This is a genomic window from Arthrobacter sp. 05N428_2, assembly GCF_056397065.1.
In genome coordinates this window covers 1-57,671 of record NZ_JBFTMR010000015.1, presented here as the reverse complement: position 1 = coordinate 57,671, position 57,671 = coordinate 1, and the positions used below count along the sequence as shown (strand labels likewise).

The following is a 57,671-nucleotide window of genomic DNA, read 5'->3' as shown; positions in this document are numbered from 1 at the left end:
CCGTCGAGGCACCCCGTACCGGGCGAAAGCGACACTGGCCGGCTACTACCCGGCGGCGGTGCAGCTGAGGTACTGCACGGAGGAGGCGCTCGCCAAATTCGCTGCGGCCGGAATCGTGCCGAGTTTCGACCACGACCTCTGGCCGCTGCTGCACCGGGACGCTGTGTGGGCCTACTACTCCACCCTGGCGCGCTCGCGGCCGGACGCGGTCGGCGCCGACCCGGCCGGCTTCCTCGACGCCCTGGCGGAAGCGCTGCGGCCGCATGCCCACTCCACGGTGAAGTGGGAAGATGCTGCACGGGCGGTGATCGACGCGTCGGTCCGCCCGGGCCATCGGTTGGACCTGCTGGGCCTCGCAGCGCCGCTGGCCGGCCGCAGCTTCGCCGCCCGAGCAGAGCTGGACGCCGCCGTCGTCGAGTATCTGCTGGATGACGCGCGGCGCTCGGCCCTCGGCGAGGAGGACCCGGTGAAAATGGCGATCGGCGCGCTGCACCACGGCCGGGCGGTGCTCAAGACGGCGGTGGCGGACGGCGGCATCACCGATGAATCCTGGGTCGCGGGACTCCGGGGCTGGTTCGAATCGTTCGTGGAAGGGCTCGCGAGCGGGCCGCCGGCGCTCCGGGCCGAGCAGCTTGCGGCGCTGGCCCGGGCCGGGGTGGTCAGCTTCGTGGGCCCCGACCCCAAGTTCGGCGTCGACCGGAAGGCCAAGGTATTCACGGCCGCCTCGCCGTGGGTTCCCGGCCGGGACGGAGCCGACCGGGTCGAGGCGACCGTGCTGATCGAGGCGCTGGCACCGGCCAACCGGGTGGCCATCAATGCGTCCCCGTTGCTGGAACAGCTGCTGGCGGACGGCCTGGTGCGCCCTCGGCTCATGATGAGCGCGGAAGGCACGCCGGTGCAGAGCTCCGGCCTGGACGTTGTGCCGCACCCCTACCGGCCGGTGGGCGCGAACGGGGCGGTCACAGAGGGCGTCTACGTGCTGGGCCTGCAGCTCTCCGCCGCGCAATGGGGCACCGCGATCGCGGCCGAGGCCCGGCCGCAGCAGGGGCCGGTCTACCGCAGCGGCCAGCGCACCCTGCGCGACGCCGACGAGATCGCCAGGGCCATCCTCGGCCGGTAGGCGCCAGACCGGCAGCGACGGGCCCGCGAATAGCCTCGCGAACAACGAGCATGCCCTTCCTTGGCCGTCAACAAAAGTGAGCACGTCCTCCTGGGCTTGCAACCAAAAATGAGCATGCCCTCCGTCCGGGCCGGGCGGTGGACTTATGGGCTATGTGTCCATCGCTGCTGCCCAGGGGAGAGCATGCCCGTTGTCCTGGCCGCTAACGAAAAATGAGCATGTTCCTTCCGCGGGCGGGGGAGTGGACACTTGTAGGAAATGTCCATCACTGCGGCTCGGGGCTGGGCATGCCCTCTCTTGGCTGCCAACAAAAGTGCGCCCGTCCTTCCTCGGCCGCAGACAAAGGATGGGCATGCCCTCTCTTGGCTCCGGACAAGAGGTGCGTCCGTCCTTTCTCGGCCACCAAAAAGTGAGCATGTCCTCCCTTGGCCACCAACCAAAAATGAGCATGCCCTCCGTCCGGGCCGGGCGGTGGACATATGGCTCATATGTCCACCGCTGCGGCCCGGGGGAGGGCATGCTCACTGGGTCAGGGCTGGAAGCCTAGCCCTTCAGGCAGTGGCGGTACGCGGCCATCTGGGTGCCGTAGTTGGCCTGGCCCACCAGGTCGGCGGGCCGGTTCGGCTTGACCGGCGCGGTGCACTTCGGCGGGACGGGGACGCTGGCTGCGACCTTGACCTCCGACTTGACCACGGTGCCGGATTCGACGGCGGTGAGCACCAGGGTGCCCGTGCCGGCTGCGGCGCCGGCGGGCACCTTCAGGCTCACTGAGGCCGCACCGGCTGCCACCGGAACGGTACCAAGTGCGGTGACCGTGCCCTTGGCGTCGATGAACTCGGCGCGCAGCGAGGCATTGGCCGGGCTGCCCAGCGAGGTGAGATCCAGCTTGGAAACCGCCAGGATGATGGCGTCTCCACTCTTGACCTCGGCCGCGGTGGTGTTGGCCACGGCCACCGAGCGGCGGCCGAAGTCCGGCGAAACGGGGTTGTGCATCTGCAGGTACTTGATCCACGCGTCACGGTCCACCAGCCCGGAATCCTTGGTTCCCGTGCCGGAGGTGAAGATCCGAAAGTTGTCGCCGCCCGTGGCCAGGAAGCTGAACGTGCCGATCCGGTAGGACTTCGCCGGGTCGATCAGCGCACCGTTGACCCGGATCGCGGTGATCCGGTCACCCGCGGGGCGGGCAGCGTCGTAGGTGTAGTTGACGTTCTTGGACAGGCCCAGCTGCTGGTAGGCGCGGCTGGGGACCGTGCCGTCCGGGTTGGTCTGCCACTGTTGTTCCAGCAACGTCTTGAACTGTGCGCCCGTGAGCGAAGTGGTCCACAGGTTGTTCACGAACGGCAGGACCGCGTTGGCCTCGGCGTAGGTGATCGTGCCGTCCGGGGCGTAGTACAGCTCGTTCCGGAGGCCGCCCGGGTTGACGACGCCGATCTCGGCGCCGCCGAGCTCGGGTGCCTTGAGTGAGTCCACGAGCGAGTCGGCCACGAGGTTGCCCAGCGTGGATTCGTTCGCACGGTCGTCACGCGCGGCGGGGGAGCCGCCGAACGCCGTCGTGATATCCGCGGTGACTTTGCCGACCGGCTGGTTGCCGACCACGGCCGCCTCGGCGGTGGCCTTGTCCACGATGGCCTGGACTGCGGCGACCCGCGGGAACGCGGCGATGAGGCCGGCCGCCGGGTCCGTGGTCCGCTTGACGTTGGCCGCCTTGTAGCCGGTGACGGACATGGTCTTGGTATCGATCGTCAACTGGATCTGGCCGATGAACTCGCCGTAGTTGCCGGTCTGCACGATCGGACGGGTCTTGCCCGTCGGCTGGCCGGCAGAATCCAGCACCGGCGCGTCCCAGGCGTACTGCTTGTGGGTGTGGCCGTTGAAGATGGCGGCCACATCCGGGGTGACTTCGTTGACCATCTTGGCGAAGGGGCCGCCGGCAGCGACTTCCTGCGCCAGGGTGGCGCCTTCGGGGGCGCCTGAGCCGGCGCCGTCGTGGTTCTCCACGATGATCACGTCGGCGAGCTTGTCTGCCTTGATCTTCGCGGCGACGCGGTTGATGGCGTCGACGGGATCGCCGAATTCGAGGTCGGCGATGCCGGCCGGGGTGACCAGCGACGGAACTTCCTGGGTCACGGTCCCAATTACCGCGACCTTGATCCCGTTCATGTCCAGCACGGTGTATTCCGGCAGGACCGCCGCGGTGGTGCCCTTCTTGTAGACGTTGGCGCCCAGGTACGGGAACTTCGCGTTGCTGCCGCCGGCGATGACCCGGTCGCGCAGGTCGGCCCAGCCGCCGTCGAACTCGTGGTTGCCCACCGCAGACGTGCGCAGTTCGAGGGTGTTCAGCACGTCGATGGTCGGCTGGTCCTTGGCCACGGCCGAGGCGAACAGCGAGGCGCCGATGTTGTCTCCGGCGGACAGGAACGCGGTGGCGCCGGGGGCCGCGGCCGCCCGGAGTTTCTCGATGGTTCCCGCGAACTGCACAGTGTTCGAGTCGATGCGGCCGTGGAAGTCGTTGATGCCCAGGAAGTTCAGGTCAACGCTGGCCGGCGTGGTGGGAAGGTTCAGGCCCACGACCACCGGGTCGTGGTCACTGGCGCGGAACTGGTTCGGCGCGTAGTAGTCGGTGACGTTGTTGTTGAAGCGGCTGTACTCCAGCGCCACTGACTCCACCGAGTTGATGTTCCAGATGTCCGCGCCGGTGACGACGGCGTTGGCCGACGGCGAGGCGAGGATGTGGTCCAGCGAGCCGACCAGGCCGCCGAAGAGGTAGGAGTGCTTGGCGCTGCCGTCGGCGTTCTTAGCCTTTTCCTCCTGGTTGACGTACCCGGCCGCGGTGAGGACGTTGATCGGGTCCTCCTTGGCGTAGGAGTTGAAGTCGCCGATCAGGAAGACCTTGTCGGTGCCCTTGGACTTCTGCAGTTCGTCGGAGAAGGCCAGCAGGGACTTGGCCTGGGCGGTGCGGGCGAGGTTCGAGGCGCCCTGGCCCTTGTCCGTGTCGTCCGGCGTCGCGGCCGAGCCCTTGGACTTGAAGTGGTTGGCGATGGCGATGAACTTCTTGTCATCCGCGGCGCCGACGGGCTTGAAGACCTGGGCCATCGGCTTGCGGGCGCTGGCGAAGGCCGTTGTGTCGTTGTGGATGATGGACTCGCCCACCGGCTCGGCCGTGGCCTTCTTGAAGATGAACGCGGTGCGGATCATGTCCTCATCGCCAAGAGGGGGAGCGTTCGCGGGTGTGCGGACGTAGTCCCAGATGCCGGGCGTCGCGATGTTCAGGGAGTCAACCAGCTTGGAAAGGGCGTCGTCACGGTTCTTGCCGAACTGGGCCGAGTTCTCGACCTCCATCAGGGAGACGACGTCGGCGCCGGACTTGGAGATCGCGGCGACGATCTTGTCCTGCTGGCGCTTGAAGTTCTCGGCGTTGGCGGCGCCGCGGACGTTGCAGCCGCCGCTGACAGTGATCGGGTTGCCCGCACGGTCGTTGTAGAACTTGCAGCCGGCGATCGTGTCACCGGTGGTCGGGAAGTAGTTCAGCACGTTGAACGAGGCGATCCTGAGGTTGCCGCCCACAGCAGTGGGGGTCTCCGTGCGGGTCGCGCCGAAGCCGGCCGGCTGGACCGCGTCGGCGTTGGCGGCGGTCAGCTGGGTCAGCGGCTGGAACTTCCAGGAGTTGTTCGCGTAGCTGAGCACCACGTTGGTCTTAAACGTGACCGGCGAGCCCACCCGGACCGGGTCCTGGATGGTCAGGTACGGCAGGGTCTGCGCCTTGGTGCCGGCGTCCTTGAGGAAGTTGGTGCTGGCACCGTCGTCGAGCTTGATGCCGCGCGCGGCGTTCGCGTCGACGGTGGCGTTGTACTCCGTGGAGCCGTAGGCGCCGACAGCGGTGGGCTGTTCGAGCGGGGTGGTGCCGCCGGCCAGGCCGATCTCGCCGTACTGGTTAAGCGAGTAGTTGTCCGCAACCGTGACCGGGCCCTGCGGCGTCAGCAGCATGCCCTCGAGGGATTCGCGGAAGGCCTCGTCGGCCGGGAGGGCGAAGCCGGTGGCTTTGACCTCCGGGGCGGCCTCGGTCAGTTTGGTGACTCCGGCGGCGCCGGCGACGTTGAGCTGGGTCATGCCGTAGTACTCGGCAACGTCGCCCGTGACCTCGAGGTAGTCACCGATCTGCACCGAGCCGACGGCGGAGCGCGCGTAGACGAAGATGGCGTCCGATGCCGTGTGGTTGGCCGGCGTCAGGTCGCCGCCGGTTCCGGGGGTCTGAACGTAGAAACCGTCGAAACCGCCGGTCGGGAAGGTCGCGGTGACCTTGCCCCGGGTGGTGACAGCGGAGCCGGTGAGCGGGCTGGCAGCGCCGGTGCCCTGGATCTCGGCGATGGTCTTCAGCACCGGCGGCGTGCCCGTCCCCGGATCAACCGGGCCGGGATCGACGACGGCGTTGGCGGCCTTGGGCGTGATGGCGGGGTTGAGGGTGAAGTCGACGGCGTTGTTGTTGCTGTCCGCGCCCGCGTTGCGGTTCAGGCTCTTGACGTCGGTGTTGCCCGACGGTGCGGCGGCGGCCTGTGTCTCGAAGGTGTTGGAGCTGCCGTAGCCGAGCAGATCGGCGACGTTGGCGGGCTCGATGACCGAGCCGGAGGCCAGCGCGTTCAGGGTCGTGGACTGCTTGGCCAGGACGATCGTGCCGGCCGAACCGGACGGGTTGAATCCGGTGGCGATGGCATCGGCTGCGGGCAGATCCAGCCCGACGGCACCGTTACTGCCGCCCTGGAGCAGGTAGTAGCCCTTGGCCGCGATGGTGCCGGAGAGAGCCGCGGTGCTGTTCGGTGTGCCGGTGCTCGTGCCGGCGCGGTACTGGAGGGACCAGCCATTCAGGGAGACCGGGGCGTCCGAAGCGTTGAACAACTCAACGAACTTGTTCTTGTAGGCCGCTCCGGCGCTGCCGCCGCTGAGGTAGACCTCGTTGATAGTGACCGGCGAAGTTCCGGCTGCTGCCGGTGAGACTTCCAGTGCGACGGCGGGCAATGCCGTCAGCGGGGCTGCGATGAGCCCCGCGGACAGTGCTGTGCCCAGCACTGTTTTCCAATATGTGATTTTCATCCGCTCTAACTCTCATTGGGGTGCCCGGGTAAGGGCTGGGTGCGATGTGATGTCCGGGGCGTGGCCCGGGGCCGGGTCTGCTCTTGGTCAAGCAGAGCCCGGCTCAGCAAAACAGGGGTGAATGAACACAAAGTGAATTGCCTGCGCATTCGGCGACGCGGCCCCCAGCGGAACGCATCGCAGCCGGCGTGGAACCCCAACAGGGCGGCCCCGGCGACGGTGTCGGTCGTGCATTCTTGCCACCCGGTCATTTCCCTTGACACGGGCAGTCAAAAGAATACCGGCCACAATCCGCTTGAAAAGCGGGGGCCGGTATTCTTTATCGCAGTTTTTTCAAAGGTTTTATATAGAGCCCAGTCTTAGGGGGCCGCGGTGGCGGAACCCCCCTGTGCCGTCTCGGCGACGATCTTGAATATGGCACCGGTGGGGTCGGTCAGGGTGGCGAGCCGTCCGAACGGGGTGTCCTCGGGCGCGTGGATGACAGCCGCGCCAAGCTCCACCGCACGGGCCGCAGTGGCGTCGGCGTCCTGGACAGCGAAGTAGACCTGCCAGTTGGCGGGCACGTCGGCGGGCAGGTAGCCGGAGGCGTCCATGATCCCGGCCTTTGCCGCGTCGCCGGCACCCAGGGTGGTGTACCGGAACTCCGGGGTGTCGCTCATGACGTCGGTGTCCCAGCCGAAAACTTCCTGATAAAACTTCACGGCCGCGGGATAATCCTTGGCGTGGAGTTCGTGCCAGGCCGGTGCGCCGGGTTCGGCCACGAGCTGGAAGCCCTTCATTTCGTGCGGCTCCCAGACGCCGATCGAGGCGCCGGTGGCATCGGCAAACATCGCCATTTTGCCCTGCTCGGGCACGTCCATGGGTTCCATGTAGACCTGCCCGCCGTGCGATTTCACGGCTTCCGCGGTCGCGGCGGCGTCGTCGGCGCGCAGGTAGGTGCTCCACATGTCCGGGAACCCGGCCTGCTCTGCCATCTTCTGCATCATCCCGGCGACGGACTTCCCGTCTTTGGAGGCGGTGATGTAGCCGCCGTACTTCTCCTCGTCGCCGGTCTCAAAGGTCCAGCCGAAGAGTTCGCCGTAGAACGACTTTGCCTGTTCCGTGTCCGAGGTCATGAGGTCGATCCAGCAGGGTGCGCCGGGGGTGATGTCAGGGGTAGGCATGGTGTCTCCTGTTCTTCGCGGCTCCGGCTTGCATCCTCGGTGGCCGCCGCTTTCTGATGGATGGGTCAGACAAAAGAGACACTATGCCGGGGCCCCGACGGTTTCAATGGACCGCTAGAAAACCGGATGGGCCGCGGCCGGAAGGAGCCCGCGTCACACGGCCTGGTTGAAACGGACCATGTTGCCGGACGGGTCACGGAAGGCGCAGTCCCGCGGTCCCCACGGCTGCACGATGGGTTCCTGGAGGACCTCCGCACCGGCGGCACGGACGGTCTCGAACGTGGCATCGAGATCGTCAGTGCGGAAAACGATGATGGGCAGGACGCCCTTGGCGAGCAACTGCTGGAGCGCGTCGCCGTCGTCCTGGGAACGGCCCGCGTGCGGGGGCGAAAGCACGATCTCGAGGTCGGGCTGGGCCGCGCTGCCGAGGGTGACCCAGCGGTGGCCGTCCGAGCCGACGTCGTTCCGGACCTCCAGGCCGAGCACGTCGCGGTAGAACGCGAGCGACTCGTCGAGATCGTTGACGGTGATTTGTGCGTACTGAAGTGAAATGTTCATGACTCAAACGCTACGGGGCAAGGAGCGGGGACGCTTCTTCGATCCTGCTCGGTTTCCGCGGCGGCCGGGTGTGCTGCCGGGCCACGCAGGACGGCATCGCCTTCACCGCTTGGTGTCCACGGTCCCGGTAGGCGCTGGGCGGCATGCCGACGATTTCGGTGAAGCGGGAACTGAACGAGCCCAGCGACGTGCAGCCGACCTCCATGCAGGCATCGGTCACGCTGGCTCCGGCCCGCAGCAGGGCCATGGCACGTTCGATCCGCCGCGTCATGAGGTAGTTGTACGGCGTTTCGCCGTAGGCGGCCTTGAACTGGCGCGAGAAGTGCGCCGGGGACATGAGCGCGCCGGCGGCCATCGTGGGCACATCCAACGGCCGGGCGTAATCGCGGTCGATCAGGTCCCGCGCGCGGCGCAGCTGGACGAGATTGGCCAGTTCCTGCGGTGTCATGCCGAAATTCTAGCGCCGATCCGGGAACAGTGGCCGGTCCGTCCGGCTGCGGGTTCGCCCAGGCCGATCGGGTTACCCCGCGGCCCGCACCATACGTATTTCGGGCAGTTCATGCCAGTCCGCCGGAAGCAGGGCGCGCCTCCCGTCGGCATGAAAACCGTGCTTCTCGTAAAAGGCCCGAGCCCGCGGATTGTCCGCAAGGACCCAGAGGTAGGCGGCCGAGTCTGCCAGGGCGGCGGTCAGCAGGGCGGCGCCGAGCCCGGTCCCGTAGCTGCGGGACAGGGTGTAGATGGCATAAAGCTCCAATTCCTGAGGCCGGTCCTCGTCCCGGCCCGCTCCCGCGTCGGCGAAACCGACGATTTCGTGGTTTTCGTCCAGGGCGATAATTCGAGGCTCGGTGCTCTCCAGATACGGTCGGCGCTTTTCCACGCGTTCCGGGATGCTGGCCCGGCGGCTTTCAAAGAAGTCCGGGGGCAGGAGATGCCCGTAGCATTCCTCATGGGCCTGGGTGTGCATGCGGACCACGGCGTCAGCATCCTCCGCGGTGGCCTGGCGGATCCGGTACTCCATAGCGCCAGCCTAGTGCGGAGGCGGGGCCATCGAAGGGAACGAGTGAGGCCGGCCAAACCAATCTTTCGATCGTCTCGGCCGGCCTCGAAGCCGCAGATAGGCGGCGCACCCGCGGAAGGTAAGAGATTCGAACTCTTGGTACGGGGTTACCGCACACTGGTTTTCAAGACCAGCTCCATCGGCCGCTCGGACAACCTTCCCTAACGAGTAGTGTTTCATAGCCGGTCATCTGCCACAAAAAGCGGCGGCGCTCGCAGACGACGACGGCTCGGCCACCTACTCTGGAAAAGGGCGCCGCGGCACCGCGTGCCGCCGGCGCCCCGCCAGCACCGCACCAGTAAGGAATTGGGAGTTCTCCATGAAGGCTGTCTACATCTCAGAGCCCGGCGGGCCGGAGGTCCTGGAGCTCCGGGAGGTCCCGCCGCCCGTTCCTGGCCCGGGCGAGGTGCTGATCGACGTGGTAGCTGCCGGTCTCAACCGTGCGGACGTCCAGCAACGCCGCGGGTTCTACCCGCCGCCCCCCGGCGCCTCCGAAATCCCCGGCCTTGAAGTGTCGGGCAGGATCGCGGGCTTCGGTCCCGGCGTCACGAAGCCCTTCTCCGTTGGGGACAAGGTCGTGGCGCTGCTCGCCGGCGGCGGCTACGCCGGGCAGGTGGCGGTTCCGGCCGGGCAGGTCCTGCGGATACCCGACGGCGTGGACCTGGTCACCGCCGCATCGCTGCCCGAAGTTTCGGCCACCGTGTACTCCAACCTGGTGATGACGGCGCAGCTGCAGGCCGGGGAGACGGTCCTCATTCACGGAGCCACCGGCGGCATCGGAACCATGGCCATCCAGTTGGCAAAGGCGCTCGGCGCGCGCGTGGCCACCACCGCTGGCACCGCGGAGAAGGTCGGCACCGCGACAGGGTTCCTCGGTGCGGACATCGCCATCAACTACGCGGAAGAGGACTTTCCGGAGAGCCTTCGCGCCCAAAACGGCGGCAAGGGCGCGGACGTGATCCTCGACGTCGTCGGAGCCAAGTATCTCGGGCAGAACGTGGATGCGCTGGCCGACTACGGCCGGCTCGTCGTGATCGGTCTGCAGGGCGGCACCAAAGCGGAACTGGACCTTGGCATGCTGCTGCGCAAGCGCGCGGCGATCATCGCCACCTCGCTGCGTCCCCGCCCGGTGGAGGAGAAAGCCGTCATCATGACCGCCGTCCGCGACGCCGTCTGGCCGCTGGTGGCCGACGGCAGGATCCGTCCGCTCGTGGCCAAGACGTTCCCGCTGGATCAGGTCCAGGCCGCGCACCGCTACTTCGACTCGGGCGAGCACGTGGGCAAGGTCCTGCTCGTCATCTAAGTGCGCGTCACCGCCGGATGTGACACACTGCATACGTTGATCGGCATATTTGTAGCGCCGAAGCAGTACAAACAACGATATTGTGATTCCATACGCGGTATACACGCGTCTTGGGGCGCGTGTATGCCGTCGTGCTGCTACCCTCGGGAGCACCATGTCTATCCGCCACAGCCTTCTCGCGCTGCTGCAGGACCGCCCCCGCTACGGCTACCAACTCCGGACCGAATTCCAGAACCGCACCGGATCTTCCTGGCCCCTCAACATCGGGCAGGTGTACACCACCCTCGACCGCCTCGAACGCGACGGCCTGGTGCAAAAAGACGGGGCCGACGGCGAGGGCCACATCATCTACCGCATCACCCCCGCCGGACTGGACCAGGTCCGGGACTGGTTTCAGGCTCCCGTGGGCCGCGCCAATCCGCCGCGCAACGAGCTCGCCATCAAGCTCGCTCTCGCGCTCACCCTGCCCGCCGTCGACGTCGGCGGCCTCATCCAGGCGCAGCGCGCCGTTTCCATCCGGGCGCTACAGGAATACACCAAGTCCCGGCGCGACGCCGCCGCGAACCCGCGCCCGGCCGACTTGGCCAAGCTCCTGGTGCTGGACTCGCTGATCTTCCAGACCGAGGCTGAGGTCCGCTGGCTGGACCTTTGCGAGGCTCGGCTGATGCAGCTGGCCGGCCCGGCCTAACCCCGGCATCGTTAACAAGTCCACCGCGCACCGCGCCCCGCTGCGCCCGGCGGTCCACTCCGTGCCACTCACCGCGCCCACCATGCCGCTCGTCGCGCCGTCGCGGAACGGTGCTGCCGGGCCGCGCCCGGCCCGCTGCCCCCGTTGATAGGGTGCCATGGGACAGATCTGACTGCTGTTCTGTCAGATGGGGTTTTTCAAGGAGGAAACATGGGCACGACGCCAGCTAGCGGGACCATAACCGCGCAACCCGACGACGGTATAACGCCGGTTCCGGGGCTCCCGGCCACGGCCGTCGACGCGGCCGTCACCGAAGCCGAAGACCGCAAATGGACGCCCGCGAAAATCGCGCTCTGGGCGGCCATCGCACTGCTGGGCGGCGTCGCGTGGTTCATGCTCGCCATCGTGCGCGGAGAGACGGTGAACGCCATCTGGTTCGTGTTCGCCTCGGTCTGCACCTACCTGATCGGCTACCGGTTCTACTCCAAGGTGATCGAACGGTACATCGCCAAGCCGAACGACCGCCGCGCCACCCCGGCCGAATACAAAGCCGACGGCAAAGACTACGTCCGGACTGACCGCAACGTGCTGTTCGGCCACCACTTTGCCGCCATCGCCGGTGCCGGACCGCTGGTGGGCCCTGTCATCGCGGCCCAGATGGGCTACCTGCCCGGCACCATCTGGATCATCATCGGCGTCGTCCTTGCCGGCGCCGTGCAGGACTACCTGGTCCTCTTCTTCTCCATGCGCCGCGGCGGCCGGTCGCTGGGCCAGATGGCCCGCGAGGAACTCGGCGTGATCGGCGGCACGGCAGCGCTCATCGCCACCCTCCTGATCATGGTGATCATCGTCGCCATCCTGGCCCTCGTCGTCGTCAACGCGCTCGGCGACAGCCCTTGGGGCGTCTTCTCCGTCGGCATGACCATCCCGATCGCCCTGTTCATGGGCGTCTACCTGCGCTACCTCCGCCCGGGCAAGGTCATGGAAGTCTCCATCATCGGCTTTGTGCTGCTGCTGGCCGCCATCATCGGCGGCGGCGCCGTCGCCGGCACCGAATGGGGCGCCGCGGTCTTCCACCTGGACAAGGTCACCATCGCCTGGGGCCTCATCGTCTACGGCTTCGTCGCCGCGATCCTGCCGGTGTGGCTGCTGCTGGCACCGCGCGACTACCTCTCCACCTTCATGAAGATCGGCGTGATCGTGATGCTGGCCCTGGCCATCATCGTGGTCCGCCCCGAAATCACCGTCCCGGCGTTCAGCGAGTTCGCCTCCCGCGACGACGGCCCGGTCTTCTCCGGCGCCGTGTTCCCCTTCCTGTTCGTGACCATCGCCTGCGGTGCCCTCTCCGGCTTCCACGCCCTGATCTCCTCCGGTACGACGCCGAAACTCATCGAGAAGGAACGCCAGGCCCGCTTCATTGGCTACGGCGGGATGCTGATGGAGTCATTTGTGGCCATCATGGCGCTGGTTGCGGCGATCTCCATTGACCGCGGCATCTACTTCGCGATGAACGCCCCGGTTGCCTTGACCGGCGGCACCGTGGAAACGGCAGCGCAGTGGGTCAACAGCCTGGGCCTCTCGGGCGTGAACATCAGTCCGGATCTCCTCGCCCAGACCGCCAAGGACGTCGGCGAGCCCAGCATCGTCTCCCGCTCCGGCGGTGCGCCCACCCTGGCCGTTGGCCTGGCGCACATCATGCAGCAGTTCATCGGCGGCACCGCGATGATGGGGTTCTGGTACCACTTCGCCATCATGTTCGAGGCACTGTTCATCCTGACCGCGGTCGACGCCGGCACCCGCGTCGCGCGCTTCATGCTGCAGGACTCGATCGGCAACTTCGTCCCGAAGTTCAAGAACCATTCGTGGCGGACGGGAGCCTGGCTCGCCACCGCCGTCATGGTTGCGGCGTGGGGCGCCGTGCTGCTGATGGGCGTCACCGACCCGCTGGGCGGCATCAACACGCTGTTCCCGCTGTTCGGCATCGCCAACCAGCTGCTGGCAGCGATTGCCCTGTCGGTGGTCCTCGCCATCGTCGCCAAGCGCGGCAGCTTCAAGTACCTCTGGATCGTGGCGCTGCCGCTGGCCTTCGCAGCCGTCGTCACCATCACGGCGAGCTTCCACAAGATCTTCTCGCCGGTCCCCGCCGTCGGGTACTTCGCCAACAACGCCGCATTTGCCAAGGCGCTGGCGAACGGCAAGACCTCCTTCGGGACGGCCAAGACGCAGGCCGCGATGGAGGCCGTGGTCCGCAACACGATGATCCAGGGCTGGCTCTCGGTCATTTTCGTGGTGCTGAGCATCATCGTCATCATCACGGCGCTGATCGCCACCGCGAAGGCGTTCCGCAACGCCTCTGYCGGCGTCGTCAACGTGGAATTTGAGGATCCTGCGCAGCCGTCCCGTATTTTCGCACCGGCCGGGCTCATTCCCACCGCGGCGGAACGAGAGCTGGAAGCGGAATGGAAGAAGCTGCCCGCGGACCAGCAGCTCGAACACTCCGCCGGGCACTGAGGGCTGCTGCCATGAAAGCGCTCGTAGCGGGATTCCGGGGATTTGCTGCGTACTTCGGCGGCGTCCTCGGAGCCGATGCCTACAAGAAGTACCTGGAGCATCATCACGCCTCAGGCCATGACGGGCTGCCGATGTCCGAGCGGGCCTTCTGGCGGGACCACTCGGACCGCCAGGATAACAACCCGCAAAGCCGCTGCTGCTAAGCCGCGGTACCGGGGCGGGGCGCTGCCGGGAACACCAGTTCCCGGCGGCGCCCCGCTGCGTTTGCGCCGCGGAACCACAATGTACCGCGCCCAGGGGATGGCTGGCGTCGACGCCGGGACCCGTCTGCAAACCAAATCCCGCGCCCCGGATTGCGGCCGTACCGGACAGTTCGCGGCGGTGCACAGCGGCGTCATGCAGACCCGCCCTCCGCGCCCGCGCGTGAGAGTATGAAGCCATGAGCGATCCGATCGATACTCAGTCCGGCGACGGCACACCGATGGAGGACACTCCGATGGACGGCGCACCGTTCGATCCCGTCTTTACGGCAGCCACGCCGCCCGGCGCGCCCGCAAACGGCGCAGCGGCCGGCCGGCTAAGCCCGCCCTCGTCCGATTCCCACGATTCGGCCCCGCGCAGCCGGGCAAGCCACCTCCAGGACCTGGTCGATCAGCCAGCCAAGGTCATGCGGATCGGTACCATGCTGAAGCAGTTGCTGGATGAGGTGAAGTCCGCTCCGCTGGACGACGCGGCCCGTGCGAGGCTGGCCGAAATCCACGAACGCTCGATCAAGGAACTCGAAGACGGGCTGGCGCCCGAACTGGTCCAGGAACTCGAGCGCATCCATCTGCCGTTCCCGGAAGACGGCACGCCCTCGGACGCCGAGTTGCGGATCGCGCAGGCCCAGCTGGTCGGGTGGCTGGAAGGGCTGTTCCACGGCATCCAGGCCGCCATCGCGGCCCAGCACGCCGCCCGCGAGCACGCCGCCGCGCAGCTGCAGCTCCGCCAGTTGCCGCCCGGCACCATGATTGCGCCCGGCGTCATCATCGGCGAAAACGGTGAGCCCCAGCGCGCAGCCGAACCGCAGGCCGGCGCGGATCCCTCGCAGCCCGCCAAACCCGCCGATCCGGACCACGGTCCCGGCCAGTACCTCTAGGACACCGGTTGGGATTTTTCAGCGCCGCGCGGCAGGGACGCAAGGACGACGTCGAACTCGGCAAGGGCCTCTGGCGGCGCGCCCATGACCGTTTCGTCCGGGGCCTGGACCGTTACCACCAGGTGCTCGAAGGTGTGGAGGACGAGGCGTTGTACGCCGAACTGGTGGAAATCGCCAACGAGCTGGCGGTCCTCGCCGGCCGGGTCCGGCAAATTTGCATCGAAGCGCAGCGCCGCTCACCCAGCGACGGTCTGGACATCCCCGGCGCCCTCGCCGGAGTGCACCGTTCACTCTCGACGGCGGGCAACTCGCTGGCCATGACCGCGGAAGCGGCGGCGATGCTGCGCCTCGCCGTCGGGCCGGTGCCGGTGGGCGCGGCGTCGGTGCGGCGCCGCGCGGAGTCCGTCATGGAACACATTGACGACGCCGAACGGCGGCTTGCGGAGACGGCCGAACGGGACTGACGCCCGAATATTCCGGGTTAAGCGCCTAGCTTAGTGGCGCCAAACCACTAGCCTGGCGGGCGGTCGGTTGGCAGGATAAACGGATGACTTCTTCCCCTGAACTGAAATTCAATGACGGCAACACCATCCCGCAGCTCGGCTACGGCGTATGGCAGGTGGCGGACGACGTCGCCGAGAAGGTGGTCGGCCAGGCTTTCGAGGCCGGTTACCGGCACATCGACACTGCGCGGATCTACGGAAACGAAGCAGGCGTGGGCCGCGCGATCGAGGCCTCCGGCCTCAAGCCTGAAGAACTCTTCATCACCACCAAGCTGTGGAACGCCGACCAGGGCTACGAGTCCACGCTCAAAGCTTTCGAGGAATCCATGGAGCGGCTGGGCCTCGAGACCCTGGACCTCTACCTGATCCATTGGATGCAGCCGAAGCAGGACAAGTACGTGGACACCTGGAAGGCGCTGATCGAACTCCAGAAGCAGGGCCGGGTGAAGACGATCGGCGTCTCCAACTTCACCAAGGAGGGCTTGCAGCGCCTGATCGACGAGACCGGCGTCGTGCCGGCCATCCATCAGATCGAGCTGCACCCGTTCTTCGGCCAGGCGGAGCTGCGCGAATTCAACGCCTCCAAGGGCATTCTCACCGAAGCCTGGTCGCCGCTGGGCCAGGGCGGCGAGCTGCTGGACAGCCCGGTCATCGCCCAGATCGCCGCCAAGCACGGTGCAACGCCGGCGCAGGTGGTCATCGCCTGGCACCTCGCGATCGGCAATGTGGTAATTCCCAAGTCGGTCACCGAGTCCCGGATCCGCGAGAACTACGCGGCTCTGGACGTTACCCTCGACGAGACTGACGTGCAGGCCATCAACGGCCTGGACCGCAGCGCCGAGGGTGCCGGGCGCATCGGCGCGGACCCGGCGGTGTCCGACTTCGCCTGAGCCGTCCTGTGATGGGGCCTCCACCGTTGGGTGGGGGCCCTTTCGCGTGGCGGCTAGGCCGCTGCCCGGTTCTGGCGGGGCCGCACTGCATCGATCATGGCCCAGCCGTGTTCGTCCCTGACCTGGCGGCTGGCGAAGCGTTCGGCCTCCGTGGAGTCGTCGAACCCCTCCGTGCGGACCCGGCCGCACTCGGTGTCCAGATAGGTGACTTCCCAGTGCTGGCCTGCTGATTGCTGACGTGCTGACTGCTTTTCCATGGCTTAAGTCTGCAACCGGCCTCTGACACTAAGCGGTCAGCGGTCCGGCGTGTTGCCAAGACGCAGTACCCGTTCGCGGGCGAGGTCTTCCCGGCGGCGGTCCTTGTCCGCGGCCCGGGCGGCCTGCTGCGCGGCGGCGGAGGCGAGGTCGAGGCGCTGGCGGGCCTGCCGCAGCCCGGCCTCGGCACGCGCCAGCTCTTCCCTGAGCCGGCCCTCTTCCTCGGCCAGCGCGGCAGCGTGATCCGCCGCTTCGCTCCGCTCGCCGGCTGCGCGCTCTGCCTCCGCTGCGCTGGAGCTGGCGGCCTCGGAGGCCAGTTGCAGGGCCGCCCTGGCCCGTTCCGTTGCAGAGGGGCTGGGCGCCGGCCGCTCCTGCCGGACAGCCTGCAGCCGCGGCCGGTCGGATGCCAGGGGAGGGCCCGGCGTCGTCCGCCCGGGCGGCGGAGGCATTCCGGGGGCCTCCGGAACGGCGACGGCGCCATCGAGTTCGACGACGTCGACGCCGTCAGCGGAGAGCGCCCGGAGCAGGCGGCCGCTCCGGACCGCAGCGGCCGCGCCCTCGTCGGCGGTGGCAGCACGCAGGGTTTGCTCCACTTCGGCCGCGATCGCGGTGCTGATCGTCCGGCCCTGCTGCTGCGCGACGGAGCGGGCTTCCGCGACCGCACCGGCCAGCACCTTCCGCCGCTCCTGGGTGAGGCTGCGGAGCGTGGCGGCGTCGAGGGCGTCCTGCGCCTGGCGCATGGCCAGTCCCAGCTCGGCCACCGCGCGCAACGTCTCCGGCCGCTGCCAGGCCAGCATGTTGATGGCCCAGGCGCCCACCGAGGGCTTGGGCAGGGACCGGACCTCCGCTGCGCGGGAGCGCAACTCCGGCGTCGCGGGGGTCGCGGCCAGCAACCCCTTGGCCACGGCGGTGCGCCCCGCGACGAATTCGTCGAACGGCAGCGCATAGAGCTGCGCCGCGATGCCCGCCAGCTCACGCAGTGCCATGCAAGAATCATAGAAGCTCCGGCCCCCGAGCCGGGGGCGCGCAGCCCACGTCCACCGTAGGAGAGCCCACGTGATTTTAATAGCCGGACTCCCGGCCCATATCCTTCTGGTCCACGCGGTGGTGGTGCTGGGACCGATTGCCGGCCTCGCGGCCATTGTCTACGCAGTGGCAGCCCGCTGGCGCCGGTACTTGGCCTGGCCGCTGGGCGTTCTGGCTCTGGTGCTGGTCCCGATCTCGGTGGTGACGGCGCAGGCAGGGGAGCAGCTCCAGCAGGCCCGGCCGGCGACGGCGATGATCCAGGCCCATGCCCAGCAGGGGGACGTGCTCAAAATCGTCTCGGTCTTCTTCTTCGTGATTGTCGCCGCGATGATCGTTGCCAGCTACGAACCGATCGGGCGGCGGTTCAGCTTCCTCGGGCGGCTGCGCGAACACCGGGTGGTGCGTCTTGTCTTGCTTGTGGCGGGAGCGTTGATCGGGGCCTTCTTCGTCTACCAGAGCATCATTACCGGGCACTCCGGCGCCTCGTCCGTCTGGAGCCGCTAGCTCGGCGCACGGTCAGGAGCAACAGCACCAGAGCAGCCACCTGCAGGGCGGCGACCACGGTGACCAGCGCGGTCCGCGTGTCGTACAGGGCGCCATAGAGTGCGCCGCCGGCCAGCGCCCCGACCCCTTCGAACCCGGCAAAGACGCCATAGGCCGTCCCCTGACGTGCCTCCGGAACGAGGTCCGCAACCAGCGCCTTCACCGTGGAGTCTTGGACCCCGGTGGCAGTTCCCCAGATGGCCACGCCCGCCAGCACCGGGACAATGCCGTCGGACAAGGCGAGCACGGGGACGGCGGCGATCAAGACGGGCAGGGCCAGCAGTACAGCCGGCCCCATCCGGTCGTAGAGCACGCCGCTGCCGAGGGCGCCGACCGCCGCCGCACCCATCGCGCCGGCATAGAGCAGCGGCACGGCCGGCGCCGGAACTGCCGCTGCGGTGGTCAGGTGGTAGGCGATGACGCCGAACGCCACGAGGCCCGCGCTCCAGAACAACGCGCACACGGCAAAGAGCAGGAAGACTCCCGAGAACAACGACGGCGCGCTGCCGGCCGCGCCCTCCGCGCTGGCCGCGCTGGTACCGGCCGCGCTGGTACCGGCCGAAGCGGCCGGCTCGGCCACCCGGCGGCGCAGCCAGGCCACCAGCACCAGTGCAATCGCGGCAGGGACGGCCAGGACGGCGAACGCCGCCGACAGGACTCCGGTGGCCGCCAGTACCGCAGCGACAATGACCGGTCCCAGCAACGCCCCGGTAAGATCCAGCGACTTGTGCACGGCGAAGCCCCGGCCGCGCCCGACGCGTTTGGCCACGGAGGCCAGCAACACGGTCTTGGCCGGACTCCGCACGGCCTTGCCCACCCGGTCCCCGATGATCAGTACCGACGCGAGCGAAAGCCCGACGGCGCCCGCAGCCGGGGCGAAGGCCAGCAGCGGCACGCACACGGCCGTCAGGGCGTAGCCCACAATCGTGAAGGTCCAGTACTTGCGCGTGCGGTCCGCCCAAGGTCCGAAGATCAGGCGCAAGCCCTGCGCGGCGGCCTCGGCCGCGCCGGTGACGAGCCCGACCAGCAAGGCGGACGCGCCCAGTTGGGCCAGCAGGGGCCCGGCGAGCGGACGGGCGCCGTCGGAGACCAGATCGGTGGCCAGGCTGACCAGCCCGAAGCCGACCACCGTACTCCACGGCTGTACCGGCCGTTCCATTTCCCAAGGTTCGCGGACGCGGCCGGGAATGACAAGAGGAGCCCGGACCCCGCCGGCAGGCACTTCCAGCGTCCCCGATGAGGCCGCCCGAATGTTACCCACATCATAAAATGTATTGACACGATGTAAAGCTTGCGGTCAGACTGTCTCACTAAGGGCCCTGCCAATCTTGTGGTCCGCACGGCATTAGAAGACAAATGGGTCGGTCCATCGCGCAGTACCCGAGAATCGACCGGAAACAAAGGAGTTTCATCGATGAGTCAGACCATCACGGTGTCGAACAAGGGCTCGGTACGAGCGACGTTCGTGGCCGCCTACAGCGCGGTGACACTCGCGCAGATCACCAACGCCCTCCCGGGCGCGCTCACCGGCACGTTCGCCGCGGAATTCCACACCTCGGGCGCGGGCCTGACCTGGATTGCGGGCATGTTCCTGATGGGCATCGTGGTGTTCGAGCTCAGCTGGGGCCTCCTGGGTGACCTGTTGGGACGCAAGAAGCTGCTGTACGCCGGAGCGGGGTTGAGCGTCGTGGGCTCCGTCCTGGTTGCGCTGGCGCCGACAACCGAGATGATGATCTTCGCCCAGGCGGTCGGCGGCATCGCGGCAGGCATCCTCTTCCCCATCTCGCTGTCCATGATTGCTGCGATCACCCCGGACCACCGGCAGCGCGCCCGGGTCATTGCTACCTGGGCCGGATTCCTCTCGCTCGGCGCGGTCATCTCGCCTGTCCTCGCCGGGCTCACCGCGCAGTTATTCACGGTGCCGGGCGCCGGGCCCGGTGCGCCGAACGTGTTCAGCGGCTGGCGGGTGGCCTACCTTGTGGCGGCGGCGATCGCCGTCGTCGTCCTGATCGTGGCGCTCCGGGCGAAGGACTCCGCTGCGTCCCAGGGACGCAAGCTCGACCTGCCGGGCCAGTTCGCCCTCGCCCTCGGGCTGATCGCGGTGCTTTTCGCGACCGTCCAGGCTGTCGATGCGGGCTTCGGCTCGTGGGAGGTCCTTGCCGGCTATGTCGTCGGCGGCATCCTCCTGGTCACCTTCGTCGTCATCGAAATGCGCACCAAACAGCCGCTCATCCACCTGTCCCTGTTCAAGAACAGCGCCTACTCGATCACCGGAATCGTCGCGGTCACCGGCATGTTCGCCTTCCTCGCCATCTGCTTCAGCACCAGCGTCTCCGTCGGCGGTCTGGCACTGGCCGAGACCTGGAAGGTCGGCGTGCTGTTCGTCTTCATCCAGGGCCCCGCGTTCGCCTTCATCCCGGTGGTGGGCTGGCTCATCCACCACGTCGCGCCGCGCTGGGTGCTGACCTCGGGCTTCGCCCTCATGGCAATCTCCGGCTTTTGGCTCTCGACGTTTTCCCTGGGCACGCCGGAGTCCTTCGGCGGTACCCCGTGGACGGCATTCGTTCCGCCGCTGCTGCTGCTGGGCATCGGATTCGCGCTCACCGTCGGCTCGGTCACTGCGGTGGCGATCAATACCGTCCCGGCCCAGCACATCGGCATGGCCTCCGCGACGACAAACCTTCTGCGGGACCTTGGCTTCGCGCTCGGCCCGGTCGTAGGCTCGGCCATCGCGTTCGGCGTCGGCGCCTCGCTCTTCGCGGGCCCGCTCGGCGGGATCCTCGGCGGTGCGGGACTGCCCGCCAACGCCGTCGCCGGTCTCTCCCAGGTGCCGCCGCTGGGATTCCTCTCCGGCTGGGAGGGTGTGATCGCGCAGTTCAGCGGCCAGGCAGCGGCCGGCGGAGCTCCCGCCCAGGCCGTCAACGGCATGGTCCAGGCTCTCACCGCCGCGCAGCAGCAGATCCAGGGCGCGGCGGGCGCTTCCCTCGGCCAGGGTTTCCAAACGGTGTACCTCGTCGCCGGCATCGCGGCGACGATCTCCGCCATCCTTACCCTCTTCATCTCAGCCCGCTCCTCGGCGCCCACCGCGGACGCCGTCGCGGAAACCACCGAGGCTAACGCCGAAGCCGCCGTCTGACCGACGGCCTGCACTTTAACGACCACCACCGATCCGCAAGGAGAGCACCATGGCTGCACCCACCGAATCAGCTATCGATATCTGGGACGACAACGTCCTCGTCGACCCCTACCCCACCTACGCTGCACTCCGCGAGCAGGGCGCAGTAGTGCACCTGCCCAAGAACGACGTATACGTCCTGACGCGCTACGACGTCATCCGCGACGCCCTCGGTGATCCGGCGACGTTCTCGTCCACCAGCATCGGCTTCAACCCCATGGTGAACGAGGCGCTGCAGGGCACCTCGCTTGCTTCCGACCCGCCGGTGCACACCCAGCTGCGCGCGACGCTGTCCCAGAACCTCACCCCCCGAGCCCTCCGCGGCCTGAAGGTCGTCATCGACGAAAAGGCTGACAAGCTCGTTGCCGAGCTCGCAGACAGCGGCAGCTTTGAGGCCATCGATTCCCTGGCGCGCGCCTTCCCGATCGAAATCGTTGCCGACCTCATCGGGTTCCAAGGGCATGTGAAGGACAACATGCTGCGCTGGGGGCAGGCCGCGATGCAGGTGCTTGGCCCGCTGAACCGGCGCACCCAGGAGAACTTCCCGATTGCCGGCGAGCTCTACGGCTGGTGCTCGTCGGTCACCGCCGAGGACCTCACCCCCGGCTCCATCGGTCGCGGAATCTTCGACGCCGAGACCCGTGGCGAGATTCCCGAGGGAACGGCCGGGCACATCATCCACCAGTACCTCGGCGCCGGCGTGGACACGACCATCGCCGCCATCGGGAACATCGTTGCGCTGTTTGGCCGCCACCCCGAGCAGTTCAAGCTGGTCCGGGAAAAACCGGAACTCGTTCCCGCGGCCTTCGCTGAGGTGCTGCGCTACTGGGCTCCGGTCCACATTTGGGGCCGCAAGGCAACCCGCGACGTGGAAATCGAGGGGGTCGTCATTCCGGCCGGGGCGCAGGTGGGCATCCTCTTTGGCGCCGGCAACCGCGACCCGCGCCACTACGAAAATCCGGACAGCTTTGACGTGCTCCGCAACCCGGTGGATCACCTCTCCTTCGGCTACGGTCCGCATGGCTGCGCCGGCCAGGGCCTCGCGAAGCTTGAAGCGCATGCGATCATCGAGGCCCTGGCACGGAGGGTGGAATCCCTGACCCTTGGGGACGAGGTGCGGGAGCCGAGCAATATCACCCGGAGCATCGAACGGCTTGAGGTCGTAAAGGTATCGGCCGCGTGAGGATCGAACTGGACCGCCCGCGCTGCGAGGGACACGGACTCTGCGAGGAAGCCGCGCCCCGGCTCATGCACCTTGACGACGACGGCGAACTTGTGATCGATGTCTCGGAGGTCGACGGCGCCGACCGGGACGCCGCGGAAGCAGCGGTCAGGGTCTGCCCGGTCGCCGCCCTGCGGCTGGCCGCGTAAGGACGACCCGCCGGCGTGTCAGCTGGCCGGGGCCGGCCCGAAGGGTTCCGGGACCGGTGCCGGCCAGCGCACCATTCGTCCTTTGAACAGATTCCGCACCCCACCGTTAGGATTGACCCATGTCGTCACTGCGAGAAGCCCAGAAGCAGCTGACCCGCGACATGATCGTCGAACGGGCGCTCGCGCTGTTCACCGAAAAGGGGTACGCCGCGACGACGATCGACGAGATCGCCGCGGCCGCCGGCACCACCAGGGTCACCTTCTACGCGTACTACCCGTCACGCAGTGACCTGATGAGGGACTTCATGGCTCGCGTCAACGCAGTGCTGGAGCGCGCGGACGGCCCCGACCGAACCTCGACCGCCGCCGAACTCGTCGACGTCGTGCGGGACGGCAAGCTGCCGGGCATCCTCGCCTGGCTCGAGTCGCGTGCCGCGCTTTGGCCGGTCTTCCGGCCCTACCTCGACGCCCTTGATGAAGCCGCCGCCGTCGATCGCGAGGTGCGGACCTTGGTCGAGGGCTGGCACGAGGAGGTCATCTCCGATATCGTCCGCGGCCTGCAGCAGGCCGGCCGTTTCGCCGAGGAGACACACCACATCCGCGGAACCCTCGCCTTCACCCAGCTCGACTACGTCGCGACGCTGTGGACACGCCGCAAGTTCGAGCCCAACCGCGACCATGCGCTCGAGGTGCTCGCCGACAGCTGGTACCACCTGCTCTGCGACGAAGGCTAACCAGGTTCGGAACTCCCGAGCCTCTCTCGACCCGGCCGGAACAAGATGTTTTCCTCGGACACGAATGTCAGCGGGCCGGACAGGAAATCCGTCCGCCGGCCCGCTGACATCCAGTCGACCTCAGCCAGCTAGAGGCAGCGTGCGTGCCTCACCAGCGGTGGTCAAACCGGTGGTCGAACCGGTGGTCGCGGTTGTCGCAGCGGTCCCACCAGTTCCAGTGGCTGCTGTCCCACCTGTCGCCGCGGTCACACCTTCTGTTGTCGTTATTGTGGTCCGACCAGTTTTGGTTGGATGACATGCTGGCAGAAGCCGGAGCCGCCGCGCTGGCGGGGAGGGCACTGACGCCCAAACCCAAGGCAGCTGTCACAGCGGCTGTTCCGATCACGCGGGTAATCGTATGCATGGGAATGTTTCCTTTACTGAGGGTTTACGGCCTCACTCGATCCGCACCAAGATAACCTGCCGGCCTGGTGGGTCCACGGGAAATCCGGGCGTGTCTCAGGGGAAGGTGCGTAGAGGGGATGCGATGTGGAGATGTTCCGCCGGGATCTGTCGCCGGCGGTCGGAAGGGCCTCGGTCTACGAGGCCATTGTGCTTAGGCCTTCAAGGGCCGTGTTGTCCTGCCGTGGGTGTCGTCCGAAAACAGGGCCACTTCCATTAAACGTCCGCGCCGGGCACGCGTGTCAATGCCCAATAGCGTGTCAATGGCCAATAGTTTGTTGGTGCCAACGGGTGCTTAGCGTGTGGTTGCGCCATAAACAGATTTGTTCCGTCAGAATGATGACGGCACATGGATTCTTGGGGGAGGCGTCGTTGACGGTGCTGCCGCCCGGCGTCGTGGGCTGCATCATCACCTCACCGAAAGGCACCACCGTGACCCAGCCCCATCCTGACCCCAAGGCCGTTCCTCCGGAAGGCTTCCAGCCGCCGGCGGCTCCTTCGTTCCCAGGCCAGCAGTACCCGGCCGGACCCCAGGGGCAACAGCCCTACCAGGCTCAGCCGCAGGGCTACGCGGGCCCCGCGCAGCCGTACGCCGGGCAGTCCCAGTACCAGGGCTACTCGGCGGCGCCGCAGCAGCCGGGCTACTCGGCCGCACCGCAGCAACACGGCTACTCGGCGGCGCCGCAGCAGCCTTACGCAGGGCAGCCCCAGTCCCAGGGATACCCGCAGGCGCCCCAGCAGCACGTCCAGTACCCGGCCCAGCCGCCGATGCCGAACCCGGCCTACGGCTACCCGCAGCCGAAGTCCAAGCTCGTCGCCGGGCTCCTTGGCATCTTCCTGGGCGGCCTGGGCATCCACCGCTTCTACCTGGGCTTCACTAAGATCGCGGTTATCCAGCTCGTCCTGACCATCGTGCTGGGCGCCTTTACCTTCGGCCTCGTTGCCCTGTGGGGTGTCGTGGAGGGCATCATGATCATCGCCGGCGCTGCGCACTTCCGCGTCGACGCCCAAGGTGTGCCGCTCCGCGACTGAGCACCGCCGTATCGATAACAAACCCGTGGGACATGCTGACTGAAATCATCCATGGCAGGGCACCAAGGGAGCCGACATCCGCGGCGACCACGAAGCCTGCCACGGGCACGACCTGATCTTCTGGAACGTGCCGGACACCAAGTAGTGCCACCTAGGGGCGGTCGGACCAGCCGGCCGCCCCTAGCCCATCCGCCGTTGTGCCATGCACCCTGTGTATGGGCCACCGAGGGGAAGACCCCAGCCGGTTTCGTCCGCCATGCGGAGGGGGCGAAGACGGCCGACGTCCGCTATAGGATTCGGCCCTCGCCGGAGGCCGCTGCCGGGTTCCCCCAGCACCATCGAGTAGGCTCTGCTGGATATGTTCAGGTTCACGGTTACGTTGAAAGTTCCTCTCGGCAAAGTCTGCGCCGCGCTGACGACGGTCGCGCTGCTGGCCGTAACTGCTGTGCCGACGGCGAGTGCGGATGACACTCCACCGTCCGGCTACCCGTCGTGGGCCGACGTCCAGGCCGCCAAAGACAATGCCGACGCAAAGACCGCCGAGATCCAGAAGATAAACGGCCTTCTCGACGGACTGGAGCAGCAGGCCTCCTCACTCGGCGCCGCCGCGGTCACAGCGGGCCTGGCCTACGCCCTGGCCCACAACAACCTTGATGCCTCAACAGCGAAACTGGCCGCGCTGAAAGAAAAGACCGACACGGCCCATGCCACGGTGGTGAAACTCAGGCGGCAAACAGGGAACCTCGCAGCCCAGGACTACATGACCGGGGGTGCCAACCTGGGACCCTTCGCAGTGATGGACACGCTGCAGAGCAGGGACGGGCTGCAGAAGCTGGACGTGATGCAGATCGTCGCCCAGCGGACCACCGACATCTACAACAGTTCGCGTGCCGCGGAGGCAGTCGCCTCGTCCCTGGATGAGCAGCAGGCGGTGGAGCAGGCCGAAAACCAGCGGCTTACCGGCGAAGCGCAGACGAAACTAGGCGCCGCACAGGACGCCCAACGAGCGACCCAGCAGAAGGTGGAGGAGGAAAAGAAATACAGCGGCACCCTCACCGCACAGCTGGCGGCCCTGAAGGACACCAGCGCAACCGTCGAACAGAATTACCGCGCCGGCGTAGAAGCGCAGGCAGCCTACGAGGCGCAACAGGAGGCCCGCCAGCGCGCAGCGGCTGCTGCCGCGGCGGCCTCTGCAGCGGCCGCGGCGGCAGCGGCGGCTGCGGCAGCTTCTTCGCCTGTGTCCCCGCGTCCCCCGGCCGACGTGGTGATGCCCGACGTCCCCGGCGGCGCCGCCAACGATCCGGGCGGCGCGCAGGCGTACGCCTCCGGCCGCCTAAGTTCACACGGCTGGGGCGGCGACCAGATGGCCTGTCTGCTCAAGCTGTGGAACCAGGAGTCGAGCTGGATGACCAACGCCACGAACCCCTCCAGCGGCGCTTACGGTGTTGCGCAAGCGCTCCCGCCGGAGAAGTATTCGTCCACCGGATCCGACTGGCTGACCAACTACCGCACCCAGATTGACTGGGGGCTCGGCTATATCGCGGGCCGATACGGCTCACCCTGCGGTGCCTGGGACCACGAGACATCCAACAACTGGTACTGACCTTGCCCCGGCCGCTCTAACCGCAGTGGCGGCCTGAGCTATGCCTGACCGGCCGCGGCGGAGTTGACTCCGGTCCGGCGCTCTGCGGCGTGCGTCGCCGGTGTGTCAGTCATCTCGACGGCGTTCCAGACTCCGGAGAGCTGCGCCAGACGCACCTAGGTCAGGGCCTCGAAGGTCGCGGAGTCGGAAAGTGTGCCCCGGCCTCATGCGGCGATCTCAGCCGAGCCAGCAAAAAACCCCGTATCGTCGCTGAAGCAACGGAAATACGGGGTTCTTCCCGAGCTTCCTGCCAGAATCGAACTGGCGACCTTCTCATTACGAGTGAGACGCTCTACCAACTGAGCTAAGGAAGCAACCGCCTGAAACTCCGGCGAACCGGGCGGATCATGCAAGAGATAACTGTAATGGAGTCCCCGCACCCGGGTCAAAATGAGCCGCGCGGGACCCTGCAGGGCTCAGCAGACGGTGTTGTCAGCCGGCGTCTTGCCGTCCACGAGGTACCCGTCCACAGCATTCCCAATACAGCTGTTGGAGCGTCCGTAGGCGGTGTGGCCCTCGCCCTTCCAGGTCAGCAGCGACGCCGTGCCCAGCTGCTTGCGCAGGGCGCTGGCCCACTCAACCGGCGTGGCGGGGTCCCCGGTGGTGCCCACCACCACGATGTCCGCCGAGCCCTTGTATTCCGCCGGCGCCGGGGTGCGGACGTTCTTGTAGGGCCAGTCCCGGCAGCTCGTGCCGCCGTAGGCGAAGTAATAGCCCAGGGTGGGGGAGTCCTGCCGGAGCTGCTTCTCCTCGGCGCGCATCGCGGCCGGGTCGGCAGACATCGGGTAGTCGAGGCAGTTGATGGCGTTGAAGGCGAACGTGGAGTTCGCCGAGTAGGTCCCGTTCGGTTCCCGGTCCGCGCCGAAGTCGGACAGCCGCAGCATCGGCGACACATCGCCCTTCATCGCACTGGCCAGGGCCTGGGTGAGTACGGGCCAGTTGGTGTCGTTGTAGAACGGCAGGATGAAGCCGCTGACGAACATGGACGCGTTGACCACCCGGCCGTCCTTGGCGGTCTCCGGTGCTGCTTCCACCGCAGCGATGATCGCCTGGATCTGTTTGATGGCGTCGTCCGGGGTGCCGCTGAACGGACAGCCGCTGCCTTGGAGGCATTTGGTCACGTAGGACCGGATCGCCTTCTCGAAGGCCTTCGCCTGGCCGCTGGTCAACTCCTCGTAGCTGAGCGAGGGGTCCAGGGCGCCGTCCAGGACCATCCGTCCCACGTTGTCCGGGAACAGGGAGGCGTAGGTGGAACCAAGGAACGTGCCGTAGGAGTAGCCGAGGTAGTTGAGTTTCGTGTCGTTCAGGACACCGCGGAGGATGTCCAGGTCCTTCGCGGCGCTGACGGTGTCCACGTGGGCCAGTACCGGCCCGGTCTTCTCGGCGCACTTGGCGGCAATCGCCTTGTTGTCCGCGAACGCTTCGGCCAGGCCGGCGTCGGTGTCCAGGTTGTAGATCTTGGCGCGGGACGCGTCGCGTTCCTGGTCGGTCAGACAGGTTACCGGCGCGGAGCGCTTCACCCCGCGCGGGTCGAAGCCGACGACGTCGAAATTCGCGCGCACCTTTTCCGAAATGTTCGTGGAGCCTGCGTCCCTGACAAAGTCGTAGCCGGAGCCGCCGGGTCCGCCCGGGTTTACCAGCAGGCTGCCCTTCTTGTTGCCGCCCTTCGCGGCCAGTTTGAGGGCCGCGAGTTCGATCGTGCCGCCGTCGGGCTTGCTGTAGTCCACCGGGACCTTGACCTTGGCACACTGAAAGTCCCCCTCGCAGCGCGACCAGCTGAGCTGCTGGGAGTAGAAGCTCCGCAACTCGGCGGGCGCCGCGGCGGCGATCGACGGATCGGGCTGGGCGGCAGCGCTTTTCGAGCCGCCGTCGCTGGGGCCGAACATTGTGCAGGAAGACAGCACCAGGGCCAGCACCAGGCCTAGCGCCAAGGCGGCGGCCGACCGCACCTTGCACCCCACGGATCGGCGGCCTGCGGGCCGTGGTGGTGCTGGCGTCATGCGGTTCTCCTTGGGGCGTGAAACTCTGCGAGTCGAGGCGGGTCGAGCGCTTGCTGTCGGGTCAGACCAGGCTGGTAGCCATGGACTCTATCGCCAGCAGCGGGGCGACGTTGGTGGTGGTAATCCGGGTGCGGGCCTTGTTGATGGCGTCCATGCGGGCCAGCGTCACCTCGGCCGTGGATCGTCCGGCAAATTCCTGGAGTTCGCTCCTGAGCTCGATGTTGACCAGTTCAACGGCGTTCCCCATCTGAATGATCAGCACATCCCGGTAAAAGGACAACAGGTCGGTCAGCGTGCGGTCAAGCGAGTCGGTCACGGAGCGTTTGGCGCGCCGCTTCTGGTCGTCCTCGAGCTGTTTGACCTGGCCGCGCATGGCGGCAGGGAGCGGGCCGCTTTCGGGCGCGCCAAGCGTGGCGAGCAGTGCGGCCTTCTCGGCTGCATCCCGCTCGTCATTGGAACTGTTGGCTTCCTCGGTGGCTATCTTGACCAGCTTGTCCGCCATCATCACGGCCGCGGTGACGCCGCGCAGCTGCAGCGGGAACCGCACGGTCTCCAGCCGGCGCTCCCGTGCCTCGGGATCCCGGGCCAGCCGCCGGGCGATCCCCACGTGGCTTTGCGCGGCCCGGGCCGCGCGTTCGGCGACGTCCGGGTCGACGCCGTCGCGCTTGACCAGCAGCGCCGCGACGTCGGCGGCCGGCGGCAGCCGCAGCGCCACCGGACGGCAGCGGGAGCGGATGGTGACCAGCACGTCCGCGGGGGACGGGGCGCACAGCATCCAGATGGTGCGCGGGGTGGGTTCCTCGATGGCTTTGAGCAGCACGTTGGTGGTGCGTTCCGCCATGCGGTCCGCGTCCTCGACCACGATGATCCGCCACCGGGCGGAGGACGGCCGGTTGCCCGCGCTCGAGACCAGCTCCCGCGCCTCGTCGATGGTGATGGTGACCTTTTCGGTCCGCACGAAGGTGACGTCGGAATGCGTCTCGCCCACGATGGTCTGGCAGGCCGCGCAGACGCCGCAGCCCCGGTTAGCCACGTCCTCCTGGTCGCAGTTCAGCGCGGCGGCGAAGGCCTTCGCGGCGTTGGACCGGCCCGACCCCGGCGGCCCGGTGAACAGCCACGCATGCGTGAGCCCGTCGCCCTCGGCCGCCTGGCGCAGTTGGGCGACGACGGCGGGCTGGCCCTGAAGATCGTCCCAGACACTCATGCCGAGCTGCCCTGGCGGAGCGCGAGCAGCGCCTCGACCCGCTCCAAAATCTGGTCGGCAAGTTCCTGTACGGGCAGGTGCGCCGCAAGGACCAGGTACTTCCCTGGCCGGGCCGCGGCCAGCGCCAGGAAAGCGGCGCGGATCGTGGCATGGAACTCGTCAGCCTCGGATTCGAGCCGGTCCTCCGCGGCGTCCCCGGCGGTCCGCCGTCGCCGGCCGTCTGCGGGGTCGACGTCGAGCAGGACCGTCAGGTCGGGCTGCAGGCCGGAGGTGGCCCAATCGTTGATCCCCGCCACGGCCTCCGTGCCGAGGTGCCGGCCGGCACCCTGGTAGGCCACCGAGGAGTCGATGTACCGGTCGGTGAGGACCACTTCGCCCCGTTCCAGCGCGGGACGGAGGACCTGGGCGGCGTGGGCGGCGCGGGAGGCCGCGAAGATCAGGGCCTCGGTATGCGCATCGATGTGACCGTGACCGTGATCCAACACCAGGGACCGCAGCTTCTCGCCGATCGGTGTGCCGCCCGGTTCCCTGGTCCGCAAGACCGTCAGCCCGCGTGACTCGAGCGCCCGGGCGAGTTCCGCCGCCTGGGTGGACTTGCCGGCGCCGTCGCCGCCCTCAAAGGCGATGAACAGTCCGGGGAACGGTCCGGGAGTCTGGGTAGTCACCGCTCTAGCCTACCGACAATCACAGACACAATGGGGCCTGTCCGTAACGCTGCACGGGGCCGGCCCGGCTGCCGAAGTACCCTGTCACCATGAGTCTCTCCGAAGAACAGGCAGCCTCGCTCTCCGCCGAAACCGTGGTGGTGGCGGCAGGCCGTCCGCCGCGGGACCGCGACGCCCCGGTCAACCCGCCGATCGTGCTGTCCTCGACCTTTTTCGGCACCGGCCCGCTGGGTCCCGGCGACCGCGGCTACGGCCGCTATTCCAACCCCACCTGGGACCCGTTCGAGCAGGCCCTGGCACAACTCGAGGGGGCCACGCTGCCGGGCCTGCTGTACGCCTCGGGGCTCGCCGCCGTCAGTTCGGCGCTGTCCCTGGTTCCGGTGCAGGGTGTGCTGGTGATGCCGTCGCACAGCTACGCCGGTTCGTTGGTGATGGCGACGGAGCTGGCGCAAAAGGGCGCGCTGGAACTGCGCACCGTGGACATCGCGGACACCGACGCCGTGCTGGCGCAACTCGCCCCCGCGGACGGAAAACCCGCCAGCATGCTGTGGCTGGAGAGCCCCACCAACCCGATGCTCGGCGTCGCGGACATCCGGGCGCTCACCGCGGCGGCACACGCGGCCGGGGCGCTGGTCGTCACCGACAACACCTTCTCCACCCCGCTCGTGCAGCAGCCGCTCAGCCTGGGTTCCGACGTCGTCCTGCACTCGGTTACCAAGTACCTCGCCGGCCACTCCGACGTCGTGCTGGGGGCTTTGGTGACGTCCGACGCCGAGCTGCACGCCAGGCTGCTGCACCACCGCACCATCCACGGGGGCATCGCCGGCCCGTTCGAGGCGTGGCTGGCGCTGCGGGGACTGCGCACCCTGGCCGTGCGGATCGAGCGCTCGCAGGCGTCCGCGGCGCTGCTCGCTGACCGGCTGAGCCGGCACCCGCGGGTCGGCAGCATCCGGTACCCCGGACTCGCCTCGGACCCGGGACATGAACGGGCCAAGGCGCAGATGAAAGGCTTCGGGTCCGTGCTGTGCATCGAGATGGCGCCGGTGGGGGACCTCAGCGGCGCGGACGCCGCCGACCGGATGATCCGGGCCCTGCAGCTTTGGCTGCCCGCTACCTCCCTGGGCGGAGTCGAATCGCTGATCGAGCGGCGCCGCCGACACACAGCGGAGCCGGCCAGCGTGCCGGAGAATCTGGTCAGGCTCAGCGTCGGCATTGAAAATGTGGAGGACCTCTGGGCCGATTTGCAGCGGGCCTTCGCAACACTGGACGGCTAGGCTGGGGGGATGGACGGAAGAATTCTGGTTGTTTATGCCGACTTCGGCGTAAGCGTGGTCATCTTGCTCATTTCCCTTGGCCTGGAGATCTGGGCGTTCTTCGACTGCGTGCGGCACCAGGCCAACGCCTTCGAGGCGGTGTCCAAGCGGACCAAGACCTTCTGGCTCGCCCTGACCGGCGTGGCCCTGGCCGTGGGGGCCATCGCCGTCCTTACCTACCGCGGCGGCAGCCCGGTCAACGCACTGGGGCTCTTTGGCCTCGCGGCCGTGGTGGCGGCATCCGTGTACCTCGCCGACGTGCGCCCCGCGGTCAAGGACGCGGGCCGCGGCGGCAGCCGCAACGCCGGTTGGTGACCTAATTACCGGGGCGCCACGGCGTCCCAGCCGACGGTGAGCTCGCCCAGGCGCCAGCGCGTCGGGCCGTCCTGCACGGGCCAGCCGCCGTCGCGCAGTGACCGGCACATGGCCGTCCACCGCTGCCGGTTCCCGAACGAGGCCAGCGGCGCCGCCTCCAGCCAGGCCTTGTCCAGCGCCTGCAGGTACGAATAAATCTTCTCCCCGGGCACGTTCCGGTGGATGAGCGCTTTCGGCAGCCGTTCGGCAATTTCCGAGGGCAGCTCAAAGCCGCCGAAACGCATGGACAGGCTCAGGCTGAGCGGCCCGCCGGCGTCGAGCGCCACCCACGTGACCCGGCGCCCGATCTCGTCGCAGGTGCCATCGATGAACAACCCGCCGGAGGCCAACCGGTCCTGAACCAGCCGCCAAATCGCCGGGACGTCAGCTTCCTCATACTGCCGCAGCACATTGAAGGCCCGCACCAGCACCGGCCGCCCGTGCAGCGGAAGTTCGAAACCGCCCAACTGGAAGTTCAGCCCCGGCCTCTCCAGCGGCTTGGCCTGCCGGACCCGTTCCGGTTCGATCTCAATTCCGACCACCCGCACGTCGGGCCGGACGACGGTGAGCCGGTCGAAGAGTTCGACGGCGGTGGCCGGGGACGCTCCGTAGCCAAGGTCCACGACCAGGGGATCTTCCGCGTTCCGCAGCCGCCAGGCTTGCGGGCCGGTAAGCCATCGGTCCACCCGCCGCATCCGGTTGGGGTTGGTGGTTCCGCGGGTCACGTTGCCCACCGGCCGGCCGGCCCGGGATGCGCCCGAGGGGCCGCCCTGCGTCCCGCCGGGGGTCCGGGGGGAGGTCACCCGCTTCGCCTTCTGCACCACACGCCAACCCTATCGTCCAACGCGGGGTCGGCTGCGGCCCGTGACCGCTCCCGGAATGCCCTGCGGCCGACCCGCGGTGCAGCGGACCTGCGCTGTAACGCAAGGCACGGTCCGCGGGTGCTCGGTTAGGATAAAAAGCATGACTTACAAGCTGATTCTGCTGCGCCACGGCCACAGCGAATGGAACGCCAAGAACTTGTTCACCGGCTGGGTGGACGTCGACTTGAACGATCAGGGACGTGCCGAGGCGGTGCGCGGCGGCGAGTTGCTGGTGGAGAACGACGTCCTCCCGGACATCGTCTACACGTCGCGGCTGAAGCGGGCCATCAACACCGCGAACCTCACGCTGGAGAAGGCCGACCGGGGCTGGATCGACGTCAAGCGCGACTGGCGGCTCAACGAACGCCACTACGGCGCGCTGCAGGGCAAGGACAAAGCCCAGACCCTGGCCGAATACGGCGAGGAACAGTTCATGACCTGGCGCCGGTCCTACGACACCCCGCCGCCGCCCCTCGCGGACGACTCCGAGTTCTCCCAGGTGGGGGACCCGCGCTACGCGGACCTCGGCGACGCGATGCCGCGCACCGAGTGCCTCAAGGACGTCCTGATCCGGTTGCTGCCGTACTGGGAATCCGACATCAAGGAAGACCTCAAGGCCGGCAAGACCGTGCTGGTCACCGCGCACGGCAACTCGCTGCGGGCGCTGGTCAAGCACCTCGACGGCATCAGTGACGCGGACATTGCCGGGCTGAACATCCCCACCGGCATCCCGCTCGTCTACGAACTGGACGGGGACTTCAAGCCGCTGAACCCGGGCGGCACCTACCTCGATCCCGAGGCCGCCGCCGAGTCCATCAAGGCAGTGGCCAACCAGGGCAAGAAGTAGCGCCTTACGCACTCCGGATACGACGACGGCGGCCGGTCACCCCTGGGGTGGCCGGCCGCCGTCGTACTGTCTGCTGTGGGGACGGCAGAAGCGTCAGCTGTGCTCGATGCTGTTCGGCTGCCACGCGCCGGTGACCAGGTAGGTGACCTTCTGCGTGACGGATACGCCGTGATCGGCGAAGCGCTCGAAGTAGCGGCTTGCCAGGGCGACGTCGACGGTGGTGGCGGCCGATTCCTGCCAGTCGCTGCGGGCGATCGCCTTGAAGACGCTCAGGTGGAGGTCGTTGACAACGGCGTTGGCCTTGAGGATGTCGCGGGCAACCTCAAGGTCGCGGGTCTCCAGCAGCACGGTGAGCTTTTCCGCGATCTCCAGGTCGTGCTTGGCGAAACTCTTGAAGGTCTCCCGCAGCGGTTCCGGAATAACGATGGCCGGGTAGCGGAGCCGGGCCAACTGGGCGAGGTGCCGGGCGAGGTCGCCCATCCGCTCCAGCGACGCACTCATCCGCAGCGAGCCCACGATCATGCGCAGGTCGCTGGCCACCGGGCCCTGCAGCGCGAGGATGTCGATGGCCCGCTCGTCAAGGCTGTTTTGCAGGAAGTCGATCCGGGCGTCGGCCGCGATGACGTCTTCGGCCAAGTCGATGTCGGCGCCCTCGAAGGCGGTGGTGGCCTTCTCGAAGGCCTCGCTGACGAGTTTCGAGATTTCGATGAGCTGCTCACCCACCTGGGCGAGCTCTTCCTGAAAAACCTTGCGCACGGGTGCGTCCTTTCCTCGGAAACGTCGCCGAGCACCGCAGTGGCCGGCCCGTTTCGTTTCACCGTAGCGGCGTTCAACCTGCCACCCTTCCAGTCTCCGGTGAACTGTTACGCCTCTATAGGTGAACGTTAGCTGAACCCGCGCCGCAATCGCACACGTTTAGATTTCCGGCGGGCCGCCAGCGCATAAGCTGGAGCCGTGGACCCAATGCTCATCGGCGTGATCGCGGGACTGATCGGCCTGTCGCTCGGCATCTTTGGCGTGCTCGCCTTCCGGGTGAGCGAGCAGCAGCGCAAAATCAGCGACGTCGAAACCGACGATCCGGCGCTGCCCGACGGCGCCGCCGAGGTGCTCGCCGTCGTCGGCCGCGCCTTCGTCGTCGTGGACGCGGTCGACGGCGTGGTGCGCGCCAGCCCTGCCGCCTACGCCTACGGCCTGGTCCGCGGGCACACCGTGGTGCACCAGCAATTGCTGGAGATGACCGCCAAGGTCCGGCGCGACGGCGTCATCCTGGAGAAGCAGCTCGAGCTGCCGCGCGGTCCGCTCGGCTCGGGAACCATTGTTGTGCAGGTCCGGGCGGCGATGCTCGGCGAGGAATATATCCTGCTGCTCGCGGACGACCGCACCGAAATCACCCGCACGGAAGAGATCCGCAATGACTTCGTGGCCAACGTTTCGCACGAACTGAAAACGCCGGTCGGCGCCATCTCGCTGCTGGCGGAGGCCCTGGAAGCCTCGCCCGACGACGAGGAAGCCGTCCGCCGGTTCGCCAAGCGCATGCACAAGGAATCCAGCCGGCTGGCCGCCCTCGTGCAGGACATCATCGAACTCTCCCGCCTGCAGGGCGCCAACGTGGCCCAGCAGGCCCACCCCGTGGACATCAACACGGTCGTCGCCGAGGCCGTGGACCGGTCCCAGCTCCCGGCCGAAAGCAAGAATATTGAGATCGTGGTGGGCGGCCGGGCCGACGCGATGGTCTACGGCGACCAGGACCTACTCGTCACGGCGCTACGCAACCTGATCGACAACGCCATCCGGTATTCGTCGGAAAACACCCAGGTGGGCGTCGGTGTGCGGGCCCGGGACGGCCTGGTCGCGGTCTCCGTGACTGACCAGGGCGAGGGCCTCAGCCCCGAGGACCAGGAACGCGTCTTTGAGCGCTTTTACCGTGTGGATACCGCGCGCTCCCGCCACACCGGCGGCACCGGACTGGGCCTGAGCATCGTCAAGCACGTGATGGCCAACCACGGCGGCGAGGTGACCCTCTGGTCCCAGCCCGGGCAGGGCTCCACCTTCACCATCCGCCTGCCCGAGATGGAAGGCCAGGACGAACCAGCGGCGGACCCCCGACGGTCCCCACAGAACGCACGACCAGAACGACGTGACGCCGCGGGCGTCCATGAGCAAGGAGCTAGCGCTTGAGCCGGATTCTTATTGTCGAGGACGAGGAATCGTTCAGTGACCCCCTCTCGTACCTGCTGGGCAAGGAAGGATTCGAGGTGGAAGTCGTGGACAACGGCCTCGACGCCATCACCGAATTCGACCGCAACGGCGCAGACCTGGTCCTGCTGGACCTGCAGTTGCCCGGACAGTCCGGGACCGAGGTGTGCCGCCAGCTGCGGCAGCGGTCCTCCGTCCCGGTGATCATGCTGACCGCCAAGGATGCCGAGATCGACAAGGTGGTGGGCCTCGAACTGGGCGCCGACGACTACGTCACGAAGCCTTACTCCTCGCGGGAGCTGGTGGCCCGGGTTCGGGCCGTCCTGCGCCGCCACGGCGAACCCGAGGAACTGGTTGCCAGCACCGTCCAGGCCGGTCCGGTCCGGATGGACATCGAGCGGCACGTGGTCAGCGTCAAGGGCGAGCAGGTGTCGCTGCCGCTGAAGGAATTCGAGCTGCTCGAGATGCTGCTGCGCAACTCCGGCCGGGTGCTCACGCGGGGCCAGCTGATCGACCGGGTCTGGGGCTCCGATTACGTGGGCGACACCAAGACCCTGGATGTGCACGTCAAGCGGCTCCGCAGCAAGGTCGAGCCGGACCCCTCGGCACCGCGGTACCTGATCACCGTCCGCGGGCTGGGGTACAAGTTCGAGCCCTAGCCTGACGGCGCCGAAGCGCCGGCGGGGGCGGCGCGTGGCGGCGCGTCGGTGGCACCACGAGGCGCAATAGCTAAGGGACGCGAAAGGAGGGGCACCCGCGGGTGCCCCTCCTTTTGCTTACGTCCGCTTGCTTACGGCCGCGCCGGGGCCGGCGGCAGAGCTAGCGGCTGCTGCTCGGCGAGGGGGTCGCCGACGCCGACGGCGATGACGACGGCGTCGCGGTACCGGAGGCGGTCCCGGTGCTCGTGGGCTCGGCGGTGGGCAGGTACTGCTTGTAGTCGGTGATCGTGCCGTCCAGGACCGGCATCTTGAACTTGGCGTTCAGGTTGGTGGCGTCCTCGCGGATCGTCACCTCCACCACTGATCCGGGCTTGCCGCCGGTGGTGCTGAGGACTGCGGGCGCCGTGCTGTCGTTCAGCAGGACATATGAGTTCTTCTTGACCGGAACCTGGGCCGAGGAACCGCTGGCCCCGTTGATCGTGAGCAGCGCATCCTTGGACGAGGTGTTGTACACGGCGCCGATCACGCGGCCGGGCTTGTTCTCGCCGTCCGACACGACCATCATGTTGCGGAGCTGGAGCGGGCCCAGGTCCGTGCGCGTTCCGTCCGACGCAGAGTACTGCACGGAGGTCTGCTGGGGGTTGATGTAGCCGCAAGCCGTCACCGACAGCAGGCCAATGCCAAGAGCGGCCGTTGCCATTGCCAGCTTGCCGCGCCGGCCCCGGGTCATCGCAGTGAAACGCACGTCACGCACTCCTTGAGAGTCTTGAAACATTATTCAGGCCATAGCCTATCGGCAATAACAGTCAAACGCGGATTCCGCCGGGGACATAACGCCGCGCACAGGCAACGCGCAGCATTGCCGCGGCCGCCCGGCGTCGACCGCTCCGGTGCGTTGCGGGGCCCGCCGCGGGGTCTGTTGCGCGGCCTGCCGTCGGAGTGCCTTCCCTCGAGTCAGTAGCCCCTTGGCAGAGGGTGCCCAATGCACTATTATCCGCATCCGTCAAGGGTTTTGGAGGGTCGATTCGGCTCATTTTCCGCGGATTTGCGCGGTTTTGGGCCGAGAACCATGGCAGTCATATGCCTTAATCGTGATAAACTGGTCTGCGGGAAAGGGGAATGTCCACATGGTTTTTGAGGTCGGCGAGACAGTAGTTTACCCTCACCACGGTGCAGCAAAAATTGAAGAAATCAAGATGCGCACTGTCAAGGGCGAAGAGAAAATGTATCTCAAGCTCAAGGTGGCTCAGGGTGATCTAACCATTGAAGTTCCAGCAGAGAACGTTGACCTTGTTGGGGTCCGGGACGTAGTGGGCAAGGAAGGTTTGGAGCACGTGTTCGATGTGCTGCGCGCCGAGTTCACTGAGGAGCCCACCAACTGGTCGCGTCGTTACAAGGCAAACCTGGAGAAGCTTGCTTCCGGTGATGTCATCAAGGTGGCAGAGGTCGTCCGCGACCTGTGGCGCCGTGATCATGACCGGGGTCTCTCCGCAGGAGAGAAGCGCATGCTGGCCAAAGCCCGCCAGATTCTGATTTCAGAACTGGCACTGGCGGAAAAGACTGATGAAGAGAAGGCCGCAAGCGTTCTCGACGAGGTCCTGGCTTCCTAGCTAAGAATCGAACCCCGGCGGCGTCACGGCTGCCGGGCTTCTTTTTGCCCAAAATCAGCCCAACTGACTCGCACTTGTTGTCGTTCTGAGGGCTCAAAAGGACAACTACTGCGAGCTACTTGGGCTGCGGCCGGGCGCCGCGACGTAGTCTTGTCCGCATGAACACTGCATCGACAGCACACGTCACCGCGGTCATCCTCGTCGCGGCCGGATCCGGCCAGCGCCTGGGCTACGGCATGCCGAAGGCGAAGGTGCCGCTCGGCGGGGACAGCATCCTCACGCACGCCCTGCGCGGCGTGGCCGCAGCGGGCATTGCCCGGCAGATTTGCGTGGCTATCCCGCCGGGCGACATCGACCTCCGGGCCCAGTGCGAGGCGTTCGCGGCGGAACTGCAGGCCGAGCACGCCGCGACTGCCGCGCCGGGGGACGACGGGCTGCTCCCCGCCGTGACCATCGTCGACGGCGGGGCCAGCCGCGCCGACTCCGTGCGCGCAGCACTTTCGGCCCTCGCCCCGGGCACCCAATTCGTCCTGGTCCACGACGCCGCCCGGGCGCTCGCCCCGGAATCCGTCTTCCACCGGGTCGCCGCAGCCCTCACGGCCGGTGCCGTCGCCGTGATCCCCGTGATCCCGGTAGTTGACACCATCAAGACGGTGGATCCCACCTTCGGCGACGACGCCGACATCGCCCCGGAGATCGTCACCGGCACGGCGCCGCGCGAAATGCTGCGCGCCGTCCAAACCCCCCAGGGCTTCGACCTCGCGACCCTGCGGGGCGCCCATGAGGCGGCGGCAGGATTCGACGGCGCACAGGCAGCCGCCGTCACGGACGACGCGATGCTGGTGGAACTGCTGGGCTTCCCGGTCCACGCCGTGCGCGGCGCCAGCCAGTCCCTGAAGATCACCACGCCGCTTGACCTCATCCTGGCCGAGGGACTCCTCGAAGGACCGCTCGGGGCGCGCTGGGTGGAGGGCTAAACATGGACGCATCCCGGCCGGACCGTATGCCCATCCCCAGAACCGGAATCGGCATCGATGTCCACGCCTACGCACCCGAGGACGCGCCGCAGCCGCTGTGGCTCGGCGGCCTGCACTGGGCCGGCGAGCGTGGACTCGCCGGCCATTCCGACGGCGACCCGGTGGCTCACGCCGCCGCCGACGCGTTGTTCTCCGCATGCGGGCTCGGGGATCTCGGCACGCACTTCGGCACCGACCGCCCCGAATATGCCGGGGCCTCGGGCGTTACCCTGCTGGCCGAAGCGGCCAGGATCGTCCGCGCCGGGGGCTTCGAGATCGGTAACATCGCCGTCCAGTTCGTCGCAAACCGGCCCAAGTTCGGTCCGCGCCGCGAAGAGTCCCAGCGGGTCCTCAGCGACGCGGCCGGCGCGCCCGTGAGTGTCTCTGCCACCACCAGCGACGGTCTCGGGTTCACCGGCCGCGGCGAAGGCATCGCGGCAACGGCCACCGCCCTGGTCTACCCGGCAAGCTGAGCCAAGCAAGCTGAGCCAACCCGGCAAGCTGAGCCAACCCGGCAAGCTGAGCCAAGCCGGCTCAGCCGGTCCGGGAATTCGGGCCTACGCTTAAGGAAACATCCTCCGGCCCGTCAGGAGACCTCCCGTGAAAAAGCTGCTGCCCGCCGTCGTCGTCCTTACCGGAGCGCTGCTGGCGGGATGCGCCGGCCCCGCGACGCCGCCGGCGACGACCACGCCGCGGATGAGCGTGGACGAAAGCTGCAAGTTCCTCAATACCGATACGTTCGTGCCCCAAGGAAGCGACAAGGAAAAGGCCGCCCAGATCAGCCAGCACTACCAGGACGTCGCGAACAAGGTGGCCCCGGAGGTCGCGGAGCCCATCCAGCAGATGTCGGACATCATGAAGCAGGTGGCCGCGAGCTCCACCGGCACCCAGACCCCGGACCAGCTCACCCAGCTCAGGCAGCAGCTGGACAAGATCGGCCAGCACTGCAAATAGGACCGCAGGTCCGGCCGCCGGCCATCGGCTAATCTGGAGCGGTGACCCTGCGCTTTTACGACACTGCATCCGCCGAAGTCCGCGACTTCGTTCCCGTGGTTCCTGGCAAGGTGAGCCTGTACTACTGCGGTGCCACGGTCCAGGGCATGCCGCATGTCGGGCACATCCGCTCCGCCATCGCCTTTGACCAGCTCACGCGCTGGCTGGAGTACCGGGGCTTCCGGGTGACAGTGGTCCGCAACGTCACCGATATCGACGACAAGATTCTCGCCAAATCCGCGGAATCGTTCGCGGGGGACTTCGCCGACGAGCCGGGGACCGTCCGGAACGAGGAATGGTGGGCACTGGCCTACCGGTACGAGCAGGAATTCCTCAAGGCCTACGACGCCCTGGGCGTCTCCCGCCCCACCTACGAACCGCGCGCCACCGGGCACATCCCCGAGATGCACGCCCTGATCGCCGCGTTGATCGACCGCGGCCACGCGTATCCCGCCCTCGACGACTCCGGCGACGTCTACTTCGACGTGCGCTCGTGGTCCAAATACGGGTCCCTGACGCGCCAGAACATCGACGATATGCAGGGCGCGGCGGATGCGGACCCCAGAGGGAAGAAGGATTCCCGCGACTTCGCGCTCTGGAAGGGCCACAAGGAAGGCGAGCCGACGACGGCGAGCTGGGCCTCGCCGTGGGGTGCCGGCCGGCCAGGCTGGCACCTGGAGTGCTCCGCGATGGCAGGCAAATACCTCGGTACCGAGTTCGACATCCACGGCGGCGGACTGGACCTGCGCTTCCCGCACCACGAGAACGAGATGGCGCAGTCGCAGGCCGCCGGCCACGGGTTTGCGAACTTCTGGATGCACAACGGCATGGTCACCTATGCGGGCGAGAAGATGTCCAAGTCGATCGGCAACACCATCAGCCCTTCGGAGATGCTGGCGCTCGCATCGCCGCGGGTGGTCCGCTACTACCTGGGGCAAGCCCAATACCGGTCCGTGCTGGACTACCGTCCCACGTCGCTGGAGGAGGCCGCCGCCGCCGTCGAACGCATCGACGGGTTCATCAGCCGCGCGGTTCGGGCCCTGTCCCCGGAGGCCGTGTCCGCCGGAGGCAGCCACACCCTCTTCACGTACGGCAAGGTGCCGGAGCCTTTCGAGCGTGCCATGGATGACGACCTCAACGTGCCCCAGGCCCTGGCGGTTGTCCACGAAACGGTGCGGACCGGCAACACTGCCCTGACCGAGGGGCGGCTGGAGGATGCGCGGCAGGCGCTGCACGATCTTCATGACATGCTGCGCGTGCTGGGCCTGAACGCCGTGGCGTCCGGCCCGGCAGCAGACGCCCGGGAATCGGCTGCCCTGGACGTGCTGGTCGAAGCCCAGCTCGCTGCCCGGGCCCAGGCCCGCGCCACCAAGGACTGGGCCGCGTCGGACGCCATCCGGGACACCCTGGCGGCGGCCGGCGTCGTCGTCGAGGACGGCGCGGACGGCGCAAGCTGGAGCCTCAAGCGCGGCTGAACCGGTCTGCCGCGGCAGGACGGAGCCGGCGGGCGGGAGACGTGGCCGGAGACGTTGCGGAGGACCCTGCGGTCGAGGACTTAACTCGAGTCAGTAGACTGGAGTTCAGACTTATCAACGAATCGCGTAGTTAAAAGGGTGAAACTCATGGCCAACAACGGTCGCCGCTCGGTCAAATTGAAGAAGGGCCCCACGGTCGGGACCGGAGGCCACGGCCGCAAGGCCCTGGAAGGCAAGGGTCCGACGCCCAAGGCGGAGGACCGCCCCTACCACAAGGCCCACAAGAACAAGCAGCTCGCGGACCGCTCGGCCGCCAAGCGCGGTCCGGGCACCGGTGCCCGCAACGCCGGCGCCCGCTCGGGTCCCAAGGGCCGTGCCACCGAGGAAGTCGTGACCGGCCGCAACTCCGTGGTCGAGGCCCTCCGTGCCGGCATCCCCGCCAAGGCCCTGCACGTTGCTATCCGCATCGAGATGGACGACCGCGTGAAGGAGTCGCTGAAGCTTGCGGCCGAACGCGGCATCCCGCTGCTCGAAACCGGCAAGCCCGAACTGGACCGGATGACCGACGACGCGATCCACCAGGGCCTCGTGCTGCAGATCCCGCCGTACGAATACCAGGACGCCTTCGACCTGGCCGAGGAGACCCTCGAGAGCTGGAAGAAGGGCCACGTCGCCAACGCGCCGCTCTTCGTCGCCCTCGACGGCATTACGGACCCGCGCAACCTGGGCGCGATCATCCGCTCCGTCTCGGCCTTCAGCGGCCACGGCGTGATCGTGCCGGAACGCCGCTCCGTGGGCGTCACCGCCTCGGCCTGGAAGACCAGCGCCGGCGCCGCCGTCCGCGTCCCCGTGGCCCGCGCCGCCAACCTCAACAGCACGCTCAAGGCCTTCAAGAACATGGGCATCTACGTGCTGGGCCTGGACGGCGACGGCGACGTTTCGCTGCCGGACCTCGCCCTGGCCACCGAACCGGTCTGCCTCGTCGTCGGGTCCGAGGGCAAGGGACTGAGCCGGCTGGTCCGCGAAAACTGCGACCAGATCGTCTCCATCCCGATCGACTCCGCGATGGAATCGCTGAACGCCTCCATGGCCGTCGGCATCTCCCTCTACGAGATCTCCCGCCAGCGCGCCGCGAAGTAAACCTTTCGGACTCTCCCGACGCTCCCGCACCTCTGACCGTTTTTAGGGAGACGCTCCCGTACCTTTGGTGGTAGAGAACGAAACGCTCCCTCACGTCCCGTGCGGGAGCGTTTCGTTTTGTGTCGCCGGATGTGCGGGAGCGTCCTCTAGAACTTGTGGCGGTTGGCGAGGACCGGGAGTTTGGTGCGGGCGTCCTCGACGACGGCGGGGTCAAGGTCCGCGAACAGGAGTCCGGGGGCGCCGTCGAGCTCCTGGAGGACTTCGCCGAAGGGGGAGACGACGACGGAGTGCCCCACGCCGGTGGGAGCGGAGCCCGTCACCTCGAGGCCAAGGCTGGCGGGATCGCCTTGGCCGCACGCCAGGACGAAGGTGGTGGAGTCCACGGCGCGGGCCCGGGACAGCAGCTTCCACTGGTCGACCTTGCCCGGCCCGGCGGCCCAGGAGGCGCAGACAATGTTGACCTGCGCTCCGCGCTCCGCGTTTTCCGTAAACAGGTCCGGGAAGCGGATGTCGTAGCAGGTCGCCAGGCCGAAGGTGACCCCGCCGGCGTCGAACGTTGCGGGCTGGGTGCCGGCGTCCACCGTGTCCGATTCGGCGAAGCCGAAGGCATCGTAGAGGTGGATCTTGTCGTAGCTGGCGTCCACTCCGGGGCCGGTGGCCAGGAGAGTGTTGCGGACCTTGCGGGTGCCAGCACCCGAGCCGCCCGGGGTGAACATGCCGGCGACAATGATGATGCCCTCTTCTGCGGCGACGGCGCGGACCTGTGAGGCCCAGGGGCCGTCCAGGGGTTCGGCGATGTCCAGCAGTGAGTTCCCGAATGCGCGCATGGTCGCTTCAGGGAAGACCACCAGGTCGGCACCCCCGGTCTTCGCCTGGCGGGCGTAGTCCCGGACGAGGTCCAGATTCCGCTCCAGCTCGCGGCCGGTGATGATTTGAGCAAGTGCTATGCGCACAATAACCTCCAGTTCAGCGACTCCACCCAGTATGCCGGTCCTCGACCCTGCGCCGCCCGTGCCCGAAGCGAAGACGCGAATCGGCGACCATTTGTCTTCCCCGGCTAAGCTTTAAGCGATGGTCAACCCCTATATAGATTCCGCCACCACCGTGGATCCCTCGCGGCCTTTTCCGCTGGGTGTCAGCGTCCCCCGGACGGGCTCCCCGGCGACGGACGATCCTCGGGGCGGCTTCGCGAACGTCGCAGTCTATGCCCCGGGGGTGGCCGCCCTGGACATCGCCTACCTGACCCCCGGCGGAAGCTGGCAGCTGGAAACCCTGCCCAACGTCACGGACGGGGTGCACCACGGCATAGTCGAGGGGCTGCCCGCCGGCTCGCGCTACGGCCTGCGCGCTGCGCAGTTGGACGCCCTGCCGCTCCCGATGCCCACGGTGGACTTCGACGCCGACGGCGTGCAGCCGCTGCTGCTGGACCCGTACGGCCGGGGCATAGACGAACGCGACGACTTCATCACCAACGTCAGGATGGCCGGTGACTTCGACTGGGGGGCGGACCAGGCGCCGCACACCTCCTGGCGCAACACCATCATCTACGAGGCCCATGTCCGCGGCCAGACCATGCTGCATCCGGACATTCCCGAGCACCTCCAAGGCACCTACGCGGGCATGGCGCACCCGGCCATGGTCGAGCACCTCCTCTCGCTTGGCGCCACGGCCGTCCAGCTGCTTCCCGTCCATTTCCACGTGGATGAGGCACACCTGCAGGACCTGGGCCTGACCAATTACTGGGGCTACAACACGGCGGCGTTTTTCGCGCCGCACCCTGGCTACGCCACCCAGGCGGCCCAGGACGCGGGCCCGCACGCCGTGCAGGATGAGTTCAAGGGCATGGTCAAGCTGCTGCACGCGGCCGGGCTCGAAGTGATCCTCGACGTCGTCTACAACCACACCGCAGAAGGCGGGACGGACGGTCCCACGCTGAACTTCCGCGGCCTCGGCGAACTGGAGTACTACCGCCACGACGGCCACGGAAAGTACCTGGACACCACCGGCTGCGGCAACAGCCTGAACTTCGGCGAGCCCCGGGTGGTGCAGCTGGTGCTCGACTCGCTGCGCTACTGGGTGAACGAATTCCACATCGACGGCTTCCGCTTCGACCTCGCCGTCACGCTGTGCCGCAACGCCGCCAACGAGTTCGACCCGCGGCACCCCTTTCTGGTGGCGATTGCCGCGGATCCGGTGCTGTCCGAAACAAAGCTCATCGCCGAACCCTGGGACGTCGGCTACGGGGGGTGGCAGACGGGCCGCTTCCCCGCGGGCTGGGTGGACTGGAACGACCATTTCCGGGACGCCGTTCGGACGTTTTGGCTGGCCGACCGTGCCGCCATCGACGCCGGTGGCGAGGGCGGTTCGGTGGCGCGCCTCGCAGACGCGTTGTCCGGTTCTGCGAGCCTGTTCGCCCCTTCCGGGCGGGGCCGGCTGGCCTCGGTCAATCTCATCACCGCACACGACGGCTTCACCCTGGCGGATCTGGTCTCCTACGACCGCAAGCACAACGAGGCCAACGGGGAGCAGAACCGCGACGGCCACAGCGACAACCGCAGTTACAACCACGGGTTTGAGGGCCGCACCGAAGACGAAGAGGTCCTGGCGAGGCGGGCACAGACCAGCCGCAACTTGATGGCTTCCCTGATGATCTCCCAGGGCGTGCCGATGATCACCGCCGGGGACGAGATCGGCCGCAGCCAGCAAGGCAACAACAACGCGTATTGCCAGGACAACCCGCTCACCTGGATCGACTGGACCAGCACCCCGGAATCGCACTCCATGCTGCGCAGCACCAAACGCGTGATCCGGCTGCGCAAGGAGTTCCTCGCCGGCCAGCCGCACGACTACCCGGCGCGGGACCAGCAGTCCTACTTCCACTGGTTCGACGTCCACGGCGAGCCGATGTCCGGCGACCGCTGGCAGGATCCCGGCCACCGCGTGGTCCAGCTCCTGCTGGGGTCCGAGGACGGCTACGTGAACGGCCTCGTCGTGGTCAACGGCGGCGCCCGGGACGTCAAGGTCACCCTGCCCGTTATCCCCGACGACGACGGCGGCGCCAACCGGCTGTTCGAGCTCCGGCTGACCACCTCGGAACTGCACGACAGACGCCAAGGTACTCGCATATCATCCGGTGAGCGGGACGTGATCCAAGCCAACAGCATCAGCATCTACCGCGCGTAGCGGGCCGGCACCAGGCAGGGGAGCACGAATGAAGATCCAGCGGCTGACAGCGCTGCTCGCCGTGCTGCTGGGGTTGGTGGTGCTGGCTTTCGTGCTCCTCGGAACGCCGCAGCCCGGAACTGTGCCGCCGGAGACCGGCCGGACCAGTGCCGCCCAAAGCTCAGGGACACCCAGAACGCCGCTGGCCGGCGTCGTCAACCCCTCCAGACTGGCGGAAGTCAACGGGTCCGACCTGCCGGCCGAGGCGCGACGGACGCTGGACCTGATCACCAAAGGAGGCCCGTACCCGTACTCCCGAGACAACGTCCCGTTTGGGAATTTCGAAAAAGTCCTCCCGCAGAAATCGTCGGGGTATTACCGCGAGTTCACCGTCGTCACGCCGGGGGAGTCGGACCGGGGCGCCCGCCGAATCGTGGTGGGCACGGGCGGGGAAAAATATTACACCGCCGACCACTATGCATCGTTCAAATTCATCGCCGAAGGCAAGTAGGAGCCCATGAAAATTCTTTCCGCCGACACCTGGACCCTCGAAGAACTGCGGGCACAGGTGAACGACGCCGGACGGCGGCCCCTGCTGATCCCTGCCGCGGACTCCAAGAAGGGCGTGCTGCAGGCTTTTGGCGAAGCCTTGGCTTTCCCCGAGCACTACGGCCTGAACCTGGACGCCCTGAACGATTCGCTGAACGACTTCGCCGACACCGTCACCGAGGACGGCCAGGCCCCCGCCACAGTCATCTGGCAGGTCTCGGCCTCATTCCGGGCGGACCGCTCCTTCGGCGTCGTCTGCGAGATCCTGCAGGACGCCGAACGGTACGCCGGCAAGGACCTAGCCGTCATCGCCGTCTGCCTCTGACCCAGGAACCGGACCGCCAGTCCCGTCTCCCGCCCCGCCGTCGGCGTCTCAGCAGTCCGGGGGCACTTTGACGGCCGACCTGGGCGTTCGCCCACTACGCCGCGGCGTGTCCGTTTCAATGTGCCCCCGGACGGCCGACGGCGCCGCCGAACCCTACGCCGGCAAGGACCTAGCCGTCATCGCCATCTGCCTCTTAACAAGCACAAGGGCGGCCCGCAAGCCGGTTATCCGGAAGCATGCGTCTCAGCAGGGCCCCCGCCGTCAGGGTTCCCTGGCCGAGCTTGCGAGGTTAGGGAGACGGTGGGGAGGAACGAGCGAGCACGCGTAGGATGACCGGTTGCGGGCGGCGTTAGGCGTTGACGATCAGGCCCAGTTCGGCTTTGGACGCCAAGCCTTCATGCTTCGGCAGCACCCGGACGGTGTAGCCGAAGGATCCGGAACGGTCGATCACGAGCGTGCCGCTGAACAGGTAGCGGCCCTTGCCGAGGTCCTCCACGGACTGCAGTTCCGCCACGGTGACGTCGGACAGTTCGTCGCTGTCCTCGGCCCGGCCGTAGGCCACCTCGACTGCAACATCCTCGGGGCGCAGCGAGCTGAGCGCCACGTAGGCGTTGACCTGCAGGTAGTCGCCGATCTGCGGGTCCTCGGAGACACCCACCGAGTCCACATGTTCCACCTGGATCTGGGGCCAGCCGGCACGGATCCGGGTGCACCAGGCGGCTAGGGCCTTCGCTTCGGCAAAGTTGTCCGCCGAAGCGTGCCGGCCGGCGATCGCGGCGGGCCGGTAGAGGACGTTGACGTAATCCTGCAGCATCCGGTCCGCGGACACGGCGGGACCCAGGTGCGCCAGGGTGTGCTTGATCATCGAGACCCAGTGCGTGGGCACCTCCTGCGGCCCCGACTGCGATGGGCCGGCAGCACCCGCCCCCGCGGAGACTGTGAGGCCGTAGAACTTCGGCGCCACCTGCGTTTCCAGGAGCTCGTACAGGGCCGAGGCTTCGATGTCGTCGCGTTCGTCGGGGGACGCGTCGTTGTTCGCCGTCGGGATCGCCCAGCCGTTCTCGCCGTCGTACATTTCGTCCCACCAGCCGTCCAGCACGGAGAGGTTGAGGGAGCCGTTGAGGGCCGCCTTCATGCCGGACGTCCCGCACGCCTCAAGCGGGCGGAGCGGGTTGTTGAGCCACACGTCACAGCCGGGGAACAGGGTCCGGGCCATGGCGATGTCGTAGTTGGGCAGGAACGCGATCCGGTGCCGGACCTCGGGATCGTCGGTGAAGCGGACCAGGTCCTGGATCATCTTCTTGCCCGCGTCGTCGGCCGGGTGCGATTTGCCCGCAATCACCAGCTGGATCGGGTGTGTCTTGTGCAGCAGCAGGGCCTTGAGCCGTGCCGGATCCCGCAGCATCAGGGTCAGCCGCTTGTAGGTCGGCACCCGCCGGGCGAAGCCGATGGTCAGGATGTCCGGATCCAGGACCGAGTCCGTCCAGGACAGCTCGGCGTCGGCCGCGCCGCGCTTTTTCCAGGCGGCCCGGAGCCGGTGCCGGACGTCCTCGACCAGGGAGACGCGCATTTCGCGGCGCAGCGCCCACAGGGCTTCGTCGCTGACGTTGTAGGCCAGGTCCCAGCGGCCCTGCGCCTCGGCGTCGGGGCCGAACTGCTCGCGGGCCAGGTCGGTCACCCGGGGGTCCACCCAGGTGGGCACGTGGACGCCGTTGGTGACTGAGGTGATGGGCACCTCGGCGTGATCGAACCCCGGCCAGAGCGCGGAGAACATGCCCCGGGAGACGACCCCGTGCAGCTTGGCCACACCGTTGGCGCGTTGCGCCAGCCGCAGCCCCATCACGGCCATGTTGAAGACAAACGGGTTGCCGTCCGCGTAATCCTCCCGGCCCAGGTCCAGGATCTTCGCGGTCGGAACATCGGGAGCCAGCCCGGCGGCGAAAAAGTGCTCGATCTGCGAGGTCTCGAAGCGGTCAATGCCGGCCGGCACGGGCGTGTGGGTGGTGAACACGGTGGAGGCGCGGCCCGCGGTCAGGGCCTCGTCCCAGCTGAGCGGGCTCTCCCCGGACATCAACTCCTGGATTCGTTCGACGCCCAGGAAGCCGGCGTGGCCTTCGTTGGTGTGGAACACCTCCGGGGCGGGGACGCCCGTCAGCCGTTGGAAGGCCCGCAGCGCCTTGACCCCCCCCATGCCCAGCAGGAGCTCCTGCTGGAGCCGGTGGTCGCCACCGCCGCCATAAAGGCGGTCCGTGATGCCGCGCGCCGCGTCGTCATTCCCCGCCACGTTGGAGTCCAGCAGCAGCAGCGGGACACGCCCGACGTCGGCCCGCCAGACATGGGCCAGCAGGCGGCGGCCGTTGGGCAGCGGAAGCGAAATCTGGACGGGCCGGCCGTTGTTGTCCGGGGAGGCCTCACGGAGCAGGGTCAGCGGCAGGCCGTCGGGGTCCAGAACGGGGTAGGTTTCCTGCTGCCAAGCGTCGCGGGACAGGGACTGCTTGAAGTAGCCCGCCTGGTAGAGCAGGCCGACGCCGATCAGCGGGACGCCGAGATCCGAAGCCGCCTTCAGGTGGTCGCCGGCCAGGATGCCGAGGCCGCCGGAGTACTGCGGCAGGACCTCGGTGATGCCGAACTCGGGCGAGAAGTACGCGATGCAGCGGGGTGCGTCCTCGCCGAGGCCCTGGTACCAGCGGGGTTGTTCCAGGTAGCGGTCCAGGTCCTGGGCCGCGGCGTGGACCCGGCCCACCACGTCCTGGTCCGCGGCGAGACGCTGCAGTTCCTCCCGGCTGACCAGGCCCAGGAACGTCACCGGGTCGTGTTCACTTTCGGCCCAGACCGCCGGGTTCAGCTCCTCGAACAGCTGCCGGGTGGGCAGGTGCCACGACCAGCGAAGGTTGGTGGCGAGCCTGGCCAGAGGCCGGATCGATTCGGGAAGAACAGTTCGGACGGTAAATCTGCGGATAGCCTTCACCTGCGAAACACTAACGGACAACACAGGGCCCCGGAACTGCATTGGGTTTCTTTCCGGTAAATGTCGTGTGGCCTTCGGGAATCGACCCGAAAAAACTGAGCACCCTTAGCAATCTCCGCGATTTGTAGATAACGTCGAGCCTGTGACGACTAACTCGCGAACCAGTGCCGTGTCCAAGCAAAAGCCGAAGGCCCTGATCACGGAGGGGCTCAAATTCGGCAGATTTCCGATCACCGCCGTGCAGCCTGCGGTCGAAGACGGAAAGTTCCCAGCCAAGGCCGTTGTGGGCGAGAGCATTGTGGTGGGCGCCACCGCATTCCGTGAGGGCCACGACCTGCTCGGCGTCAGCGCCGTGCTCCTGGACCCGCGGGGGAAGGAGCGGCAGCGCGTCCGTCTGGCCCCTCCGCGCGGGGACCGTGGGGCCGGTACCGACCGCTGGGAGGGCCGGCTCACCCCCTCCGGCACCGGCCGGTGGTCTTTCGTCATCGAGGCCTGGCATGACCGCTACGGCACCTGGCACCACAACGCGGAGGTCAAGGTCGAGGCGGGCATCGACGTCGAGCTGATGCTGGCCGAGGGCGCCGCGCTGCTGACCGAGGCGTCGGAGGAGGCCACCCGCCCCTCCGCCGACCGGCGGACGCTGCGGATCGCCGTCGTGGGCCTGCTGGACGGCACGAAAACCCCGGAGGAACGGCTTGCCGCCGGTTTCAGCACCGACGTGGCCGCCGTCGTCGCCCGGCAGCCGATCCGGGACCTGGTGACCGTCTCCGAGCCCTACCCGCTGCTGGTGGAGCGGGAACTCGCCGGCCGCGGCGCCTGGTATGAGTTCTTCCCGCGTTCCGAGGGCGCGGTCCGCAACCACGAGACCGGCGAATGGACTTCCGGGACGTTCCGCACCGCCGCGATGCGCCTGGACGCCGTCGCGGCGATGGGCTTCGACATCATCTACATGCCGCCGATCCACCCGATCGGCACGCAGCACCGCAAGGGACCGAACAACACCCTGCTGGCCGGCCCGCACGATCCCGGCTCCCCGTGGGCGATCGGTGCGAAGGAAGGCGGCCACGACTCCATCCACCCGGACCTCGGCACCTTCGCGGACTTCGACGCCTTTGTAGCCCGCGCCGGCGAACTGGGGCTGGAAGTGGCCCTGGACCTCGCGCTGCAGGCCGCCCCGGACCACCCGTGGGTGCAGAGCCATCCCGAATGGTTCACCACCCGGGTGGACGGCAGCATCGCCTACGCCGAAAACCCGCCGAAGAAATACCAGGATATTTTCCCGCTCAACTTCGACAACGACCCCGCCGGTCTGTCCAACGAGATCCTGCGGATCGTCCAGCTCTGGATCAGCCACGGGGTGAAAATCTTCCGCGTGGACAACCCGCACACCAAGCCGGTGTGGTTCTGGGAATGGCTGATCGCCAAGGTCAACAAGAAGAACCCCGACGTCGTCTTCCTCGCGGAGGCGTTCACCCGGCCGGCCATGATGCACGCGCTCGGCCGGGCCGGATTCCAGCAGTCCTACACCTACTTCACCTGGCGCAACACCAAAGAGGAACTCGAGGAGTACTTCCAGGAGGTCAGCCACGAGTCGCCCGCCTACTTCCGGCCGAACTTCTTCGTCAACACCCCGGACATCCTCACCGAGTACCTGCAGTACGGCGGCCCCGCAGCCTTCAAGATCCGCGCCACGCTCGCCGCCACCGCCAGCCCCAGCTGGGGTGTTTACGCCGGCTACGAGCTGTACGAACACGTGGCCCGGCCCGGCGCGGAGGAGTACATCGACAACGAAAAGTTCGAGTACAAGGCCCGCGACTGGGAAGCGGCCACGGAATCCGGACGGACCCTGGCTCCGTACCTGACCCGCCTCAACGCCATCCGGCACGCGCACCCGGCCCTCGGGGATTTGCAGAACCTGACTGTGCACTCCAGCACCGACGACGCCACGATTGTCTACTCGAAGCACAAGACGCTCCCGGACGGCACCAAGGACACCCTGATCTTCGTGGTCAACCTGGATCCGCACAGCACCCGGGAAAGCACGGTATCCCTGGACCTGGCGGCCCTGGAGTTGGCGCCGGACGACCTGACGCACAACGGCGGCTTCGTCGTCGAGGACCTGCTAAGCGGCGAAAGCTGGGAATGGGGCGAATACAACTACGTACGCTTAGACGCACACGTCGAACCCGCCCACATCCTTAGCATCCGGAGGCACCGCCCGTGAGTTTTAGCCCGAGCAATCCCAGCCAGTTCACACCGAAGGGGAACTTCGAACTGAACGCGCCCGGCCTCCAGCACGATCCTCTCTGGTACCGCAAGGCGGTCTTCTACGAGGTCCTCGTGCGGGGTTTCGCGGACGGCAACGGCGACGGGTCCGGCGACTTCCACGGCCTGATCGAGAAGCTCGACTACCTGCAGTGGCTCGGCGTCGACTGCCTCTGGCTGCCGCCCTTCTTCCAGTCACCGCTGCGGGACGGCGGCTACGACATCTCGGATTACAATTCCGTGCTGGACGAATTCGGCACCATCAGCGATTTCAAGCGGCTCGTTGCCGAGGCCCATGCCCGCGGCGTCCGGGTCATCATCGACCTGCCGCTGAACCACACCTCGGACCAGCACCCTTGGTTCCAGGAATCGCGCAAGGACCCGGACGGCCCGTTCGGGGATTTCTACGTGTGGAGCGATACGGACGAGAAATACCAGGACGCCCGCATCATCTTCGTGGACACGGAGGAGTCCAACTGGACCTTCGACCCGATCCGGAGGCAGTTCTTCTGGCACCGGTTCTTCAGCCACCAGCCGGATTTGAACTTTGAAAATCCCAAGGTCGTCGACGCCCTTTTCGACGTCGTGCGCTTCTGGCTGGACCAAGGCATCGACGGCTTCCGCGCGGACGCCATCCCGTACCTCTTCGAAGAGGAGGGCACCAACTGCGAGAACCTGCCGCAGACCCACGAATTCCTGCGCCAGATGCGCAAGATGGTCGATGAAAGTTACCCAGGCCGTGTGATCATCGCCGAGGCCAACCAGCCGCCGGCCGAAGTGGTCGAGTACTTTGGCACGGAAGAGGAGCCGGAATGCCACATGGCGTTCCATTTCCCGATCATGCCGCGGCTGTACTACGCGCTGCGTGACCAGAAGGCCGCCCCCATCATCGAGACCATGAAGGACACCCCGGACATTCCCCAGGGCGCCCAGTGGGGCACGTTCCTGCGCAACCACGACGAACTGACGCTGGAAATGGTCACGGCTGATGAGCGCGCGGCGATGCTTGGCTGGTACGCGCCGGATCCGCGGATGCGCGCCAACATCGGCATCCGCCGTCGGCTGGCCCCGCTGCTGGACAACTCCCGCTCCGAAATCGAACTCATCAACGCGCTGCTGCTGTCGTTGCCGGGGAGCCCGTTCCTGTACTACGGCGACGAGATCGGCATGGGTGACAACATCTGGCTCGAGGACCGCGATGCGGTCCGCACCCCGATGCAATGGAACCCGGACCGGAACGCCGGGTTCTCCCACGCTGACCCGGGCAAGCTTTACCTGCCGGTGATCCAGTCGCTGGTCTATAACTACAGCATGGCCAATGTCGAGGCGGAGGCCGCCCATTCAGGTTCACTGCTGCGCTGGACGCGGCAGATCCTCAGTGTCCGCAAGAACCACCCCGCCTTCGGGTTGGGCTCGTTCCAGCACGTAGAGGCGGACCACGACGTCGTCCTGGCCTACCTGCGGGAACTGCCGGCGGGAAATTCCGCGGGCGAGGATCCGGAGAGCATCCTGTGCGCCTTCAACCTGTCCCAGCACCCGGTGGCCACCACGCTACGGGTCCCGCAGTACGCCGGCCGGGGCCTGCGCGACGTCTTCGGCGGCCAGGCCTTCCCGGCCATTGCCGACGACGGGACGCTGACGCTCACCTTGGGCAGCCACGATTTCTTCTGGCTGCGGGTCCGGTCGGCCACCTCCAACCCGGCGTCGCCGTTCACCCAGGCGATGCCTATCCTGTCCCTTGAGGGCTGACATGACCCGGTCGACTCTCGCCCCCGCGCTGGACGCCCTGCTCCGCGGCTGGTTGCCGCGCCAGCGCTGGTTCCCCGTCAAAAGTGCCCGGTTCAGCTTCGCACCGGTGGGCCGGGTGCACCTCGCGGGCGGCCCGGGCGCCGGGCTTCCGGAGGACGGGGCCGGGCTCGAGGTGCTGCTGCTCGCCGTCACGTATCCGACGGCGGACGGCGACCGCACCGACGTCGTCCAGGTGCCGCTCAGTTCCCGCCCGCTGCCGCTGGCAGGCGCCGGAGCCGCCCTCCTCGGGGAAATTCCCGCGGACGGCGCCGACCCGATCCACGGCTGGATCTACGACGGCGTCCACGACCCGGCGTTCATCGCGGCCTGGCTGGAGTTGATGCGCGCCCGCGCCGCCACGGCCGACGGTGCCGCCGCCGGCCACCTGGTGGAATCGGACTACCGGCTGCCCTTCGCCACCGGCAAGGTCCGGGTGCTCTCCGGCGAACAGTCCAACACGTCGGTGATTGTCGACGACGGCGACTCGGCCGCGATCCTGAAGTTCTTCCGGGTGCTTTCCGCGGGGCAGAATCCGGAGGTGGAGATCGGGGCGGCGCTGACCTCGGCCCGGACCGTCGAGGTGCCCGCCACCTTGGGCTGGGTCACCGGCGAATGGACGGCCCCGTCCAACGACACCCCGGAGGCCGCCCCCGCGGCCCGCGGCGAGCTTGCCGTCGCCCATGAATTTCTCGCCGGCGGCCGTGACGCTTGGCGCCTGGCAGTCGATGCTGCCAGCACGGGAACCGACTTCAGTGCCGAGGCGCGCGCCCTGGGTGTCGCGACGGCCACGGTGCACCGCCGGCTGGCCGAAGCGTTGGGCACCGCGGCCGAGCAGGTGCCGGGCGGCGACATCGCGCCCGCCGTCGCTCGGCGGGTCCGGCAGTCGTGGGCCGAAGCCGGCGCCGCCGTCGGGCCCTTCGACGATGAACTGGAGGCGCTCTTGGCGCGCCTCGAAGGCAACGGTGCGGGGCCGCTTCAGCGGATCCACGGAGACCTGCACCTGGGCCAGATCCTGCAGGTCCCAGGCGCGGCAGGGACCCCGGCGCGCTGGGCAATCCTGGACTTTGAGGGTGAACCGTTGCGGCCGATCTCCGAACGCAACTTCCCGGACGTGCCGCTGCGCGACGTCGTCGGCATGTTGCGGTCCTTCGACTACGCAGCCGGCGCAGCGGTCCGTGAGTACGACGGCGCCGTCGTCCCCGCGGACTGGGTGGACGACTGCGCCGTGGCTTTCCTGGCCGGCTATGCGGAGGTCACGCCCGGCAGCGTCGACCGCGACTCGCCCCTGTTCGTCGCGTTGTGGCTCGACAAGGCTCTCTATGAAGTTGTTTACGAACTGCGGAACAGGCCGGACTGGCTAGCCATTCCCGTGAACGCGTCCCGCAGTCTCCTCGGCAGTACAGGCTCCGGCGTTCCCGCCGAAGCCGCAGCGGAAGGTAACAAAATGACAGGTTCAGCACGTACCGATCGACCCGGCGTCCCGATGCCCGTGGATGGGGAAACCCTTGCGCGGGTCGGCGCCGGAGAGCATCACGCGCCGCATTCGGTCCTGGGTGCCCACCTTGACGACCACGGCCACGTGACCATCCGCACCGTGAAGCACCTGGCGGAGGCCGTTTCCGTGGTGACCGCGGCAGGCAGCGTTCCGATGTCGCACGAATCCGGCGGCGTCTGGGTGGCCGTGCTGGAGCCCATGGACGAGGGCCATGTCCCGGACTACCGGCTTGAGGTTACCTATGAAGGGCAGGCCCCGCAGCGGACGGACGAACCGTACCGTTACCTGCCCACCGTGGGCGAGATCGACCTGCACCTGATTGGCGAAGGCCGGCACGAGCGCCTCTGGGATGTCCTGGGCGCGCACGTCCAGCATTACAAGTCGGCGCTCGGCGACGTCGACGGCGTTTCCTTTGCCGTGTGGGCGCCGAACGCCGAGGCCGTGCGGGTCAAGGGCGACTTCAACGGCTGGGACGGCCGGGAATTCGCCATGCGCTCACTCGGCTCCTCGGGGGTATGGGAGCTGTTCATCCCCGGCGTTGTGGCAGGGGCGTGCTACAAGTTCGAGATCAAGACCAGGCATGGCTACTGGGTGGAGAAAGCCGACCCGCTCGCTTTCGGCACGGAAGTCCCGCCGCTGACCGCTTCCCGCGTCGTGGAGCCCTCATACGCCTTCAAAGACAACGAATGGATGGAGGCGCGCGCCGCCCGGGATCCGCACAACTCCCCGATGAGTGTCTATGAAGTCCACCTGGGTTCGTGGCGGGTCGGACTCGACTACCGCCAACTGGCCACGGAGCTCGTCGAATACGTGAAGTGGCTCGGCTTCACGCATGTGGAGTTCATGCCTGTCGCCGAACACCCCTTCGGCGGCTCCTGGGGCTATCAGGTCACGTCGTACTTCGCGCCGACCTCGCGCTTCGGGCACCCCGACGAGTTCCGGCACCTCGTGGACGAACTGCACCAGGCGGGCATCGGCGTGCTGCTGGACTGGGTCCCGGCGCACTTCCCCAAGGACGAGTGGGCGCTGGCCCGCTTCGACGGCGGGCCGCTGTACGAGCACTCGGACCCAAACCTCGGAGAGCACCCGGACTGGGGCACCCTGATCTTCGACTTCGGCCGACGCGAGGTCCGCAACTTCCTGGTTGCCAATGCGCTCTACTGGCTGGACGAATTCCACATCGACGGCCTGCGCGTCGACGCCGTGGCCTCGATGCTGTACCTCGACTACTCCCGCGAAGAGGGCCAATGGCAGCCCAACCGCTTCGGCGGCCGGGAGAACCTCGAAGCGATCTCCTTCCTGCAGGAAGTCAACGCCACGGTCTACAAGACGCACCCCGGCGCGGTCATGATCGCCGAGGAATCGACCGCGTTCCCCGGGGTCACCGCCCCCACCAGCCAAGGCGGCCTAGGCTTCGGCATCAAGTGGAACATGGGTTGGATGCACGACTCGCTCAAGTACATGGCCGAGGACCCGTACAACCGGAAATGGCACCACGGCACCGTGACCTTCTCGATGGTCTACGCCTACACGGAGAACTTCCTGCTGCCGATCAGCCACGACGAGGTGGTGCACGGCAAGGGCTCGATGCTGCGCAAGATGCCCGGCGACCGCTGGAAACAGCTGGCCAACCTGCGCGCCTTCCTGGGCTACCAGTGGGCCCACCCCGGCAAGCAGTTGATCTTCATGGGCACAGAGTTCGGCCAAGAAGCGGAATGGTCCGAACAGTACGGCTTGGACTGGTGGCTGGCCGACATCCCCGCGCACCGGGGCATTCAGCTCCTCACCAAGGACCTCAACGAGCTCTACAGTTCCACCCCGGCCCTGTATGAACGGGATAACGATCCCGACGGCTTCCAGTGGATCAACGGCGGCGACTCCGACCGGAACGTCTTGACCTTCATCCGGCGCGATGCCGCCGGCACTCCGCTGGTCTGCGCGCTGAACTTCTCCGGCGGCCCGCACACCGACTTCCGCTTGGGAGTCCCGGCATCGGGCCAGTGGCAGGAAGTGTTAAACACCGACGCCGCAAACTACGGCGGTTCCGGCGTGCTGAACGAGGGACCCCTGACAGCGTCCGACGAGGGCATTGACGGCCAACCGGCCACGCTCACCGTAACGCTGCCTCCGCTGGGCGCCGCGTACTTCAAGGCCATCGGCTAGGAGCGGCCCGAGGACCAGGGAGGACCCGGAACCCCGGCGGTTCCGGGCCTTTCGTTTGTGCCCGCCGGACGGACCCGATAAGGGGTCGCAGGGGCGCTTCCAGGGGCCGCTTTGTCAGCCGGCCCAAGTGGTGGTAGAGTTTATTTCCGCGCTGCTCCCCGGAGTTGATCCGCTAAGAAGACCACGAAGCCTACGGGAACACTGAGTCCGAAACGCTGATTTGACTAGGGTGAAGCGCGCGGGTAAGTTTGAGAAGTTGCTCCGGAGCGATCCGCGGCCCTGTGGGGTTGTGGTGGTGCCGGGTGTGTCTGTTGTTTGAGAACTCAATAGTGTGCCAAGTTTGTTGATACCAATTTATTGTATTGAATTGGTTGAATTTGCCGGAA

The 57,671-nt window shown here is 67.5% G+C and carries 48 protein-coding genes and 2 tRNA genes (1 of these 50 running past the window's edge); 32 read left to right on the top strand and 18 right to left on the bottom strand.

Translation table 11 applies throughout. The features are described 5' to 3' along the window. Window positions 1-1,120, top strand: partial view of an FAD/NAD(P)-binding protein gene (locus AC1DGI_RS15255; protein ID WP_441402011.1) — the 3' portion only. Its footprint begins 854 nt before the window's first position; 1,120 of the gene's 1,974 nt are visible here — the last part of the coding sequence; its start codon lies beyond the left edge, outside the window; its stop codon occupies window positions 1,118-1,120. A 543-nt stretch (window positions 1,121-1,663) separates the two neighbouring features. On the opposite strand, the gene AC1DGI_RS15250 is transcribed toward AC1DGI_RS15255, so the two are convergent. The 6 genes from AC1DGI_RS15250 to AC1DGI_RS15225 form a co-directional block, all read right to left on the bottom strand. After that, window positions 1,664-6,205: an ExeM/NucH family extracellular endonuclease gene (locus AC1DGI_RS15250; protein ID WP_476899435.1), complete on the bottom strand. Its 4,542-nt coding sequence runs from the start codon at window positions 6,203-6,205 to the stop codon at window positions 1,664-1,666. Window positions 6,206-6,564: 359 nt separating this feature from the next. Beyond that, window positions 6,565-7,368 (bottom strand): VOC family protein, encoded by an 804-nt coding sequence (locus tag AC1DGI_RS15245; RefSeq protein WP_476899434.1) that lies wholly within the window; start codon window positions 7,366-7,368, stop codon window positions 6,565-6,567. Window positions 7,369-7,521: 153 nt separating this feature from the next. Then, window positions 7,522-7,926 carry a VOC family protein gene (locus AC1DGI_RS15240; protein WP_441402133.1) on the bottom strand — a complete coding sequence of 135 codons (405 nt, stop codon included), beginning with the start codon at window positions 7,924-7,926 and terminating at the stop codon, window positions 7,522-7,524. A gap of 10 nt (window positions 7,927-7,936) precedes the next feature. Next, window positions 7,937-8,374, bottom strand: a complete 438-nt coding sequence (locus tag AC1DGI_RS15235; protein ID WP_441402132.1) for a helix-turn-helix transcriptional regulator — start codon at window positions 8,372-8,374, stop codon at window positions 7,937-7,939. Between the two features lie 72 nt (window positions 8,375-8,446). Continuing rightward, the gene (locus AC1DGI_RS15230; RefSeq protein WP_441402131.1) at window positions 8,447-8,944 is read right to left on the bottom strand and encodes a GNAT family N-acetyltransferase; all 498 of its coding nucleotides are present in this window, start codon (window positions 8,942-8,944) and stop codon (window positions 8,447-8,449) included. A gap of 112 nt (window positions 8,945-9,056) precedes the next feature. Then, window positions 9,057-9,144: transfer RNA gene (locus AC1DGI_RS15225), tRNA-Ser, on the bottom strand. Window positions 9,145-9,302: 158 nt separating this feature from the next. On the opposite strand from AC1DGI_RS15225, the gene AC1DGI_RS15220 reads away from it, so the two are divergent. From AC1DGI_RS15220 to AC1DGI_RS15190, 7 genes are all read left to right on the top strand, one after another. Then, a complete protein-coding gene (locus AC1DGI_RS15220) occupies window positions 9,303-10,286 on the top strand; it encodes an NAD(P)H-quinone oxidoreductase (protein WP_476899433.1) in 984 nt (327 codons plus the stop codon). 154 nt (window positions 10,287-10,440) lie between these two features. Next, window positions 10,441-10,974 (top strand): PadR family transcriptional regulator, encoded by a 534-nt coding sequence (locus AC1DGI_RS15215; protein WP_441402129.1) that lies wholly within the window; start codon window positions 10,441-10,443, stop codon window positions 10,972-10,974. 210 nt (window positions 10,975-11,184) lie between these two features. Continuing rightward, window positions 11,185-13,485: a carbon starvation CstA family protein gene (locus AC1DGI_RS15210; protein WP_476899432.1), complete on the top strand. Its 2,301-nt coding sequence runs from the start codon at window positions 11,185-11,187 to the stop codon at window positions 13,483-13,485. Window positions 13,486-13,496: 11 nt separating this feature from the next. Then, complete coding sequence (locus AC1DGI_RS15205; RefSeq protein WP_476899431.1) at window positions 13,497-13,688, top strand: YbdD/YjiX family protein; 192 nt, start codon at window positions 13,497-13,499, stop codon at window positions 13,686-13,688. Window positions 13,689-13,924: 236 nt separating this feature from the next. After that, entirely contained in the window at window positions 13,925-14,623 is a 699-nt protein-coding gene (locus AC1DGI_RS15200; RefSeq protein WP_476899430.1) for a bacterial proteasome activator family protein, read from the top strand. 8 nt (window positions 14,624-14,631) lie between these two features. After that, window positions 14,632-15,087 (top strand): hypothetical protein, encoded by a 456-nt coding sequence (locus AC1DGI_RS15195; protein ID WP_476899429.1) that lies wholly within the window; start codon window positions 14,632-14,634, stop codon window positions 15,085-15,087. An 83-nt stretch (window positions 15,088-15,170) separates the two neighbouring features. Beyond that, window positions 15,171-16,016, top strand: a complete 846-nt coding sequence (locus AC1DGI_RS15190; RefSeq protein WP_441400996.1) for an aldo/keto reductase — start codon at window positions 15,171-15,173, stop codon at window positions 16,014-16,016. 53 nt (window positions 16,017-16,069) lie between these two features. Here the strand turns inward: AC1DGI_RS15190 and AC1DGI_RS15185 are convergent, their stop codons facing one another. Both AC1DGI_RS15185 and AC1DGI_RS15180 read right to left on the bottom strand, forming a co-directional pair. Then, window positions 16,070-16,273, bottom strand: coding sequence for a hypothetical protein (locus AC1DGI_RS15185; protein WP_441400998.1), 204 nt, complete (start codon window positions 16,271-16,273; stop codon window positions 16,070-16,072). Window positions 16,274-16,309: 36 nt separating this feature from the next. Continuing rightward, window positions 16,310-17,257 carry a hypothetical protein gene (locus tag AC1DGI_RS15180; RefSeq protein ID WP_441401000.1) on the bottom strand — a complete coding sequence of 316 codons (948 nt, stop codon included), beginning with the start codon at window positions 17,255-17,257 and terminating at the stop codon, window positions 16,310-16,312. 70 nt (window positions 17,258-17,327) lie between these two features. Here AC1DGI_RS15180 and AC1DGI_RS15175 point away from each other — a divergent pair, with 70 nt between their 5' ends. Then, on the top strand, window positions 17,328-17,801 hold the full coding sequence (locus tag AC1DGI_RS15175; RefSeq protein WP_441401002.1) for a hypothetical protein: 474 nt from the start codon (window positions 17,328-17,330) through the stop codon (window positions 17,799-17,801). Here AC1DGI_RS15175 and AC1DGI_RS15170 read toward each other — a convergent pair. Continuing rightward, window positions 17,761-18,999: an MFS transporter gene (locus AC1DGI_RS15170; protein ID WP_476899428.1), complete on the bottom strand. Its 1,239-nt coding sequence runs from the start codon at window positions 18,997-18,999 to the stop codon at window positions 17,761-17,763. The two genes, AC1DGI_RS15175 and AC1DGI_RS15170, sit on opposite strands and share 41 nt — an antisense overlap. Window positions 19,000-19,254: 255 nt before the next feature. Here AC1DGI_RS15170 and AC1DGI_RS15165 point away from each other — a divergent pair, with 255 nt between their 5' ends. From AC1DGI_RS15165 to AC1DGI_RS15140, 6 genes are all read left to right on the top strand, one after another. Then, on the top strand, window positions 19,255-20,976 hold the full coding sequence (locus AC1DGI_RS15165; protein WP_476899427.1) for an MFS transporter: 1,722 nt from the start codon (window positions 19,255-19,257) through the stop codon (window positions 20,974-20,976). Window positions 20,977-21,025: 49 nt separating this feature from the next. Further along, the gene (locus tag AC1DGI_RS15160; protein ID WP_476899426.1) at window positions 21,026-22,198 is read left to right on the top strand and encodes a cytochrome P450; all 1,173 of its coding nucleotides are present in this window, start codon (window positions 21,026-21,028) and stop codon (window positions 22,196-22,198) included. Next, window positions 22,195-22,386, top strand: a complete 192-nt coding sequence (locus tag AC1DGI_RS15155; protein ID WP_441403561.1) for a ferredoxin — start codon at window positions 22,195-22,197, stop codon at window positions 22,384-22,386. Before AC1DGI_RS15160 ends, AC1DGI_RS15155 begins: the two co-directional genes overlap by 4 nt. 119 nt (window positions 22,387-22,505) lie before the next feature. Further along, on the top strand, window positions 22,506-23,120 hold the full coding sequence (locus tag AC1DGI_RS15150) for a TetR/AcrR family transcriptional regulator (RefSeq protein WP_441403560.1): 615 nt from the start codon (window positions 22,506-22,508) through the stop codon (window positions 23,118-23,120). Between the two features lie 777 nt (window positions 23,121-23,897). Next, complete coding sequence (locus AC1DGI_RS15145) at window positions 23,898-24,593, top strand: NINE protein (protein ID WP_476899425.1); 696 nt, start codon at window positions 23,898-23,900, stop codon at window positions 24,591-24,593. Between the two features lie 358 nt (window positions 24,594-24,951). After that, window positions 24,952-26,196, top strand: a complete 1,245-nt coding sequence (locus AC1DGI_RS15140) for a coiled-coil domain-containing protein (protein WP_476899424.1) — start codon at window positions 24,952-24,954, stop codon at window positions 26,194-26,196. A gap of 280 nt (window positions 26,197-26,476) precedes the next feature. On the opposite strand, the gene AC1DGI_RS15135 is transcribed toward AC1DGI_RS15140, so the two are convergent. The 4 genes from AC1DGI_RS15135 to tmk form a co-directional block, all read right to left on the bottom strand. Then, window positions 26,477-26,549 (bottom strand) — tRNA-Thr (locus tag AC1DGI_RS15135). Window positions 26,550-26,651: 102 nt separating this feature from the next. Continuing rightward, window positions 26,652-28,235: an alpha/beta hydrolase gene (locus tag AC1DGI_RS15130; RefSeq protein ID WP_441401186.1), complete on the bottom strand. Its 1,584-nt coding sequence runs from the start codon at window positions 28,233-28,235 to the stop codon at window positions 26,652-26,654. A 61-nt stretch (window positions 28,236-28,296) separates the two neighbouring features. Continuing rightward, window positions 28,297-29,439 carry a DNA polymerase III subunit delta' gene (locus tag AC1DGI_RS15125; RefSeq protein ID WP_476899423.1) on the bottom strand — a complete coding sequence of 381 codons (1,143 nt, stop codon included), beginning with the start codon at window positions 29,437-29,439 and terminating at the stop codon, window positions 28,297-28,299. Beyond that, window positions 29,436-30,104, bottom strand: coding sequence for a dTMP kinase (tmk, locus tag AC1DGI_RS15120; protein WP_441401183.1), 669 nt, complete (start codon window positions 30,102-30,104; stop codon window positions 29,436-29,438). The genes AC1DGI_RS15125 and tmk overlap by 4 nt, the downstream gene beginning before the upstream one ends. An 89-nt stretch (window positions 30,105-30,193) precedes the next feature. Between tmk and AC1DGI_RS15115 the strand changes: the two genes are divergently transcribed. Together AC1DGI_RS15115 and AC1DGI_RS15110 are read left to right on the top strand one after the other, a co-directional pair. Further along, a complete protein-coding gene (locus AC1DGI_RS15115) occupies window positions 30,194-31,378 on the top strand; it encodes a trans-sulfuration enzyme family protein (protein ID WP_476899422.1) in 1,185 nt (394 codons plus the stop codon). Between the two features lie 9 nt (window positions 31,379-31,387). Continuing rightward, window positions 31,388-31,732 (top strand): DUF2516 family protein, encoded by a 345-nt coding sequence (locus tag AC1DGI_RS15110; protein ID WP_441401179.1) that lies wholly within the window; start codon window positions 31,388-31,390, stop codon window positions 31,730-31,732. 5 nt (window positions 31,733-31,737) lie between these two features. Here AC1DGI_RS15110 and AC1DGI_RS15105 read toward each other — a convergent pair whose 3' ends face one another. After that, window positions 31,738-32,595, bottom strand: a complete 858-nt coding sequence (locus AC1DGI_RS15105; protein WP_476899421.1) for a class I SAM-dependent methyltransferase — start codon at window positions 32,593-32,595, stop codon at window positions 31,738-31,740. A gap of 139 nt (window positions 32,596-32,734) precedes the next feature. Between AC1DGI_RS15105 and AC1DGI_RS15100 the strand changes: the two genes are divergently transcribed. Then, a complete protein-coding gene (locus AC1DGI_RS15100) occupies window positions 32,735-33,481 on the top strand; it encodes a phosphoglyceromutase (protein WP_441403550.1) in 747 nt (248 codons plus the stop codon). 93 nt (window positions 33,482-33,574) lie between these two features. On the opposite strand, the gene phoU is transcribed toward AC1DGI_RS15100, so the two are convergent. Continuing rightward, a complete protein-coding gene (phoU, locus tag AC1DGI_RS15095) occupies window positions 33,575-34,237 on the bottom strand; it encodes a phosphate signaling complex protein PhoU (protein WP_476899420.1) in 663 nt (220 codons plus the stop codon). Between the two features lie 207 nt (window positions 34,238-34,444). Here phoU and AC1DGI_RS15090 point away from each other — a divergent pair, with 207 nt between their 5' ends. Both AC1DGI_RS15090 and AC1DGI_RS15085 read left to right on the top strand, forming a co-directional pair. Beyond that, window positions 34,445-35,659 (top strand): sensor histidine kinase, encoded by a 1,215-nt coding sequence (locus AC1DGI_RS15090; protein ID WP_476899437.1) that lies wholly within the window; start codon window positions 34,445-34,447, stop codon window positions 35,657-35,659. Then, window positions 35,656-36,336: a response regulator gene (locus AC1DGI_RS15085; protein WP_441403261.1), complete on the top strand. Its 681-nt coding sequence runs from the start codon at window positions 35,656-35,658 to the stop codon at window positions 36,334-36,336. Before AC1DGI_RS15090 ends, AC1DGI_RS15085 begins: the two co-directional genes overlap by 4 nt. A gap of 160 nt (window positions 36,337-36,496) precedes the next feature. Here the strand turns inward: AC1DGI_RS15085 and AC1DGI_RS15080 are convergent, their stop codons facing one another. Next, window positions 36,497-37,081 (bottom strand): hypothetical protein, encoded by a 585-nt coding sequence (locus tag AC1DGI_RS15080; RefSeq protein WP_476899419.1) that lies wholly within the window; start codon window positions 37,079-37,081, stop codon window positions 36,497-36,499. A gap of 382 nt (window positions 37,082-37,463) precedes the next feature. On the opposite strand from AC1DGI_RS15080, the gene AC1DGI_RS15075 reads away from it, so the two are divergent. From AC1DGI_RS15075 to rlmB, 6 genes are all read left to right on the top strand, one after another. Beyond that, window positions 37,464-37,946: a CarD family transcriptional regulator gene (locus AC1DGI_RS15075; protein WP_026266570.1), complete on the top strand. Its 483-nt coding sequence runs from the start codon at window positions 37,464-37,466 to the stop codon at window positions 37,944-37,946. 158 nt (window positions 37,947-38,104) lie between these two features. Beyond that, window positions 38,105-38,923, top strand: a complete 819-nt coding sequence (gene ispD, locus AC1DGI_RS15070; RefSeq protein ID WP_441399468.1) for a 2-C-methyl-D-erythritol 4-phosphate cytidylyltransferase — start codon at window positions 38,105-38,107, stop codon at window positions 38,921-38,923. A 26-nt stretch (window positions 38,924-38,949) separates the two neighbouring features. Further along, window positions 38,950-39,435: a 2-C-methyl-D-erythritol 2,4-cyclodiphosphate synthase gene (gene ispF / locus AC1DGI_RS15065; protein WP_441399484.1), complete on the top strand. Its 486-nt coding sequence runs from the start codon at window positions 38,950-38,952 to the stop codon at window positions 39,433-39,435. A 127-nt stretch (window positions 39,436-39,562) separates the two neighbouring features. Next, complete coding sequence (locus tag AC1DGI_RS15060) at window positions 39,563-39,916, top strand: hypothetical protein (protein WP_476899418.1); 354 nt, start codon at window positions 39,563-39,565, stop codon at window positions 39,914-39,916. A 41-nt stretch (window positions 39,917-39,957) separates the two neighbouring features. Then, window positions 39,958-41,430, top strand: coding sequence for a cysteine--tRNA ligase (gene cysS, locus AC1DGI_RS15055; RefSeq protein ID WP_476899417.1), 1,473 nt, complete (start codon window positions 39,958-39,960; stop codon window positions 41,428-41,430). Window positions 41,431-41,577: 147 nt separating this feature from the next. Continuing rightward, window positions 41,578-42,570, top strand: coding sequence for a 23S rRNA (guanosine(2251)-2'-O)-methyltransferase RlmB (rlmB, locus tag AC1DGI_RS15050; protein WP_476899416.1), 993 nt, complete (start codon window positions 41,578-41,580; stop codon window positions 42,568-42,570). A gap of 146 nt (window positions 42,571-42,716) precedes the next feature. On the opposite strand, the gene AC1DGI_RS15045 is transcribed toward rlmB, so the two are convergent. Beyond that, entirely contained in the window at window positions 42,717-43,523 is an 807-nt protein-coding gene (locus AC1DGI_RS15045; protein WP_476899415.1) for a carbon-nitrogen hydrolase family protein, read from the bottom strand. 118 nt (window positions 43,524-43,641) lie between these two features. Here AC1DGI_RS15045 and glgX point away from each other — a divergent pair, with 118 nt between their 5' ends. From glgX to AC1DGI_RS15030, 3 genes are read left to right on the top strand one after another with little or no spacing between them, the layout of a single operon-like run. Beyond that, window positions 43,642-45,753, top strand: a complete 2,112-nt coding sequence (gene glgX / locus AC1DGI_RS15040; RefSeq protein ID WP_476899414.1) for a glycogen debranching protein GlgX — start codon at window positions 43,642-43,644, stop codon at window positions 45,751-45,753. Window positions 45,754-45,781: 28 nt separating this feature from the next. Further along, window positions 45,782-46,243, top strand: coding sequence for a guanyl-specific ribonuclease (locus AC1DGI_RS15035; RefSeq protein ID WP_476899413.1), 462 nt, complete (start codon window positions 45,782-45,784; stop codon window positions 46,241-46,243). 6 nt (window positions 46,244-46,249) lie between these two features. Then, complete coding sequence (locus AC1DGI_RS15030) at window positions 46,250-46,606, top strand: barstar family protein (protein ID WP_476899412.1); 357 nt, start codon at window positions 46,250-46,252, stop codon at window positions 46,604-46,606. A gap of 349 nt (window positions 46,607-46,955) precedes the next feature. Here AC1DGI_RS15030 and glgP read toward each other — a convergent pair whose 3' ends face one another. Further along, on the bottom strand, window positions 46,956-49,574 hold the full coding sequence (gene glgP, locus AC1DGI_RS15025) for an alpha-glucan family phosphorylase (protein ID WP_476899411.1): 2,619 nt from the start codon (window positions 49,572-49,574) through the stop codon (window positions 46,956-46,958). A 142-nt stretch (window positions 49,575-49,716) separates the two neighbouring features. On the opposite strand from glgP, the gene AC1DGI_RS15020 reads away from it, so the two are divergent. Genes AC1DGI_RS15020 through AC1DGI_RS15010 form a run of 3 tightly spaced genes read left to right on the top strand, consistent with a single transcriptional unit; the run spans window position 49,717 to window position 57,285 of the window. After that, the gene (locus AC1DGI_RS15020) at window positions 49,717-51,798 is read left to right on the top strand and encodes an alpha-1,4-glucan--maltose-1-phosphate maltosyltransferase (RefSeq protein WP_476899410.1); all 2,082 of its coding nucleotides are present in this window, start codon (window positions 49,717-49,719) and stop codon (window positions 51,796-51,798) included. Further along, window positions 51,795-53,588 carry a maltose alpha-D-glucosyltransferase gene (treS, locus tag AC1DGI_RS15015; protein WP_441399481.1) on the top strand — a complete coding sequence of 598 codons (1,794 nt, stop codon included), beginning with the start codon at window positions 51,795-51,797 and terminating at the stop codon, window positions 53,586-53,588. The genes AC1DGI_RS15020 and treS overlap by 4 nt, the downstream gene beginning before the upstream one ends. Before the next feature lies 1 nt (window position 53,589). After that, window positions 53,590-57,285, top strand: a complete 3,696-nt coding sequence (locus tag AC1DGI_RS15010; protein WP_476899409.1) for a 1,4-alpha-glucan branching enzyme — start codon at window positions 53,590-53,592, stop codon at window positions 57,283-57,285. Window positions 57,286-57,671: the final 386 nt, after the last annotated feature.

Excerpts from the sequence above, each read along its gene's own strand:
- AC1DGI_RS15250 (WP_476899435.1), bottom strand. The coding sequence starts at position 6,205 with ATGAAAATCACATATTGGAAAACAGTGCTGGGCACAGCACTGTCCGCG.
- AC1DGI_RS15245 (WP_476899434.1), bottom strand. The coding sequence starts at position 7,368 with ATGCCTACCCCTGACATCACCCCCGGCGCACCCTGCTGGATCGACCTC.
- AC1DGI_RS15240 (WP_441402133.1), bottom strand. The coding sequence starts at position 7,926 with ATGAACATTTCACTTCAGTACGCACAAATCACCGTCAACGATCTCGAC.
- AC1DGI_RS15235 (WP_441402132.1), bottom strand. The coding sequence starts at position 8,374 with ATGACACCGCAGGAACTGGCCAATCTCGTCCAGCTGCGCCGCGCGCGG.
- AC1DGI_RS15230 (WP_441402131.1), bottom strand. The coding sequence starts at position 8,944 with ATGGAGTACCGGATCCGCCAGGCCACCGCGGAGGATGCTGACGCCGTG.
- AC1DGI_RS15220 (WP_476899433.1), top strand. The coding sequence starts at position 9,303 with ATGAAGGCTGTCTACATCTCAGAGCCCGGCGGGCCGGAGGTCCTGGAG.
- AC1DGI_RS15215 (WP_441402129.1), top strand. The coding sequence starts at position 10,441 with ATGTCTATCCGCCACAGCCTTCTCGCGCTGCTGCAGGACCGCCCCCGC.
- AC1DGI_RS15205 (WP_476899431.1), top strand. The coding sequence starts at position 13,497 with ATGAAAGCGCTCGTAGCGGGATTCCGGGGATTTGCTGCGTACTTCGGC.
- AC1DGI_RS15200 (WP_476899430.1), top strand. The coding sequence starts at position 13,925 with ATGAGCGATCCGATCGATACTCAGTCCGGCGACGGCACACCGATGGAG.
- AC1DGI_RS15190 (WP_441400996.1), top strand. The coding sequence starts at position 15,171 with ATGACTTCTTCCCCTGAACTGAAATTCAATGACGGCAACACCATCCCG.
- AC1DGI_RS15185 (WP_441400998.1), bottom strand. The coding sequence starts at position 16,273 with ATGGAAAAGCAGTCAGCACGTCAGCAATCAGCAGGCCAGCACTGGGAA.
- AC1DGI_RS15180 (WP_441401000.1), bottom strand. The coding sequence starts at position 17,257 with ATGGCACTGCGTGAGCTGGCGGGCATCGCGGCGCAGCTCTATGCGCTG.
- AC1DGI_RS15170 (WP_476899428.1), bottom strand. The coding sequence starts at position 18,999 with ATGGAACGGCCGGTACAGCCGTGGAGTACGGTGGTCGGCTTCGGGCTG.
- AC1DGI_RS15165 (WP_476899427.1), top strand. The coding sequence starts at position 19,255 with ATGAGTCAGACCATCACGGTGTCGAACAAGGGCTCGGTACGAGCGACG.
- AC1DGI_RS15160 (WP_476899426.1), top strand. The coding sequence starts at position 21,026 with ATGGCTGCACCCACCGAATCAGCTATCGATATCTGGGACGACAACGTC.
- AC1DGI_RS15150 (WP_441403560.1), top strand. The coding sequence starts at position 22,506 with ATGTCGTCACTGCGAGAAGCCCAGAAGCAGCTGACCCGCGACATGATC.
- AC1DGI_RS15145 (WP_476899425.1), top strand. The coding sequence starts at position 23,898 with ATGATGACGGCACATGGATTCTTGGGGGAGGCGTCGTTGACGGTGCTG.
- AC1DGI_RS15140 (WP_476899424.1), top strand. The coding sequence starts at position 24,952 with ATGTTCAGGTTCACGGTTACGTTGAAAGTTCCTCTCGGCAAAGTCTGC.
- AC1DGI_RS15130 (WP_441401186.1), bottom strand. The coding sequence starts at position 28,235 with ATGACGCCAGCACCACCACGGCCCGCAGGCCGCCGATCCGTGGGGTGC.
- AC1DGI_RS15125 (WP_476899423.1), bottom strand. The coding sequence starts at position 29,439 with ATGAGTGTCTGGGACGATCTTCAGGGCCAGCCCGCCGTCGTCGCCCAA.
- AC1DGI_RS15115 (WP_476899422.1), top strand. The coding sequence starts at position 30,194 with ATGAGTCTCTCCGAAGAACAGGCAGCCTCGCTCTCCGCCGAAACCGTG.
- AC1DGI_RS15110 (WP_441401179.1), top strand. The coding sequence starts at position 31,388 with ATGGACGGAAGAATTCTGGTTGTTTATGCCGACTTCGGCGTAAGCGTG.
- AC1DGI_RS15100 (WP_441403550.1), top strand. The coding sequence starts at position 32,735 with ATGACTTACAAGCTGATTCTGCTGCGCCACGGCCACAGCGAATGGAAC.
- AC1DGI_RS15090 (WP_476899437.1), top strand. The coding sequence starts at position 34,445 with ATGCTCATCGGCGTGATCGCGGGACTGATCGGCCTGTCGCTCGGCATC.
- AC1DGI_RS15075 (WP_026266570.1), top strand. The coding sequence starts at position 37,464 with ATGGTTTTTGAGGTCGGCGAGACAGTAGTTTACCCTCACCACGGTGCA.
- ispD (WP_441399468.1), top strand. The coding sequence starts at position 38,105 with ATGAACACTGCATCGACAGCACACGTCACCGCGGTCATCCTCGTCGCG.
- ispF (WP_441399484.1), top strand. The coding sequence starts at position 38,950 with ATGCCCATCCCCAGAACCGGAATCGGCATCGATGTCCACGCCTACGCA.
- rlmB (WP_476899416.1), top strand. The coding sequence starts at position 41,578 with ATGGCCAACAACGGTCGCCGCTCGGTCAAATTGAAGAAGGGCCCCACG.
- glgX (WP_476899414.1), top strand. The coding sequence starts at position 43,642 with ATGGTCAACCCCTATATAGATTCCGCCACCACCGTGGATCCCTCGCGG.
- AC1DGI_RS15035 (WP_476899413.1), top strand. The coding sequence starts at position 45,782 with ATGAAGATCCAGCGGCTGACAGCGCTGCTCGCCGTGCTGCTGGGGTTG.
- AC1DGI_RS15030 (WP_476899412.1), top strand. The coding sequence starts at position 46,250 with ATGAAAATTCTTTCCGCCGACACCTGGACCCTCGAAGAACTGCGGGCA.
- AC1DGI_RS15010 (WP_476899409.1), top strand. The coding sequence starts at position 53,590 with ATGACCCGGTCGACTCTCGCCCCCGCGCTGGACGCCCTGCTCCGCGGC.